Origin of the sequence: Mucilaginibacter sp., from assembly GCF_039921305.1 — a bacterium.
Lineage (GTDB): Bacteria > Bacteroidota > Bacteroidia > Sphingobacteriales > Sphingobacteriaceae > Mucilaginibacter.
In genome coordinates this window covers 57672-115342 of the sequence record NZ_JBDSCA010000081.1, presented here as the reverse complement: position 1 = coordinate 115342, position 57671 = coordinate 57672, and the positions used below count along the sequence as shown (strand labels likewise).

Annotated in this window: 58 protein-coding genes (2 of these 58 cut by a window edge); 35 read left to right on the top strand and 23 right to left on the bottom strand. The window is 40.9% G+C overall.

Annotated features, from left to right (window positions below; translation table 11 throughout):
• From secY to rplQ, 9 genes are all read left to right on the top strand, one after another.
• A protein-coding gene (secY, locus tag ABIN91_RS23995; RefSeq protein ID WP_348054217.1) for a preprotein translocase subunit SecY crosses the window boundary here: on the top strand, window positions 1-27 show its 3' end. It extends 1317 nt beyond the left edge of the window; 27 of the gene's 1344 nt are visible here — the last part of the coding sequence; the start codon falls outside the window, past its left edge; the stop codon is at window positions 25-27.
• 6 nt (window positions 28-33) lie between these two features.
• The gene (gene map, locus ABIN91_RS23990) at window positions 34-819 is read left to right on the top strand and encodes a type I methionyl aminopeptidase (RefSeq protein ID WP_348054215.1); all 786 of its coding nucleotides are present in this window, start codon (window positions 34-36) and stop codon (window positions 817-819) included.
• 70 nt (window positions 820-889) lie between these two features.
• On the top strand, window positions 890-1108 hold the full coding sequence (gene infA, locus ABIN91_RS23985; RefSeq protein WP_008506260.1) for a translation initiation factor IF-1: 219 nt from the start codon (window positions 890-892) through the stop codon (window positions 1106-1108).
• Window positions 1109-1116: 8 nt separating this feature from the next.
• Window positions 1117-1233: a 50S ribosomal protein L36 gene (gene rpmJ, locus ABIN91_RS23980; RefSeq protein WP_008506259.1), complete on the top strand. Its 117-nt coding sequence runs from the start codon at window positions 1117-1119 to the stop codon at window positions 1231-1233.
• A gap of 67 nt (window positions 1234-1300) precedes the next feature.
• Window positions 1301-1678, top strand: coding sequence for a 30S ribosomal protein S13 (gene rpsM, locus ABIN91_RS23975; protein WP_348054211.1), 378 nt, complete (start codon window positions 1301-1303; stop codon window positions 1676-1678).
• A 128-nt stretch (window positions 1679-1806) separates the two neighbouring features.
• Window positions 1807-2196 (top strand): 30S ribosomal protein S11, encoded by a 390-nt coding sequence (gene rpsK / locus ABIN91_RS23970; RefSeq protein ID WP_348054209.1) that lies wholly within the window; start codon window positions 1807-1809, stop codon window positions 2194-2196.
• A 69-nt stretch (window positions 2197-2265) separates the two neighbouring features.
• Window positions 2266-2874, top strand: a complete 609-nt coding sequence (gene rpsD, locus ABIN91_RS23965) for a 30S ribosomal protein S4 (protein WP_348054206.1) — start codon at window positions 2266-2268, stop codon at window positions 2872-2874.
• Between the two features lie 96 nt (window positions 2875-2970).
• Complete coding sequence (locus tag ABIN91_RS23960; RefSeq protein ID WP_348054204.1) at window positions 2971-3963, top strand: DNA-directed RNA polymerase subunit alpha; 993 nt, start codon at window positions 2971-2973, stop codon at window positions 3961-3963.
• A gap of 156 nt (window positions 3964-4119) precedes the next feature.
• On the top strand, window positions 4120-4680 hold the full coding sequence (gene rplQ / locus ABIN91_RS23955) for a 50S ribosomal protein L17 (RefSeq protein WP_348054202.1): 561 nt from the start codon (window positions 4120-4122) through the stop codon (window positions 4678-4680).
• A 58-nt stretch (window positions 4681-4738) separates the two neighbouring features.
• Here the strand turns inward: rplQ and ABIN91_RS23950 are convergent, their stop codons facing one another.
• Window positions 4739-5350: a hypothetical protein gene (locus ABIN91_RS23950; RefSeq protein WP_348054200.1), complete on the bottom strand. Its 612-nt coding sequence runs from the start codon at window positions 5348-5350 to the stop codon at window positions 4739-4741.
• Between the two features lie 164 nt (window positions 5351-5514).
• Between ABIN91_RS23950 and dnaK the strand changes: the two genes are divergently transcribed.
• On the top strand, window positions 5515-7416 hold the full coding sequence (gene dnaK / locus ABIN91_RS23945) for a molecular chaperone DnaK (protein WP_348054198.1): 1902 nt from the start codon (window positions 5515-5517) through the stop codon (window positions 7414-7416).
• A gap of 265 nt (window positions 7417-7681) precedes the next feature.
• Here the strand turns inward: dnaK and ABIN91_RS23940 are convergent, their stop codons facing one another.
• Together ABIN91_RS23940 and ABIN91_RS23935 are read right to left on the bottom strand one after the other, a co-directional pair.
• Window positions 7682-8341 (bottom strand): carbonic anhydrase, encoded by a 660-nt coding sequence (locus ABIN91_RS23940; RefSeq protein ID WP_348054196.1) that lies wholly within the window; start codon window positions 8339-8341, stop codon window positions 7682-7684.
• 21 nt (window positions 8342-8362) lie between these two features.
• Window positions 8363-9106 carry a YoaK family protein gene (locus ABIN91_RS23935; protein ID WP_348054194.1) on the bottom strand — a complete coding sequence of 248 codons (744 nt, stop codon included), beginning with the start codon at window positions 9104-9106 and terminating at the stop codon, window positions 8363-8365.
• 79 nt (window positions 9107-9185) lie between these two features.
• Between ABIN91_RS23935 and ABIN91_RS23930 the strand changes: the two genes are divergently transcribed.
• The 6 genes from ABIN91_RS23930 (at window position 9186) to ABIN91_RS23905 (ending at window position 14477) form a co-directional block, all read left to right on the top strand.
• On the top strand, window positions 9186-10727 hold the full coding sequence (locus tag ABIN91_RS23930; protein WP_348054192.1) for an acyl-CoA carboxylase subunit beta: 1542 nt from the start codon (window positions 9186-9188) through the stop codon (window positions 10725-10727).
• A 76-nt stretch (window positions 10728-10803) separates the two neighbouring features.
• Window positions 10804-11226, top strand: a complete 423-nt coding sequence (locus tag ABIN91_RS23925) for an endonuclease domain-containing protein (protein ID WP_348054190.1) — start codon at window positions 10804-10806, stop codon at window positions 11224-11226.
• A gap of 81 nt (window positions 11227-11307) precedes the next feature.
• Window positions 11308-11721: a GNAT family N-acetyltransferase gene (locus tag ABIN91_RS23920; protein ID WP_348054188.1), complete on the top strand. Its 414-nt coding sequence runs from the start codon at window positions 11308-11310 to the stop codon at window positions 11719-11721.
• Between the two features lie 226 nt (window positions 11722-11947).
• Window positions 11948-13087 (top strand): M42 family metallopeptidase, encoded by a 1140-nt coding sequence (locus tag ABIN91_RS23915; RefSeq protein WP_348054186.1) that lies wholly within the window; start codon window positions 11948-11950, stop codon window positions 13085-13087.
• The gene (locus ABIN91_RS23910; protein WP_348054184.1) at window positions 13084-13467 is read left to right on the top strand and encodes a VOC family protein; all 384 of its coding nucleotides are present in this window, start codon (window positions 13084-13086) and stop codon (window positions 13465-13467) included. The genes ABIN91_RS23915 and ABIN91_RS23910 overlap by 4 nt, the downstream gene beginning before the upstream one ends.
• Before the next feature lie 110 nt (window positions 13468-13577).
• On the top strand, window positions 13578-14477 hold the full coding sequence (locus ABIN91_RS23905; RefSeq protein ID WP_348054182.1) for a sugar phosphate nucleotidyltransferase: 900 nt from the start codon (window positions 13578-13580) through the stop codon (window positions 14475-14477).
• 62 nt (window positions 14478-14539) lie between these two features.
• Here ABIN91_RS23905 and ABIN91_RS23900 read toward each other — a convergent pair whose 3' ends face one another.
• Together ABIN91_RS23900 and ABIN91_RS23895 are read right to left on the bottom strand one after the other, a co-directional pair.
• Window positions 14540-14830: a type II toxin-antitoxin system RelE/ParE family toxin gene (locus tag ABIN91_RS23900; protein ID WP_348054180.1), complete on the bottom strand. Its 291-nt coding sequence runs from the start codon at window positions 14828-14830 to the stop codon at window positions 14540-14542.
• On the bottom strand, window positions 14817-15032 hold the full coding sequence (locus ABIN91_RS23895) for an addiction module protein (protein WP_348054178.1): 216 nt from the start codon (window positions 15030-15032) through the stop codon (window positions 14817-14819). Before ABIN91_RS23895 ends, ABIN91_RS23900 begins: the two co-directional genes overlap by 14 nt.
• Window positions 15033-15126: 94 nt before the next feature.
• Here ABIN91_RS23895 and ABIN91_RS23890 point away from each other — a divergent pair, with 94 nt between their 5' ends.
• Entirely contained in the window at window positions 15127-17442 is a 2316-nt protein-coding gene (locus ABIN91_RS23890; RefSeq protein WP_348054176.1) for a glycoside hydrolase family 31 protein, read from the top strand.
• Between the two features lie 342 nt (window positions 17443-17784).
• Entirely contained in the window at window positions 17785-18456 is a 672-nt protein-coding gene (locus tag ABIN91_RS23885; protein WP_348054175.1) for a hypothetical protein, read from the top strand.
• Between the two features lie 57 nt (window positions 18457-18513).
• Here ABIN91_RS23885 and ABIN91_RS23880 read toward each other — a convergent pair whose 3' ends face one another.
• The 3 genes from ABIN91_RS23880 to ABIN91_RS23870 all read right to left on the bottom strand — a co-directional run bounded on the left by ABIN91_RS23880 (window position 18514) and on the right by ABIN91_RS23870 (window position 20819).
• Window positions 18514-19023 carry a hypothetical protein gene (locus ABIN91_RS23880; protein WP_348054173.1) on the bottom strand — a complete coding sequence of 170 codons (510 nt, stop codon included), beginning with the start codon at window positions 19021-19023 and terminating at the stop codon, window positions 18514-18516.
• Window positions 19024-19055: 32 nt separating this feature from the next.
• Window positions 19056-20072 (bottom strand): Gfo/Idh/MocA family oxidoreductase, encoded by a 1017-nt coding sequence (locus ABIN91_RS23875; protein WP_348054171.1) that lies wholly within the window; start codon window positions 20070-20072, stop codon window positions 19056-19058.
• A gap of 153 nt (window positions 20073-20225) precedes the next feature.
• Window positions 20226-20819: a DUF4142 domain-containing protein gene (locus tag ABIN91_RS23870; RefSeq protein ID WP_348054169.1), complete on the bottom strand. Its 594-nt coding sequence runs from the start codon at window positions 20817-20819 to the stop codon at window positions 20226-20228.
• Between the two features lie 152 nt (window positions 20820-20971).
• On the opposite strand from ABIN91_RS23870, the gene gcvH reads away from it, so the two are divergent.
• From gcvH to ABIN91_RS23850, 4 genes are all read left to right on the top strand, one after another.
• Complete coding sequence (gcvH, locus tag ABIN91_RS23865) at window positions 20972-21352, top strand: glycine cleavage system protein GcvH (protein WP_348054167.1); 381 nt, start codon at window positions 20972-20974, stop codon at window positions 21350-21352.
• Window positions 21353-21698: 346 nt separating this feature from the next.
• Complete coding sequence (locus ABIN91_RS23860; protein ID WP_348054287.1) at window positions 21699-21914, top strand: FeoA family protein; 216 nt, start codon at window positions 21699-21701, stop codon at window positions 21912-21914.
• Between the two features lie 16 nt (window positions 21915-21930).
• A complete protein-coding gene (gene feoB, locus ABIN91_RS23855) occupies window positions 21931-24045 on the top strand; it encodes a ferrous iron transport protein B (protein WP_348054165.1) in 2115 nt (704 codons plus the stop codon).
• A 61-nt stretch (window positions 24046-24106) separates the two neighbouring features.
• Window positions 24107-24718, top strand: coding sequence for a SprT-like domain-containing protein (locus tag ABIN91_RS23850; RefSeq protein ID WP_348054163.1), 612 nt, complete (start codon window positions 24107-24109; stop codon window positions 24716-24718).
• Here the strand turns inward: ABIN91_RS23850 and ABIN91_RS23845 are convergent.
• From ABIN91_RS23845 to ABIN91_RS23835, 3 genes are all read right to left on the bottom strand, one after another.
• Window positions 24715-28284 carry a TraB/GumN family protein gene (locus ABIN91_RS23845; protein WP_348054161.1) on the bottom strand — a complete coding sequence of 1190 codons (3570 nt, stop codon included), beginning with the start codon at window positions 28282-28284 and terminating at the stop codon, window positions 24715-24717. The genes ABIN91_RS23850 and ABIN91_RS23845 overlap by 4 nt on opposite strands.
• Before the next feature lie 43 nt (window positions 28285-28327).
• Window positions 28328-30304 (bottom strand): dehydrogenase E1 component subunit alpha/beta, encoded by a 1977-nt coding sequence (locus tag ABIN91_RS23840; protein ID WP_348054159.1) that lies wholly within the window; start codon window positions 30302-30304, stop codon window positions 28328-28330.
• A gap of 95 nt (window positions 30305-30399) precedes the next feature.
• A complete protein-coding gene (locus ABIN91_RS23835; RefSeq protein WP_348054157.1) occupies window positions 30400-32241 on the bottom strand; it encodes a hypothetical protein in 1842 nt (613 codons plus the stop codon).
• Between the two features lie 185 nt (window positions 32242-32426).
• Between ABIN91_RS23835 and ABIN91_RS23830 the strand changes: the two genes are divergently transcribed.
• The 9 genes from ABIN91_RS23830 (at window position 32427) to ABIN91_RS23790 (ending at window position 41838) form a co-directional block, all read left to right on the top strand.
• On the top strand, window positions 32427-33917 hold the full coding sequence (locus tag ABIN91_RS23830) for a MiaB/RimO family radical SAM methylthiotransferase (RefSeq protein WP_348054155.1): 1491 nt from the start codon (window positions 32427-32429) through the stop codon (window positions 33915-33917).
• A 33-nt stretch (window positions 33918-33950) separates the two neighbouring features.
• Entirely contained in the window at window positions 33951-34325 is a 375-nt protein-coding gene (locus ABIN91_RS23825; RefSeq protein ID WP_348054153.1) for a four helix bundle protein, read from the top strand.
• 33 nt (window positions 34326-34358) lie between these two features.
• Window positions 34359-35618: a sigma-54 dependent transcriptional regulator gene (locus tag ABIN91_RS23820; protein WP_348054151.1), complete on the top strand. Its 1260-nt coding sequence runs from the start codon at window positions 34359-34361 to the stop codon at window positions 35616-35618.
• Between the two features lie 3 nt (window positions 35619-35621).
• Window positions 35622-36140: an LptE family protein gene (locus ABIN91_RS23815; protein ID WP_348054149.1), complete on the top strand. Its 519-nt coding sequence runs from the start codon at window positions 35622-35624 to the stop codon at window positions 36138-36140.
• 21 nt (window positions 36141-36161) lie between these two features.
• Window positions 36162-38108, top strand: coding sequence for a hypothetical protein (locus ABIN91_RS23810; protein WP_348054147.1), 1947 nt, complete (start codon window positions 36162-36164; stop codon window positions 38106-38108).
• A 10-nt stretch (window positions 38109-38118) separates the two neighbouring features.
• Window positions 38119-38454 (top strand): preprotein translocase subunit SecG, encoded by a 336-nt coding sequence (secG, locus tag ABIN91_RS23805; protein WP_348054145.1) that lies wholly within the window; start codon window positions 38119-38121, stop codon window positions 38452-38454.
• A gap of 231 nt (window positions 38455-38685) precedes the next feature.
• Window positions 38686-38976 carry a co-chaperone GroES gene (gene groES, locus ABIN91_RS23800; protein ID WP_348054143.1) on the top strand — a complete coding sequence of 97 codons (291 nt, stop codon included), beginning with the start codon at window positions 38686-38688 and terminating at the stop codon, window positions 38974-38976.
• Window positions 38977-39075: 99 nt separating this feature from the next.
• Window positions 39076-40710 (top strand): chaperonin GroEL, encoded by a 1635-nt coding sequence (groL, locus tag ABIN91_RS23795; RefSeq protein WP_348054141.1) that lies wholly within the window; start codon window positions 39076-39078, stop codon window positions 40708-40710.
• 342 nt (window positions 40711-41052) lie between these two features.
• On the top strand, window positions 41053-41838 hold the full coding sequence (locus tag ABIN91_RS23790) for a mechanosensitive ion channel family protein (protein WP_348054139.1): 786 nt from the start codon (window positions 41053-41055) through the stop codon (window positions 41836-41838).
• A gap of 2 nt (window positions 41839-41840) precedes the next feature.
• Here ABIN91_RS23790 and ABIN91_RS23785 read toward each other — a convergent pair whose 3' ends face one another.
• The 6 genes from ABIN91_RS23785 to ABIN91_RS23760 are packed head-to-tail and all read right to left on the bottom strand — an operon-like array spanning window position 41841 to window position 47921.
• Window positions 41841-43187 (bottom strand): DUF58 domain-containing protein, encoded by a 1347-nt coding sequence (locus ABIN91_RS23785; RefSeq protein ID WP_348054137.1) that lies wholly within the window; start codon window positions 43185-43187, stop codon window positions 41841-41843.
• Window positions 43188-44165: a MoxR family ATPase gene (locus ABIN91_RS23780; RefSeq protein WP_348054135.1), complete on the bottom strand. Its 978-nt coding sequence runs from the start codon at window positions 44163-44165 to the stop codon at window positions 43188-43190. It abuts the gene before it with no gap.
• Between the two features lies 1 nt (window position 44166).
• A complete protein-coding gene (locus tag ABIN91_RS23775) occupies window positions 44167-45336 on the bottom strand; it encodes a DUF4350 domain-containing protein (RefSeq protein WP_348054133.1) in 1170 nt (389 codons plus the stop codon).
• Window positions 45333-46103: a DUF4129 domain-containing protein gene (locus tag ABIN91_RS23770; protein WP_348054132.1), complete on the bottom strand. Its 771-nt coding sequence runs from the start codon at window positions 46101-46103 to the stop codon at window positions 45333-45335. Before ABIN91_RS23770 ends, ABIN91_RS23775 begins: the two co-directional genes overlap by 4 nt.
• A gap of 7 nt (window positions 46104-46110) precedes the next feature.
• Window positions 46111-46962 (bottom strand): hypothetical protein, encoded by an 852-nt coding sequence (locus tag ABIN91_RS23765; protein WP_348054131.1) that lies wholly within the window; start codon window positions 46960-46962, stop codon window positions 46111-46113.
• Window positions 46959-47921 (bottom strand): stage II sporulation protein M, encoded by a 963-nt coding sequence (locus ABIN91_RS23760; RefSeq protein ID WP_348054130.1) that lies wholly within the window; start codon window positions 47919-47921, stop codon window positions 46959-46961. The genes ABIN91_RS23765 and ABIN91_RS23760 overlap by 4 nt, the downstream gene beginning before the upstream one ends.
• Before the next feature lie 89 nt (window positions 47922-48010).
• Here ABIN91_RS23760 and ABIN91_RS23755 point away from each other — a divergent pair, with 89 nt between their 5' ends.
• On the top strand, window positions 48011-48772 hold the full coding sequence (locus tag ABIN91_RS23755) for an RDD family protein (protein WP_348054129.1): 762 nt from the start codon (window positions 48011-48013) through the stop codon (window positions 48770-48772).
• A 3-nt stretch (window positions 48773-48775) separates the two neighbouring features.
• Here the strand turns inward: ABIN91_RS23755 and ABIN91_RS23750 are convergent, their stop codons facing one another.
• Window positions 48776-49105: a DUF2752 domain-containing protein gene (locus ABIN91_RS23750; protein ID WP_348054127.1), complete on the bottom strand. Its 330-nt coding sequence runs from the start codon at window positions 49103-49105 to the stop codon at window positions 48776-48778.
• A gap of 9 nt (window positions 49106-49114) precedes the next feature.
• The gene (locus ABIN91_RS23745) at window positions 49115-49552 is read right to left on the bottom strand and encodes a DUF5684 domain-containing protein (RefSeq protein ID WP_348054125.1); all 438 of its coding nucleotides are present in this window, start codon (window positions 49550-49552) and stop codon (window positions 49115-49117) included.
• A gap of 132 nt (window positions 49553-49684) precedes the next feature.
• Here ABIN91_RS23745 and ABIN91_RS23740 point away from each other — a divergent pair, with 132 nt between their 5' ends.
• On the top strand, window positions 49685-51112 hold the full coding sequence (locus ABIN91_RS23740) for an L-serine ammonia-lyase (protein WP_348054123.1): 1428 nt from the start codon (window positions 49685-49687) through the stop codon (window positions 51110-51112).
• 224 nt (window positions 51113-51336) lie between these two features.
• Here the strand turns inward: ABIN91_RS23740 and ABIN91_RS23735 are convergent, their stop codons facing one another.
• Genes ABIN91_RS23735 through ABIN91_RS23725 form a run of 3 tightly spaced genes read right to left on the bottom strand, consistent with a single transcriptional unit; the run spans window position 51337 to window position 53422 of the window.
• The gene (locus ABIN91_RS23735; protein ID WP_348054122.1) at window positions 51337-51996 is read right to left on the bottom strand and encodes an SGNH/GDSL hydrolase family protein; all 660 of its coding nucleotides are present in this window, start codon (window positions 51994-51996) and stop codon (window positions 51337-51339) included.
• 59 nt (window positions 51997-52055) lie between these two features.
• Window positions 52056-52778 (bottom strand): lipoyl(octanoyl) transferase LipB, encoded by a 723-nt coding sequence (gene lipB / locus ABIN91_RS23730; protein WP_348054121.1) that lies wholly within the window; start codon window positions 52776-52778, stop codon window positions 52056-52058.
• Window positions 52778-53422, bottom strand: coding sequence for a 4'-phosphopantetheinyl transferase superfamily protein (locus ABIN91_RS23725; RefSeq protein WP_348054120.1), 645 nt, complete (start codon window positions 53420-53422; stop codon window positions 52778-52780). The genes lipB and ABIN91_RS23725 overlap by 1 nt, the downstream gene beginning before the upstream one ends.
• A gap of 70 nt (window positions 53423-53492) precedes the next feature.
• On the opposite strand from ABIN91_RS23725, the gene dcd reads away from it, so the two are divergent.
• Together dcd and ABIN91_RS23715 are read left to right on the top strand one after the other, a co-directional pair.
• Complete coding sequence (gene dcd, locus ABIN91_RS23720) at window positions 53493-54029, top strand: dCTP deaminase (RefSeq protein ID WP_348054118.1); 537 nt, start codon at window positions 53493-53495, stop codon at window positions 54027-54029.
• A 61-nt stretch (window positions 54030-54090) separates the two neighbouring features.
• A complete protein-coding gene (locus tag ABIN91_RS23715; RefSeq protein ID WP_348054116.1) occupies window positions 54091-56802 on the top strand; it encodes a TonB-dependent receptor in 2712 nt (903 codons plus the stop codon).
• A gap of 57 nt (window positions 56803-56859) precedes the next feature.
• Here the strand turns inward: ABIN91_RS23715 and dxs are convergent, their stop codons facing one another.
• On the bottom strand, window positions 56860-57671 hold the end of the coding sequence (gene dxs, locus ABIN91_RS23710; protein ID WP_348054115.1) for a 1-deoxy-D-xylulose-5-phosphate synthase. 1117 nt of this gene lie beyond the right edge of the window; only the last 812 of its 1929 coding nucleotides appear in the window; its start codon lies off the right edge, out of view; the stop codon is at window positions 56860-56862.

Sequence of the window (57671 nt, the reverse complement as noted above, 5' to 3'; positions counted from 1 at the left end):
GCAGGTACAACGCCTCCGGCAATTTAATAACCAATGTCAAAAATCAATTATAGGTCTGCCGAAGAGATAGAGCTAATAAGAGAAAGTTCTTTACTTGTGTCAAAAACACATGGAGAGATTGCTAAGGTTATCAAGCCAGGAATAAAAACAATAGAACTAAATAAACTTGCAGAAACCTTTATTCGTGATAACGGTGGGGTTCCTGCATTTTTAAACTATAACGGTTTTCCGTATTCCCTTTGTATCTCGTTGAATAATCAGGTGGTACACGGTTTCCCAAGCAACCATGTTTTGGTTGAGGGCGATCTGGTATCGGTAGATTGTGGAGTAGTAAAGAATAAATACTATGGCGATTCTGCTTATACCTTTGCCATTGGCGAGGTAAGTGAGCAAACCCAGTTACTAATGAAGGTTACCAAAGAGTGCCTTGCCTTAGGGATTGAGAAAGCAGTAGTAGGGATGCGCGTTGGCGATATAGGTTTTGCCGTTCAGGAGCATGCCGAGAAGCACGGGTTTGGGGTAGTGAAGGAATTAGTTGGCCATGGTGTTGGAACCAGGCTGCACGAAAAGCCAGAGGTGCCAAACTACGGTAAACGCGGATCGGGCATTAAACTGGAAGAGGGTATGGTAATAGCCATTGAACCTATGATTAACGCCGGCAGAGCAGGTGTTAGGTTTTGGGATGATGGATGGACCGTGTCAACCAGTGATGGCAAGGTATCAGCTCATTACGAGCATACAGTAGCTGTAAGCAAAGGTAAAGCGGATATACTTTCTACATTTGATTATGTAGAAGAAATTTTGAATAAAAAACAATAAAATATAAAATAATTTATTTACTTTTGCATCCCGCTTTTAAGGCGGATAATTGTATATAAATCAGTAATATATGGCTAAACAAGCCTCGATTGAACAAGACGGTACAATAAAGGAAGCATTATCAAATGCAATGTTCCGGGTCGAATTAGAAAACGGCCACGAAATTATTGCACATATTTCTGGTAAAATGCGCATGCACTATATCAAAATATTACCTGGCGACAGGGTGAAATTGGAGATGAGCCCCTACGATTTAACAAAAGGAAGAATAACCTACAGATACAAATAAACAAAGAGATGAAAGTTAGAGCATCAATAAAAAAACGTAGTGCTGATTGCAAGATCATCCGTCGTAAAGGGAAACTTTATGTGATTAACAAAAAGAATCCAAAGTACAAACAACGTCAGGGATAATAAGAATTGTAAAGATCCGTACAACGGTGGCCCGCCGTTCGGTCTTACTTAAAACAAAATAACAAATATGGCAAGGATTGCAGGTATTGATTTACCAAAAAACAAACGCGGAGAGATCGGACTTACGTACATATACGGTGTAGGTCGTACCACAGCACAAGGTATTTTAACCGAAGCTGGTATCGACTTTAACACTAAAGTACAAGACTGGACCGATGAGCAGTTGACAACCATTCGTGGTATCATTAACGATCGTATCAAAGTAGAAGGTGCTTTACGCTCTGAGGTTCAATTAAACATTAAACGTTTAATGGATATCGGTTGCTACCGCGGTACCCGTCACCGTAAAGGATTGCCTTTACGTGGTCAGCGTACCAAAAACAACTCACGTACCCGTAAAGGAAAACGTAAGACTGTTGCGAACAAGAAAAAAGCTACTAAGTAATAATTGATAAACAGGGAATCTTAAAGGATCCTTGTTTGGAATAGAAAAAGATAACAACAGGATACTGAGTATCGGGATAGGGCAAATGCGCACATCTCAAGTCTCATATCTAAAATCTAAAAAGCAAAATGGCTAAAACTAAAAAAGTAACCAAAAAACGTATCGTTATCGTTGAGCCAATTGGCGAAGCGCACATTAACGCTACTTTCAACAATATCATCATTACCCTAACCAACAAAAGCGGTCAGGCCATCTCTTGGTCATCAGCCGGTAAGATGGGCTTTAAGGGTTCTAAGAAAAATACACCTTATGCAGCCGGACAAGCGGCTTCTGATTGCGGTAAAACAGCTTATGATTTAGGCTTACGTAAAGTAGAAGTATTTGTAAAAGGCCCGGGTTCTGGCCGTGAGTCAGCTATCCGTACGTTGCAAACTACAGGTATCGAGGTAACTACAATTAGGGACATTACACCGCTTCCACACAATGGTTGCCGCCCGTCAAAACGTAGAAGAGTTTAATTAACACAAATCGTTTAAAGCTAAGATTCTACGGCTACAGGCCGATAGATACTTTAAAACAACACAACAATGGCAAGATACACAGGACCAAAATCCAAAATTGCACGTCGTTTCAGAGAGCCGATCTTCGGTCCTGATAAGGCGTTAGAACGTAAAAACTATCCACCGGGAATGCACGGTGCCTCAAAAAGAAGAGGAAAACAATCTGAATATTCTGTTCAGTTGATGGAGAAACAAAAAGTAAAATACACTTATGGTGTATTGGAGAAACAATTCGAAAACTTGTTTCACCGCGCTTCATCTAAAGAAGGTATCACCGGCGAAAACTTGTTAAAGTTTTTAGAAGCTCGTTTAGATAACGCAGTTTACCGCTTAGGTATATCTCCAACCCGCTCTGGTGCACGCCAGTTAGTAGGTCACAAACACATTACTGTTAACGGCGAAGTTGTGAACATTGCTTCATACGCTTTAAAAGCTGGCGACGTAATCGCTGTTCGTGAGAAATCAAAAACAATGGAAGCTATTACAACTTCGGTTGCAGGTAGAAGAATTAATAAATTTAGCTGGTTAGAATGGGATGCCAATAACTTATCAGGTAAATTTTTGAACTACCCTAACCGCGACGAAATTCCTGAAAACATCAAGGAAAACTTAATCGTCGAGTTGTACTCAAAATAATATAATGATACTTATCCGGGAAATGACCAGCAATACCAGCTGGTCATTTTTTCCGGTTTAATTCATCCAATTAATAAATTAAAACACAGGATATAAATGGCAATATTAGCATTTCAAAAACCAGATAAGGTTATCATGCAGAAATCAACTGATTTTGATGGTACGTTTGAATTTCGTCCGTTAGAGCCAGGATTCGGGATAACTATTGGTAATGCTTTACGTCGTATCTTACTTTCATCATTAGAAGGTTATGCGATTACTTCTGTTCGTTTTTCAGGAGTTAACCATGAGTTTTCAACCATCAAAGGTGTGGTTGAAGATGTTACCGAGATCATATTGAACTTAAAGCAAGTTCGTATGAAAAAAACTGGTGAGTCTGGCGATTCTGAGAAAATATTCGTGATCATCAATGGTCAGGATGCTTTCAAAGCTGGTGACATCACTAAATTCTCAAACAACTTCACTATCCTTAACCCTGATCTGGTTATCTGCAATATGGATTCGTCTGTAACGTTGGAAATCGAGATCACTGTTGGTAAAGGCCGTGGTTATGTTCCAAGCGAAGAGAACAAAAATCCTGATGCAATGGTTGGTGTTATCGCGATCGATTCGATCTACACACCTATCAAAAACGTTAAGTACACTATCGAGAACTACCGTGTTGAGCAAAAAACCGATTACGAGAAATTAGTATTGGATATTGCTACAGACGGTTCTGTTCACCCTGAAGATGCATTGAAGGAAGCTGCCAAGATCTTGATCCAGCACTTTATGTTGTTCAGCGACGAGAACATGATGCTTGAAGCTCAGGCTAAGGAAGAAACTAAAGAAGTTGACGAAGAAATTTTACATATGCGTAAGATTCTGAAAACTGAATTAGTTGATTTAGACCTATCAGTACGTGCATTAAATTGTTTGAAAGCTGCCGATATCCGTAGCCTTGCCGATTTAGTATCATACGATGTTGCTGATATGTTAAAGTTCAGAAACTTTGGTAAAAAATCATTAACTGAAATTCAGGACCTGGTTAAATCAAAAGGTTTATCTTTTGGTATGAACCTGTCTAAATTCAAGTTAGACGAAGAATAACGCTGTGAGAGGTGAGTGGTGAATAGTGAGTTGTTAATTCACAATACATTGCTCACCATTCACTACTAACAAACTACTATAAATAAGCGAGCGCATAATTCCGCGGGTTGATTAACTAATCCCCAACGGTATGTAACGTGAAAAAATCAAAACAAAATGAGACACGGAAGAAAAGTTAACCATTTAGGCCGTACCGACAGCCACAGAAAGGCAATGTTGGCGAATATGGCTTCATCGCTTATTCAGCACAAGCGCATTACTACTACTTTAGCTAAAGCAAAAGCTTTACGTTTATATGTAGAGCCTATCCTTACAAAATCAAAAAACGATACTACACACTCACGTCGTACAGTATTTAGCTACTTACAGGATAAAGACATCGTTGCCGAATTATTCCGCGATGTTGCTGTTAAGATTGCTGACCGTCCGGGAGGTTACACCCGTATCGTTAAGTTAGAAAACCGTTTAGGTGATAACGCATCAATGGCGATCATCGAATTGGTTGACTACAACACAGTATACACTAAAGGTGAAGCTGCTACTGAGAAGAAAGCAACACGCCGTCGTGGTGGTTCTAAAGCTAAGCCTGCGGCTCCTGCTGCAGCGGCTGATGTAACTCCTGCGGATGATGCAGTAGTTGTTGAAGAAACTCCGGTTGCTGAAGTAGCACCAGAAGAAACTTCAACTGAAGAAGGTACAGAAGAAAAAGGCGCATAATTATAATCGCTTTATGTTATAGAAAAGCCCCGCTCAATTTGAGCGGGGCTTTTTTTGTTTAGCTTATCCACTGGTTCAAATATTTATAAAAGCTCCACTTACCATTTATCTTCTTATATATTTCTATTCCTCCACTGGCACAAAGCATTCCGCAATTGTAGGTTCTGTTGATGAAAGCAATGTTTCCATCCTTTGTGAATATTGGAAGCGAAATGGTAGTGGCCGGAAGTTTTAGCTCCAGTTTTTGGAATAACATTTCAGTTCTTGAAGCCTGCGGTATTGGGCTAAGTGGTGTAGCATTCTTTAAATCGGTTTGTTTGGGATATTGACTAACTCTGGTTTTAATCTTCCAGCCGATATAACTTATAAGGTTAGTATCCAAATTTTCAATTTTATCGTTCTCCGATATTTGCTTTTTTAAAAACTGTTGATCAGTGGTGGGGATTTTACTGTAATCCCCATCAATGATTTGGAATGCGGCGAAGCGTTTATCGTCATACGCGAAATTATCAAAGCGTTCAAGCAGGTTAGATAAATCCTTAATTTTGTCGGGGCTATTGGCGATATACCAATTCAGGAAATCATATTGTTGCTTTTTTAAAGATGCCTTACCAAAACACAAAACTGTGCATAGTAGTATTAATCCCATTAATAGTATGACTCTTTTCATAACTTAAACTTACACAATTTTCTGCCAACCTGTCACCACTAAACTCACCATTCTGACGGGTTTTAGTTAATCTGATTATTATCTAACTGCCAAAGCTATATTGGCACAAGCATTGATAATATGGCTTTAGTAAAACAATTTTTCAATATAGTAAAATCAATCATATGTCTAAAATCATTGGAATCGACTTAGGAACAACAAACTCCTGCGTGTCTGTAATGGAGGGTAATGAGCCCGTAGTTATAGCAAACAGCGAGGGGAAACGTACAACGCCTTCGGTAGTTGCATTTGTTGACAACGGCGAGCGTAAAGTTGGCGATCCTGCTAAACGTCAGGCTATCACTAACCCAACAAAAACCATTTCTTCTATTAAACGCTTTATGGGTAACCAGTTTAACGAGGTTACTAAAGAAGCCGGACGCGTACCTTACAAAGTAGTTAAGGGCGATAACAACACACCACGTGTTGAAATTGACGATCGTAAATATACTCCGCAAGAGATCTCAGCGATGATCCTTCAGAAAATGAAGAAAACTGCTGAAGATTTTTTGGGTCAGGAAGTTACCGACGCGGTTATTACCGTTCCGGCTTACTTTAACGATGCGCAACGCCAGGCTACTAAAGAAGCCGGTGAAATTGCTGGTTTAAATGTACGTCGTATTATTAACGAGCCTACTGCTGCTGCCCTTGCTTACGGCCTGGACAAAGCACACAAAGACATGAAAATTGTTGTGTTTGACTGCGGTGGCGGTACGCATGACGTTTCGGTTTTGGAATTAGGTGATGGCGTGTTCGAAGTAAAAGCAACCGACGGTGATACGCACTTAGGTGGTGACGACTTTGACCAGGTAATTATCGACTTTTTAGCTGACGAATTTAAAAATGACGAAGGTTTCGATTTACGTCGCGACCCAATGTCGTTACAACGTTTAAAAGAAGCTGCTGAAAAAGCTAAGGTTGAGTTATCAAGCACTACAACTACCGAAATCAACCTGCCATACATTACCGCTGTTGATGGTATGCCTAAGCACTTGGTTAAAACTTTAACCCGTGCTAAATTTGAGCAATTAGCTGATAGCCTGATCAAACGTACAATTGAGCCTTGCCAAAAAGCATTGAAAAATGCAGGTTTATCAGTATCTGATATCGACGAGATCATCTTAGTTGGTGGTTCAACCCGTATTCCTGCTATTCAGGATGCTGTTCAAAAATTCTTTGGTAAATCACCGTCAAAAGGTGTTAACCCTGATGAGGTTGTAGCTATTGGTGCTGCTATTCAAGGTGGTGTATTATCTGGTGATGTTAAGGATGTGTTGTTGTTAGATGTTACCCCTTTATCATTAGGTATCGAAACTATGGGTGGCGTAATGACTCGTTTGATCGAATCAAACACAACTATTCCATCTAAAAAATCAGAAACATTCTCTACCGCGTCTGACAGCCAGCCATCTGTAGAGATCCATATTTTGCAAGGCGAGCGCCCTATGGCAGCTCAAAACCGCACAATTGGTAGGTTCCACTTAGATGGTATTCCACCAGCACCGCGCGGTGTGCCTCAAATTGAAGTAACTTTTGATATTGACGCTAACGGTATATTACACGTAGGTGCAAAAGATAAAGCTACCGGTAAAGAGCAAAAGATCCGTATCGAAGCTTCTTCGGGCTTAACTGACGAAGAGATCAAAAAGATGAAAGATGAAGCTGAAGCTAATGCTGACTCTGACAAAAAGGCAAAAGAAGAAGTTGAAAAACTGAACGGTGCCGATGCTTTGATCTTCTCGACAGAAAAACAACTGAAAGAGTACGGTGATAAGATCCCTGCCGACAAGAAAGCGCCTATAGAAAGCGGTTTAGAAAAATTGAAAGCTGCTTATGCTGCTAAAGATTTAGCTACTATCGATTCTGTACAAGCTGAATTGCAAAACGCATGGAATGCTGCATCAGAAGATATGTACAAAACTGCTGATGGCGGACAAGCGCAACCAGGTGCAGAACAACAAGGTGGTGCCCCAGAAGGTGCAGCCGGTGATGCTGTAACCGATGTTGACTTTGAAGAAGTGAAATAATTTATTTCAAGCTATAAATTAAAAGGCTCCCGATTTTTCGGGAGCCTTTTTTTGTTAATGAGGGCTATTTTTTGTATATTGTAGGAAGGAGAAGCAAGAGGTAAGACTCAGGAATAAGATTTGAAAAAATACCTACTTTATCCCCCCCCCAAAAAAAAAGAAATAAAGAGCGTTTAAAACATACATAAATACCCCTGTCTGCCGACAGGCAGGCATAATTAGTAATTAAAGTTATCCGGGTTATTACAGATCCCTGTATATAAACCTATTTAAACTTGAATACTTCATCCATATTCTGGTTGCTGTTGAAGCTTACTTTCAAATCTTTAATAAAGCCCGTGCTTAAGGTATAAACCCAGCCATGTACGCTTAAATCCTTGCCGTTTTTCCAGGCATTTTGTACTATAGATGTTGCGGTTAAATTGTTTACGTTTTCCATTACGTTTAGTTCAACTAAGCGGTCAACCTTTTGCTTTTGGTCGGTAATGGCATCCAGTTCGGCAGCGTGCAGGCGGTACACGTCTTTAATGTGACGCAGCCAATTATCAACCAGCCCGTTTTGTTCGTGACCGGAGGCGGCTATTACGCCACCACAGCCATAATGGCCGCAAACTATAACATGTTTAACCCCAAGAACATTCACGGCATAATCCAAAACAGAGAGCATATTCATATCTGAGTGAACCACCATATTGGCAATGTTACGGTGAACAAATATCTCGCCCGGTTTGGTATTGGTGATCTGATTGGCAGGTACGCGGCTATCGGCACAACCAATCCATAAAATAGGGGGTTTTTGTCCGTTTGATAACTGGGTAAAGTATTCCGGATCGATCTTTAAAGTATTGGCTACAAACTGTTTGTTACCTTCTAAAAGGCCTTCGTAAGTAATATGGCTTGTATCGTGAATTTTAGCTGCACACATGTATTAAGTAATTTAAGATGATTATTTAGTATCGGTACCGGCGGCAAATTTACGCCTCAATTTGTTAAAAACAACACCCCGGATATCATAATATAGAATGGTAAGCAATATAATAGGGATAAAATAAAACACCTTGAAGTTGTAAAGCTCAAAAAAGAAGCCTCCGGCAACGGCACCAATAAAATAGAAGCCCAACACGGTGAACCTTACATAGAGCCGGTTGCGCACCAATTCGGTTTTGGCCGTGTGCGGATGGATCCATTCGGCAACATCCGCGCCAACATCGGTAAATAAGCCAGTTAAGTGCGATGATTTGATCAAACCACCGGATATAGTTGATACAAGGCTGTTTTGTAAGCCCATTGAAAACAAAATGGCCCCGATGATGATCTCGCGCTCCAAATCATTGCCATCAAAAAAGTGGTTACCGTATATCGCGACAAGCAGCAGAATAACCATCTCGGTTAAAATGGGTAAGGCATGCGCTTTGTAAGTGCTTTCGCGATCAAACGATCGTACCAAAAAATGCGATACAAAGGCTCCCATAAAAAACATGAGTAACCAAACACCTACGGTAATGATCTCGCCAACATCCTGCGCGCTTACTTTGCGGGCTAACAAGGCTACGTGACCGGTTATATTGGTAGTGAAAGCTAAAAAGGCGATTACCCCGGCTACATTAACAATACCGGCAACCAACGCGGTTGATGATGCCAGCATAAGGTTAGCTTTAAGTGTACGTTCATCTTTACCTTGTATCAGCATGTTGTCAAAAATAGTAAGATTAAATAGTAATAAAGATAATTCATATTTTTAACCACTACAATTATAAAAATCAAGAGAAGTGGATAAAAAACTGGATACCCTACGTAAGAAGAAAGAGCAGGCACTGTTAGGCGGAGGACAGGCACGAATAGATAGTCAGCATAAAAAAGGAAAGTTAACGGCGCGTGAGCGTATACACTTTTTGCTGGACGAGGGTTCTTTTGAAGAGATAGGTATGCTGGTATCGCACCGCTCCACCGATTTTGGGATGGAGAAAGAGAAGTACCCGGGCGATGGTGTAGTTACTGGTTATGGTACAGTGAATGGCCGATTGGTTTATGTATTCTCTCAGGATTTTACGGTATTTGGTGGTTCACTATCAGAAACACATGCCGAAAAGATCTGTAAGGTAATGGACCTGGCCATGAAGAATGGCGCTCCCTTTATCGGATTGAATGATTCTGGCGGTGCCCGTATTCAAGAAGGTGTAGTTTCGCTGGGCGGATACGCGGATATATTTTATCGCAATACCATGGCTTCGGGCGTTATTCCACAGTTGTCGGCTATAATGGGTCCATGCGCAGGTGGCGCAGTTTACTCGCCTGCCATTACCGACTTCATTTTGATGGTAGAAAATACATCGTACATGTTTGTTACCGGGCCAAATGTGGTAAAAACGGTAACACATGAGATCGTAACATCAGAAGAATTAGGCGGCGCGAATACTCACGCCACCAAATCGGGTGTTACGCATTTCGCCTGTGCAAATGAGATTGAAGCCATCAATCATGTTAAAAAACTATTGAGCTATATGCCCCAAAACTGTGAGGGAACGGCTCCGGCTTTACCTTATGAAGCAAGCGATGAAACCAGACCTAACCTAACCACCATACTCCCAGAAAACATTTCGCAGCCTTATGATATGCGTGAGGTGATTGACGAGGTAATTGACGAGGGTTCGTTTTTAGAGGTACATAAAGATTTTGCCGAAAATATAGTAGTCGGCTTTGCGCGATTAGCAGGTCGCAGTATTGGCATTGTAGCCAATCAACCTGCATTTTTGGCCGGCGTATTGGATATTAACTCGTCAACCAAAGGCGCCAGGTTTATCCGCTTTTGCGATTGCTTTAATATCCCACTGTTGGTGTTTGAAGATGTTCCGGGATTTTTACCAGGCACCGACCAGGAATGGAAAGGCATCATCACCAACGGAGCCAAACTGCTTTACGCCTTTTGCGAAGCTACCGTACCCCGCATCACGGTAATTACCCGCAAAGCCTACGGAGGCGCTTACGATGTAATGAACTCCAAACACATTGGCGCCGATATGAACTTTGCCTGGCCAAGTGCCGAAATTGCCGTAATGGGTGCCAAAGGCGCTGCCGAGATCATTTTTAAACGCGAGATCAGCAGTTCGCCAGACCCGGAAGCCAAATGGAAAGAAATGGAGCAGCAGTATGCTGATATCTTCGCCAACCCATACCGTGCCGCCGAGCGTGGTTTTATTGATGAGGTAATTGAACCTGCCGAAACCCGCAGTAAACTCATTAAGGCTTTTAAAATGCTGGAGAATAAGGTGGTTAATTTACCGCGGAAGAAGCATGGGAATATGCCGTTGTAAAAATAAAAAAAGCGGCGGCAATGTGCGATTCCCTCCCAACGGGAGGGTGTAGGGAGGGGTTTCTGCGATATACAAAATGGCAAAAATCATCTCATACAATCCAAAGTTAAAACAGCTTGCAAGGAAGCTTCGTAAGGATATGACTCCGGGAGAAGTATTGCTTTGGAACGAATTAAAACTTGATAAATTCTGGGGATTTGATTTCGATCGGCAACGCTGTATTAATAATTACATAGTCGATTTTTATTGTAAAGAATTAAAGTTAGCTATTGAGATTGATGGAATGTCGCACAATGGTGAGGAAGCAGTATTAAAGGATCAGCAAAGACAAGACAAATTAGAAAGTTTGGGGATTAGATTTATACGTTTTACGGAATCGGAGGTTAAACAGGATATGCGTAATGTATTGAGAGTTTTGGAGAGTGTGATTATATCTATTGTTAAAGAAAATCCATCAATTAAACTCCCTTTAGCTTTCGATAGAAATTTATTACAATAGTTCAATAAACCCCTCCCTCCACCCTCCCGTTGGGAGGGAATCGCACATTGCCGCCGCTTTTAAAAATATGTTTTAGATACCATGAGCATCCACATTGAACAAATAACACCCGAATTAACCTGGCGCTTGCGGCACGAGGTTTTGTATCCGGAAATACCCATCTATAAAATGTGGATGGATGAGGATGACGATGGTTACCATTTCGGTGCTTTTACCGAGAATCAATTGGTGGGTGTGGTGTCGCTGTTTAGTAAAGGACTGGATTATCAGTTCCGCAAATTCGCAATTCACCCATCGGGGCAGGGGCAGGGTGTTGGAAAGGCTTTGTTGGATTATGTGATAGCCTTTGCCAAAGCCGAGGGTGCCGAACGCTTATGGTGCAATGCACGTGTACCTGCTGTTGGCTTTTATTTAAAAGCGGGATTTAAGCAAACTGGTGAACTGTTTTCAAGAGGCGGGCATGATTATGAGATCATGGACCTATCCCTAAAATAAACAGTCGGCGCTACTCACACGCCGACTGCCTCTCTCAATTAACAACTGAATTATGAATCAAAACTCTCTGGTACAAAGTAAGCGTGGCTGTATGAAGTAAATGTTAAAACATTAATAAATCACATAGCATATTTATAGTTTCGCATAACATTAAAACCTATGGCTTTGTAACATGGTTTACTATATTTGCCTTTAGTGCCTCAGGGCTTGTACAATACATATTATTATGGCTAAAAAGAAATCCGACGAAAAAGAACATATCCGTGTTGTTACCGATAAATCAGTACAGTTTTTAGAGAAATATATCAATAATGCTTCGCCTACCGGCTTTGAATGGCAGGGCCAAAAATTATGGCTCGATTATATTAAGCCATATATTGATGAAACTTACGTTGATAATTATGGTACCGCCGTTGGTATCATTAACCCCAAAGCGCCATACCGCGTAGTTATCGAGGCTCATGCCGATGAAATTTCGTGGTTTGTAAACTATATCACCAGCGATGGTTTGATCTACGTGATCCGCAATGGCGGATCAGATCACCAGATAGCCCCTTCAAAACGCGTAAATATCCATACTACCAAAGGTGTTGTTAAGGCCATTTTCGGCTGGCCGGCTATCCACACCCGCAGCGGCGAGAAGGAAGAAGCCCCTACCTTGAAGAACATCTTTTTAGATTGCGGCGCCACCAGTAAAGCCGAAGTTGAGGCCTTAGGCATCCACGTAGGTTGCGTAATTACTTACGAGGATGAGTTTATGATATTGAACGACCGTTACTATGTTGGCCGTGCTTTAGACAATCGTGTTGGTGGTTTTATGATTGCCGAGGTTGCCCGTTTATTAAAAGAGAACAAAAAGAAACTCGATTTTGGCTTATATATCGTAAATGCCGTTCAGGAAGAGATTGGCTTGCGCGGAGCAGAGATGATTGCCGACTACATCAAACCAAACGTTGCTATCATTACCGATGTTACGCACGATACTCAAACGCCGATGATCAACAAGATAACCCAGGGTGATCTGGCTTGTGGCCGTGGCCCGGTAGTATCTTACGCTCCTGCTATCCAAAACAACTTGAATAAGCTATTGATAGAAACTGCCGAAACCAAAGCTATCCCATTCCAGCGCCAGGCATCATCCCGCTCAACCGGAACTGATACCGACGCGTTTGCTTATTCAAATGGTGGTGTGCCGTCGGTGTTGATATCACTGCCTTTACGTTACATGCACACTACGGTGGAGATGATCCATAAAGAGGATGTTGACAATGTGATCAGTCTGATTTACGAAACCTTACTGGCTCTTAAAACCGGTCAGGATTTTAGATATAGCAACTTACCCGAAGCAACCAAAAAGAAGAAATGAAAAAAGTAACCGGAATTGGCGGCATATTCTTTAAAGCTAAAGATGCCGATAACATGCGTAAATGGTACGAAACACACCTTGGTATTAAAAACGAGGCTTACGGAACCAAATTTGACTGGCGCGATGCCGAAGATGCCGACAAAAAGGGGTATACCCTTTGGGCTCCGTTTAAAGCCGAAACCAAATACTTTGAGCCATCAGAAAAAGAATTTATGATCAACTTTAGGGTTGAAAACATGGATGAGCTGGTTAAACAGCTCCAGGCAGAAGGAATAACCTTACTTGGCGAAGTTCAAACTTATGAGTATGGCAAATTTGCCCACATTATGGACCCGGAAGGTAATAAGATAGAGCTTTTTGAGGCTTTTGACGAAGAATAAGGTAAATTCCAGGTGATATTCAATCTGTTGTAGTTTATCCGAATATTATCAATCCTTTAAATCTTAAAATACATATAACCAGAAAATAAAATATAAGTACTTTAGCAAATATGAAACCTACATTATTAATATTGGCCGCGGGTATGGCCAGCCGCTATGGCAGCATGAAACAAGTTGATGGCTTTGGCCCTAACGGCGAAACCATTATTGATTACTCTATTTATGATGCCATTAAGGCTGGTTTTGGTAAAGTAACCTTCATCATCCGCGAAGAGTTTTTGGATAGCTTTAAAGCGATCTTCGAGCCAAAATTGGCTGGCAAAATAAAAACGGATTACGTTTTTCAGAATTTTGATCTGAAACAATACGGCATTGATAAAACTGTGGAACGTGCTAAACCATGGGGTACCGCTCATGCTGTATTAGCTGCACGCAATGCTGTCAAAGAACCTTTTTGCGTAATTAACGCTGACGATTTTTACGGTTTTGACGCCTTCGAAAAAATGGCCAAATTTTTAACTACCGAAGTTGCCGATGATAAATACTCATTGATAGGTTACCAGATAGATAGAACCTTATCTGATTACGGATCAGTATCGCGCGGTGTATGTAAGGTTGAAGATGGTAACATGGTTGAGATTAACGAGCGTACCGAAGTTTACTTTGTTGATGGCGGTAAAGTAGCGTACAAAGATGCTAGCGGCGAGCATTCGTTACCAAACGATACCCGTGTATCTATGAATTTCTGGGGCTTTACCCCGGCTGTTTTTGAGCAAAGTTTAGATATGTTCAAACGTTTTGTTGACGCTAACGAAGGTAACCCAAAAGCTGAATTCTTTATCCCGCTTGTTGCTGATGAACTGATCAAAACCGGCGTAGCATCGTTTAAAGTGGTACCTACCGCTGCTAAATGGTTTGGCGTTACCTATAAAGAAGACAAACCAATTGTTCAGGAAAGCATTTCTAAACTGGTAGAAAACGGAACTTATCCCGCTAATTTGTGGGCATAAGTTTTCGCTGAAAATACATTGCAGATCCCGCCTTGAGCGGGGTTTGTTGTTTAAAGGTGTTTCTAAAACCTGATAGGATTTTGGCTGGTATGAAAGATAGCGTTAACATAAACGATTTTATCAACTTCATCTATTTTATAAGCGATGGTATATGGAAATACTTGCAGTGTCGCAAATCTAAACTTTTCTGAAAATCGCACATTAAATTGCAAAGGATTTTTTCTTAATAAAGCTAGGTAGTAATCAACCTCTTTTAGAAAACGTTTAGCTAAACCTTTTTGCTGTTCTTCATACCATTCACAACCGTTAGCAATTTCTATTTCAGCCTCGTGGAGAAGCTTAACGGTATACACTCTCCAATTCTTTTTTTATTTCTTCCCAATTTCGGGCTGTCGTTTTGCCTTCAGCAAAACTCTTATCACGCCTAAGTATTTCCTTTTGCTGTTCTGTAGTTATTTCGATATCATTGGTTTGATATTCATATTTCAAACTCTCCAAAAAAGCTAACAAAACTTTTTCTTCTTGTTCATTATGTGGATTTACTACAATCGTCATACTCAAATTTACAAAAATAATTTCTCACTTTATAAAACAACTCTTTATCTCATCTTAATCTAAACCTTTAAATCACTTTTGCTGTTGCATTACTATGCAGACAGAATTTTTAGGCGATATCCAAAGCATTGAAAAACAGAACGGCAAGCTTGTTATCAAAACAGCCCCTGCCGAAGCGCATATTTACATTTACAGCCCAACCATCATCAGGGTTAATATTACAAAAAATGCGTCTGCCGTAGACCATTCCTTCGCGGTAATACAACAGCCTGCCGATAACTTTGAATATCGGGAACTGAGCGACAGGATTGAGGTTAGCACAGCAGCCTTAAAACTAATCATCAGTAAATCGCCTTTACGCTTTAGCCTTTATACTGCTGAAGGCAAACTATTGAGTGCCGATGAAAAACGCTTCGGCACTACATGGCGCGGAAGCCAGGTGATCAGCTATCGTAAATTATTCCCCGATGAACGCTTTATTGGCCTGGGCGAAAAGGTTGGGAATCTGGATCGCCGTGGTTCGTCCTACACAAACTGGAATACCGATGCCGCCGAACATGGCATCGATACCGATCCCTTGTATAAAACCTTCCCCTTTTACATCGGCATCCATAGCGGCTTGATGTATGGCTTGTTTATGGATAATACCCATAAAAGCTATTTCGATTTTGGCGCTACCACCGATAACGAGATGAGCTGGTTTGGTGCCGATGGCGGTGATATGAACTACTATCTGTTCGGCGCGCAAAGCATTGCTGAGATATTAGAAGATTATACCTGGCTAACCGGCCGGATGGAAATGCCTCCTCTATGGAGCCTGGGTTACCAGCAATGCCGGTGGAGCTATATGCGCGCCGATGAAGTGCTGGATATAGCCCAAACCTTCCGCGATAAAAAGATACCCGCCGATGTAATGTATTGCGATATTGACTATATGGATGGATATAAAATATTCACCTGGGATCCAAAAACCTTCCCAAAACCTAAGCGAATGATAGATAAGCTCAAGGCTATGGACTTCCATCTGGTAACTATTGTCGATCCCGGTATCAAAATAGAAAAAGGCTACAAGCAATACGATGAGGGTATTAAGAAAAATTACTTTGCTACCTACCCTAATGGCGATAATTTCATTGGCGAGGTTTGGCCGGGCCGTTGCCATTTCCCTGATTTCTTTCGCCAGGATGTGCGGGAATGGTGGGGAACTGCATTTAAAGCCCTTACAAACCCCGGCGTGGAGGGCTTTTGGAACGATATGAACGAACCCGCCGCATGGGGCCAAAATATACCGTCGCTGATGCAATTTGGCGATATTCCTATGCCCGAAGTGCGTAACGCCTACGGCATGCAAATGGCACGGGCTACTTACGATGGCGCTAAAAAGATACTAAAAGGCAAACGCCCATTTGTGCTGACACGCGCGGCCTATTGCGGCACACAACGTTATTCATCTGTTTGGACGGGTGATAACTCTGCCTATGATGCTCATATGCTTTTAGGTCAGCGATTGGTCAACAGCCTGGGCTTAACCGGCATGGCATTCACTGGTGTAGACATCGGCGGCTTTAGCGGCGACCCCACACCCGAATTGATGGTGCGCTGGAACTCATTAGGAGCCTACACACCCATGTTTCGCAACCATGCCCGTATTGATACCCCACACCGCGAACCCTGGCGCTGGGGAGCTAAAAACGAGGCTATTATTAAGAAGGATATTGAGCATCGGTATCAATTGCTTCCTTACATTTATTCGGGGTTTTATACGGCCAGTCAAACCGGTTTGCCTTTGAGCCGTACCCTGGCTATTGATTATACCTTTGACGATAATGTATATAAAACCAAATACCAAAACCAATTCCTTTTCGGCGATTCTATTTTAGTGGCGCCTGTGATCAGCACCGAAACAAAGGCCGATGTGTATTTGCCCAAAGGGGAATGGTATCGCTTAAGCAGCGATAAGCAGTTTGATGGTGAACAGGTGGTAAACGTACCCGCTCCCTTAACCGATCTGCCGGTTTTCATCAAAGCATCTGCCATTATACCTATGCAGTCCATCATTCAAAGTACCGCCGAAGCAGGAGATGGTATCCTCCAACTCCATATCTGGAACGGTACCCAAGCCAACGGGTTTATATATTATGAAGATGATGGCTCAACCTATGATTATCAAAACGGGCAATACTACAAACGCGCTATCCGCTTTTACCCCGCTCAAAAGCTCATCAATTTAGATATCCCGGAAGGAACATTCAATTCCAAATTCACCCAACTTAACCTCATGCTGCACGGCTTTGATAATGTAAACTCGCTAACCATAAACAACACCGAAGTAAAGCTCAATACCCGTTCAGCCAAAACAAGCTCATTTGTGTTTAACAATATTAAGGACGAGATCAACATCCGATATTAAAACTTCTCGCGGAAGGGGGGGATAAAGTAGGTTTAAATTCACCTATAAAATTCGATCATCTTTTTTTGATCTTATTCAACCCCTCAGTCATTCAATCCCTGTCTGCCGACAGGCAGGCTTCAAACATTAAAGGGGGGATATTGTAAGATATTTTCGATAGAGAAACCTATTCGATCAATCATTTCTTTTATTATTATCTCAAACACTAATATACAAAATTTGGCCTTCACAACCAATATTTTTTCAAAGGTTGTAACGTTTATTCTGGTATTTTCGTCATTAATATTAAAGTCGTATAATTTTATTATTTTTGACCTATATATCTAAACATCAACCTTATTCATGAAAAAATATTTATTGCTTCTGCTTTCTTTAATAGTGATACTAAACAGCTGTACAAAGCTTGAGGGCACAGTGATTAACGGTGCCAATAGTGGTGCCTCGGCTACATATCAACCACTTACCGCCGGCTCAACCTGGAAATACCGTACAGACTACACCGCGTCCGTTGGTTATACACTTCTTGATACCAGTGTGATCACCATGTCGGCAAAAACATCAACTATTAACAGCAGGCTTTATACACAGGCTTACGAAACCCGTTCGGGATTTGGCATAGCTGATACAGGTTATTACTACACAAGTAACCATGGGTATAGCATTATGCAAACCATACCCGCCGGAACGTCGTCTTACACATTAGAGTTATTATACCTGAAAGATAATGTAGCTGTAGGTACAACCTGGACGTCCAGCCTCAACTATCCAAGTATGGGCACGGTTACGCTTAATGGTAAGATCACCGAAAAAAACATATCGAAAACCGTTTTAGGCAAAACATATACTAAGGTTATTCATAGTACATTAAACTTGCAAATGACAATATTTGGTGCCCCATACCCAATTACGTACGAAATATATGTGGCCCAGGGCATAGGTATCATCCACATCGATCTGATACAACCAGGCACCCCACCTGTTCAGCAAGATCTGGTTTCATACACCATCAAATAATAGAAAAGACCTTCCGGATTTTGGAAGGTCTTTTTTTTATTAGTCGTATTTATCAATCTACACTTTTTTCAGCGTAGCAATAATATCTTCAAGTTTGGGTACTTTGTCAAACACCTTAACCAATTGTCCGGTTTTTGAATAGATGGCTATGTATGGCGTTGTACTCACATTATAAACATGGCCTAAAGTCATGGCGTTACCTTCGGTGCCTACAGTAATGTTAGGATATTTCACCAGGCCAAAATCTCTGTAAAATACCTGGATCGCTTTTAACTGCGCCCAGGTTGCCATAACTATCTGCACATGTTTTAGGGTATTTGCATGCACCTTAGCTTCTTTTGCAAATTCATCCTGAAACTCATAGGTAAGCTTTTGGCAATGTGTGCAATCCGGCGAAAAATAGATGATCATCGTAGGTTTACCTTTTTTAAGGTTGTCCTGGGTAATATAGGTGCTATCCTGACTTAGCAAACGGTAATGCGGAATGCCCGCCGGTACGTCTGTTTTTTGTGCCTTTATATTGTTAATGCCAAATAGTAATAAGATGATGCAAAGCGTTGTTTTCATGGGTATTGATAAGCTGATGCAATATTAACGGTTTATGCCTCTAATAATTCCATTTGTGTTAAAATATTTTCTTCGGTAATAGGGTAGGGTACGCTGTTGCGGATGCTTTGATAAACGGCTTCAAATAAACCCATATAATTACCTTTAACCGATGGTATGGTTTTCACGTTTTTGCTTCCATCCTCGTTAATGGTAGTAAGCTTACCTTCTGTGCCCGCGTCTTCTAAACCATACCGCGCATCAGTAGGCAGCATGTTTTGGTCCAGTTGAAATTCCTGTACATCAACCCTGTCTTTAATATAAGTGCCCTTGCTGCCATGCAACACAAATGCCGGAACAGGTTGCGCGGTTAACAAATTAGAAGCCGCCATCACATTCAGGTCGCCGGGATAGGATAGCTGGAAAAAGAAATAATCGTCCACCTGCGAACCTTCCCTATGCGCCGCCTTAACTTTGTTAAACTTTGTTGGCTTACCAAATAAACTGATCAACTGATCTAACAAATGCGGCCCCAGATCATAAACCAAGCCATTGGCACCTGCACCACCGGTCTCCTTAAAAGCTTTCGGGCTCAATACCGGTTTATACCGGTCAAACCTGAAAGTAACCTCGATCAGTTTACCCAACTCACCACTTTCAATAACTTGTTTTATCGATAAGAAATCACTATCCCACCTCCGGTTCTGATAAATAAATACCTGTTTGTTTTGTGCCCGGCCCAAATCAAATAAAGCCTTGGTTTCGGCAACGGTATCTGCCGCGGGCTTTTCTATCAATACATGCTTGCCGGCTTTTAAAGCCAATGTAGCTAAATCATGATGGGTATTATTGGGTGTGTTCACCACGATAAGTTCTATCTCATCATCGGCCAAAAGCTCATCAATACTATTATAACTGATGATATCCGGGTAACGTTCTGCCGCTATTTTTTTACTGCGCTCGGTTATCGCTTTTAATTCAAAACCTGGGTGCGCATGTAAAAACGGTGCATGAAATATTCTGCCCGACATGCCGTAGCTCATAATGCCTGTTACTATTGGTGCTGCCATGCACAAGTATAATAAGAATAGCCCTTAAAATAAAAGGCTGAAAAAATTATGGAATTCAAACCACTTTGCATCTGTTGTTTGATCACACCCATCTATACCAAACAAAAAAGGGATAAAGCCAAAGCTCTATCCCTTTTAAATCAGTACATATAATTATTTCTTTTTCATGGTACTATCTATCTTGCTGATCGAGGCCAAATGCATTTTTAAAACAGGTAATGTTTTAACGGCAAAAGCTTTCAGGTCGGGGTCTTTTAGTTTTTGGGTTGCTTTATCAAATTCCTTTACATCCTCTTTATGGTCGTCAACCATTAATTTTACGTAAGCCTTGTCAAAATCTGGTCCGGCTTTTTTATCCAGGTCATCAAAGTTTTTTTGCATGTCTTTATCTAATACAGTTGGCAAAGCAATGTTTTTGCTTTTGGCCAGCGTCATCAATTCATCATTAGCCTGGCTGTGGTCTTTTACCATCATGCCGGCAAAATCTTTAACAGGTGTGCTACCTTTATCTTGTGCCAGTTTCCCTAACATCACTTCGGCCATTCCGCCGGCAGCGGCTTTAACGGCAAATTTGGCATCGTCCTGCTCAACAGTAACAGGCATAGCCATTTTTGATGTGTCGGTTTTGCTTGGGTCGGCAGCTTTGTTTAAACTATCGGCAGTAGCCTTGCTATCTTTATTACTATGGCAAGCCTGGAATGTAAATGCCGTTACCGCGGCAATAAATGCAATGCTTAATTTTTTCATGGTAGTGTTTTGATGTTAATTAACTTTCTTTTTAAACAACAAAATTTACGTATGGTTTGTACAAACGTTTCTGCCCATCATCTTTTAATATGCATGGCTATATTGCCGATACTTAAAGTTTTATTATTTTTGGACACACAAAAACAAGCGACATGAATTTTCCAGCAGAACTTAAATATACCAAAGACCACGAGTGGGTTAGCATAGATGGCGATACAGCTACCATAGGCATTACTGCCTTTGCGCAAGGCGAACTTGGCGATATTGTTTATGTAGACATTAATACCGTTGGCCAAACAGTTAACATTGAAGATGTATTTGGTACAGTTGAAGCTGTAAAAACAGTATCGGATTTGTTTATGCCCGTTACCGGAAAGGTATTAGAAATTAACCCTGCCTTAGATAGCCAGCCCGAATTGGTTAACTCCGACCCATACGGCGATGGCTGGATGGTTAAAATAACCATAGCCGATGCCTCGCAATTAGATGGCTTGCTTACTGCCGAGGCTTACCAGAGCTTAATAGGTGTTTAAAATATAAAAAGTCCGGTTCAACACAATTTGAACCGGACTTTTTAGTTAAATAAGCTGTATCATGAAAAGATCATACCTCGTATATCTCACTTTCGCCATGTTTATGGTTAGCCTAAGCTCATGCAGTCTTTTCCGCAAAAAATGCGACTGCCCTAAGTGGATCAGGTCCACGCCATCTACTATCAGGAAGTAAAAAGTTCCTCCCATTTTGTAAAAACAAATTATTACACTGCTTGTCATTATCCTGCGTTAAACAGGCTTTTGTAAAAACTTTGTAGCGTTGGTTTCTTATTTGGATTTAATATAAATAACATCTACATTTGCTGGTAGAGAATTACACATGAGCATCAAACTTTCACAATTAAAGGTAGGCGAAAAGGGAACAGTAAAAGAATTTACTGACCTCGAAATGTCGGTTAAATTAATGGAAATGGGTTGTTTACCCGGCGAAGAGATCCGTGTTCAGCGTATAGCTCCTTTGGGCGATCCTATCGCCATCAATGTAGCTGGTTACCAGTTGAGCCTGCGCAAACGCGAGGCGGCAACTATCATTATGCAATAGTTTTTTTGTTAAGAGGTTGAAAGCTGATATTCGAATTGCTTTAGTAGGGAATCCTAACACCGGTAAATCAACACTTTTTAACGTATTAACGGGGCTTAATCAAAAAATAGGAAATTTTCCGGGTGTTACCGTCGATAAAAAAGTAGGCTATGCCGAATTACCCGATGGCCGCACCGCCGAAGTGATTGACCTACCCGGAACCTACAGCCTATACCCCAAAAGTCAGGACGAATCCATCGTATTCTCGGTTTTAGCCGATAGGAGCAATGAGCTTAACCCCGACTTGGTTATTGTAGTTTTAGATGCTACCAATCTTAAAAGAAATTTACTGCTCTACACCCAGGTTGCCGATTTAAAGATACCTGTAGTGGTGGCCCTCAATATGATCGATATGGCTAAAAAAAGCAATATCGATATTGATATAGATGGCTTTGCTCAAAAGCTTGGTGTGCCGGTAATACCTATATCCGCGCGTAAGCTGGAAGGTATAGATCAGCTAAAGCAAACTATAAGCTTTGCCAACAAAATAGCCTTACAGCAGGATAGTATTGAGATAGAACCGATAGCCCCAACCTTGATCGCCCAGATCAAGCAAGAGCTTAAACTTGAAAACTCTTACTTCGCCCTGCAACTGGCACATCAGCACGAAACCCTGAAATTTTTAACCCCGGCAGAAAGTGACCGCATCGAAGTATTGGAAAAGGAGCACAGCTTCCATTCCCAAAAAGCCCAGGCAACAGAAACCATAGCCCGCTACAACTTCATCAACGATCTGCTTTACGATACCGTAAAAGTACCCGTTACCGCCGAAGACGAAACACTAAGCAACCGGATTGATAAAATATTAACCCATAAAGTATTTGGCTTTATCATCTTTATAGCCATATTGCTGTTCATCTTCCAGTCTATCTTCGCCTGGTCGGCCTACCCAATGGAATTGATTTCCAATGGCTTTGTATGGGTACAAGGTTTACTGCATAATCATTTACCCAATGGCCCGCTAACCAATTTACTGGTTGATGGCGTAATAGCCGGGTTGAGTGGCGTGATGGTTTTTATCCCACAGATCGCTATCCTGTTCGCGTTTATTTCTATTTTAGAAGATACGGGGTACATGAGCCGCGTTACGTTTATGATGGATAAGATCATGCGTAAGGTTGGCCTCAACGGTAAATCTGTAGTGCCGCTTATTGGTGGTTTTGCCTGTGCTGTACCATCCATCATGAGTACTCGTACCATCGAAAACTGGAAGGATAGGATGATCACCATATTGGTAACCCCATTGATCACCTGCTCGGCCCGTTTACCTGTTTATACTTTATTGATATCCTTAGTTGTACCTAACAAAAACGTTTGGTGGATCTTCAACATGCAGGGACTAGCCCTTACGGCGATGTACATGTTAAGCTTAGTATCGGCAGTAGTTGTAGCCTGGGTATTCAAATACATCCTGCGCTCACGCGAACGCGGTTACTTTATCATGGAGCTACCCGTATACCGCACCCCAAGGTGGAACAATGTTTTGTTAACGATGTATGATCGCTCTAAAACCTTTGTACTCCAAGCCGGAAAGGTGATCATAGCTGTATCTATCATCCTTTGGGTGCTGGCATCCTACGGTCCGGGAAAACGTTTCGATAACATCGATAACAAATACAAACAGATACAAGCCACCCAAAAAATACCAGCCGATAGCCTGAACCGAATGATAGCGACCGAAAAGCTCGAAAACTCATACGCCGGTATGCTGGGCCATGGTATAGAGCCAGCTATTCGCCCATTAGGTTTTGATTGGAAGATAGGTATTGCCCTGGTAACATCATTCGCCGCCCGCGAGGTTTTTGTGGGTACCATGGCAACCATTTACAGCGTAAATGGCGATGGCGATAATATTCAATCCGTTCAGGAAAAAATGCGTAAAGCCACAGATCCACAAACCGGGCAGCCGGTATTTACCTTAGCCGTAGCCATGTCGCTCATGATGTTCTATGCTTTCGCGATGCAGTGTGCCAGCACGGTGGCCGTAGTCTATCGGGAAACCAAAAACTGGAAATGGCCCGCCATCCAGTTTGGCTACATGACGGTTTTGGCTTATGTAGCCAGTTTTATTACCTATCATTGGTTAAAATAAATTGCATTCGCATTATTTGAGCCTCTCCAAAAATTGCTGATATTTGATGTAGAGGTAAAAATTGGATAAAGTAAAAGTTTTAGCGCAATATCTTCCACCTGATGCGGCCCCGCTCATCAGCCGCTGGATAGACTATTTTGTTTGCGAGTTTAAGGTATCCCGCAACCGTGGTACCAAGTTTGGCGATTACCGTCACCCGTACGGTGACAAGGGCCATCGCATCTCCGTAAATTACGATCTGAACCCGTACGCCTTCCTGGTAACCACCGTACACGAGTTTGCCCACCTGCACACCTGGAATGAACACAAAAACAAAGCAAAACCCCACGGTACCGAATGGAAGGCCAACTTTAAACGCATGATGCAACCCTTTTTCGAAAAGGAAATATTCCCGCCGGATGTTAAGCAAGCCATCACCAACTACTTAAATAACCCCGCTGCATCCAGTTGTTCCGATCTGAATTTGTACCGCTCCCTGCGACAATATGATGCTCAAAAGGAATCAATAGTCACGGTAGAAAAGCTACCTGCAAAAGCCGTATTCAAATTGAAGGATGGGCGGGTATTCCGATTAGAAGAAAAAGTGCGCAAGCGTTACCGCTGTGTAGAGATCAGCAGCAAGCGCTTGTATTTGTTTAGTCCTGTGGCCGAAGTGGAGTTGGTGCAGGATTAATGAATTTCCCCATTATTTAGTGGTTTATTGGCGGCTAACTGTTTTTTCAATTTCGGAATTAATTTTGTTGCCTGCAATTGCCAGTTAACTTTTTTTGCTTCCCAAGCGGTATAGGTGTTATCCACACCAAATTTAAGTTGAGCAAAACCCGGCTTAAACGGACCAACTATACCCAGATAATTTGTCTTTTCATCATCAAGGGGGCGGGTAAATTTAAACGCGTAATACAACATGCCTCCGCTAATAACATTTCCCAGGGGCGTTATTTTTTCGGGGTGGTTATCATCGTCATCCAGGGTGTACTGGTATAGGCATAGGCTGGCAAATTCATCCTGTTTTTTATATTTCAGAGGTATTTTGGTCAGTTGTTTTTCTTCGTACAAAGCCTGCATCATATCATACCTGTTAGCTATACTGTCCATCAGGATATTCAGCACTATTTGGTTAATGGGCAGGTGGTTTTTTATCCGGGCTATAGCCGCTTCAGAAACTGTTCCGCTTCGTGGATTTGCCTGTATGATTTTTGCCGTAAAGCTATCCGCTAAAGATTCGTTCTTTATCTTGATTATTAACCTTAAATAATCATAAATCGGTGATAACCAATCGCTATAAGTACTATCTTTTTCCAATAAATATTTATTCAGATCGTTGTTGGCATACTTGGTTATGATGTTGAAATTAGTTTTTAGCAAATTGTAGTACAAGTCTTTATTCTCATCATATAGCATCATGGATGTGAGGTGCAAAATCTTCTTTCGATACTCAGTATTGCTTAACAATGGCAGCAAACTATTAAAATTAACCGCCGCGTATCCCACGGAATCGGTTAACGGATTAAATACCTGGTAGTAATAATCATTCACCTTTAAAGCCGGGGTTGTAGTAAGCATCTTTAAATAAATATCATATCCCGTTTTTTTGTCAACCGCTGGTATGGTTGCCATAATATCAGCTCTCAGTCTGTCTTTACCGTCTGTAGCGGCAAATAGTGTTTGCAGGTTTTTTACGGTTTCGCCATCGTTCACATCTTTAAGGTTCTCTATCAGTTTTGAGCGCGTTCCGTTCCGTAAGGAATCATCGGCATAATTGCTTTGCAGTATTTTATAAACCACAGGCAACTCATTTTTGTTAAACTTATAGTATGATAATGCTCCTTTGGCTGCGTTAAAAATAGTAGTATCTGTTGATGTGAGATCTGCCCTTATTTTTTCGGCTTTTGATGATGACAGGTTGAAGCCGCTGTAATATTTTACAGCCAGGGAGTTAAAAAAGGTTTGGAATGCTTCACTGGTCTGTTCTTCCTCATTGGTGTGTGAGCTCAAAAAATAAACGTAGCCATTATCTATCAGTAAACCTTTAGTTTGTTTAATGCCGGTGCTTTTAGTTTGTACCACATATTTAAGCCCTTTTTTACCGTTAAAGCTAATGGTGTCAACTTTAAGTATAGTATCTTTATAGTTAACAAGGCGCTTCATTATTTTCCTGTACAACGAGTCGGTATCTTTAATACGATAGTAATCGCTTATTTTAGAATACTCCACTCCGTATGATCCACCTGAGTTTGGATTGGTACAAAATGCGCTCACATTGTTTGTAAGGTAAGATGTGGTTTCAAGTGTATCTGTTGTTACTATTGGTTTAGAAGGGAGTTTGATGCCAAATCTTCCGTCAGCTGGGCTATAGTTATAATATGCAGGTTGTTGGTAAGGCGTAAGTTTAAACGAGCTGAAAAAATCATCGTTGATTGGGGTTGTGGCATTTTCGGCAAGGTTCTCTTTCAATAAAAAGTACATCCGGTTCCCCCTAACATACATCCTGGTCTCGGTATAATATTTATCCGACAACATTATTTTAAACTCACGACCTTCCACACCGTCTAAGTAAATGGTTTTCGCATTTCCTAAAATTTTTCCCTTGGTTGCAAATTCGCCGGCCATGGCATTAAATAAAGTATTTTTATCTGCAAGATAATTGCCCGCCGGGTAATCGTTATAGCGTACTATGTAAACCCCCATAGCAAACTTATCCTGTGCCATATACATATTAATGGTAAATGGCGGACCATTTTTTTGGTTAGGGTTGGGTATGTCTTTTGTTACAAACTGGGGCTCATCGGGCAGGTTTACTTTAAAAGCCCCTGGCGTGTTATTATAGGCTATCCACGCTTTGTTTTTAGGGGCTTCTGGTTTAATGCTTTTAAATGATTCAAAAAAGCGCTCAGCAAAAGGCTGATTCAAATTCTCCAATTTATTACCCACATACAGGCAGTAAAGTATATTGTTAACCACCCTAATTTGCAACCGCAAAAAAAGCTGCCCCTTTTGTATCGAAAAATCGGTAACCTGCTGCCCGTTTTGCAATACCGTTTTTTTATTGAGCATTACATAATTTGAGTTTTTAGTATAGTTATCAATAATGTTTTTGATCACCTCATCTGCATGGGCGGCAGTGCTTTCATTACTTTTCGGTATGGCATATGTGCCGTAATAAACCTCGTTGGTCATATCCGGATAAACCACAACATCTAAACCATCCTGAGTTTTGGTGAGCATGGTTAAGCCAGGTGTTTCCATCGAATACCCCCTCTCTTTATCGGTGTAGGTTTCCCAATGCATTTTGTTATAATCAACCTTAAAACCATCGGCAACTCCGGTAAAAGTGGCATTTTCAGCAGTTACTGTGTAACCCTCTTTCCTTAATAAGGCGATCAGGCCATTCTTGCCGGGCAAATGCGCAACCCCAACAGCTACAAAAACACTTTGTGTGGCCATCTCGCCAATCATGCTATGCAGCATAACTTTATTACGGGCTATAAAAGCATCGTTTAACAGCTCGTCGTTTTTAATAAAATTTAATACAGCCTCAATGCTGCCGGTATTGTAAATTGTGATCAGTTTTTCTTTGTAGGCGTTTTCTAACGAGTCGTTTAAATCTACAAGGTTTTCTAACTTGCCTTTCAAATCTTTGTTATCGCCATACAAAGTGTTAACCTGATCTTCAGATTTTTCGAGCCCGTATATTTTTTTATTCATGGTACGGGCTATGCCATATAAATAGGCATCCACAAAAGTTTGTTTATCATCCGGTTTATCACGTGGATGCTTTAACAGCGATTCAACCTTCATCGGGTTAACCTCGTCAATCGAATACCCGTTCTTCTCCTGAAAACGTTTGGCCAGCACATTATAATCAACTTTGTTTAACAGGTTTTTTACCTTTATCGATGTATCGGAAGTTTCCAGTTTGGCAAATACAGCGCTTACAAGGGTATCTGGGTGTACTTCAAGCGCGAAAGCATCACATTTACGGATCGAAACCATAACCGAGTCACTGAACCCGAAAGCCCGTTTGTCTTTAACGTGCATAGTGCCAAATAAATACGAAGGTTTGGTAAGGCCCTTGCCACTTATTTTCCAAAGCAGATCATAACTATTTTTTTGCTGAGCAAAGCCTGTAAAAGCCGAGATTAAAAGTATAAATACAATTAAGAAAACCGGGATTGGAATTTTTAATAATGAGATATATTTGGAATGAATTGATTGTGCTAAGCGTAAAGATTTGGTCATATATAAGATGGCAGTGTGTCTCCTAAAATAAATGAATATTTATTTAATATCCTAATAACCTCTCCATCATTTCACCCAACCTCGCTTTAGCCAAAAACTGGTCTTCCAGATCTTTATTCATCGGGATGGCGGTATCCAAACTTGCGCATCGCATTATTGGCGCATCCAAATAACTAAAGCAATGCTCGGCAAGGTGAGCGGCTATTTCAGCACCAAAGCCGCAGGTTAAAGTGTCTTCATGTAAAATTAATGCCCGGCCTGTTTTCTTTACGCTTGCTTCAACGGCTTCTTTATCCCAGGGTTGTAGGCTGCGCAAGTCGATAATTTCTATGGATAGATGGGGATTGTTTTCGGCGTATTCAATAGCCCAATGCACACCCAGCCCATAGGTGATTATCGTGGCGGTATCACCGGATTGGATAATTCTGGCTTTGCCTATTTCGATAGTATAATAATCATCCGGAATATCTTCGCTCAAACTGCGGTACAGGTATTTATGTTCAAAATAAATTACGGGGTTTGGATCTTCTATCGCGGCAAGCAACAAACCTTTGGCATCTGTTGGAAAGGCTGGGTAAACCACTTTCAATCCCGGTGTTTTGGTGAACCATGCCTCGTTACTTTGGGAGTGGAATGGGCCCGCGCCTGTGCCGGCACCTGTTGGCATTCTGATCACTACATCTACATTCTCTTGCCAGCGGTAATAGGTTTTAGCCAGGTTATTAATGATCTGGTTAAAACCGCAGGTTGCAAAATCGGCAAACTGCATTTCCATAACCGCTTTGTATCCATTAATGGAAAGCCCCATAGCCGCGCCCACAATGGCCGATTCGCAAATAGGGGTGTTGCGTACCCGTCCGGTTCCAAACTCTTCTACAAAACCTTGCGTTATTTTAAAGACACCGCCGTATTCGGCAATGTCCTGCCCCATAATAACCAGTTTGTCAAACTTGCGCATCCCCAAAAGCAAAGCTTCGCTTATGGCATCAAGGTAGCGTTTGTTGGTTTTGTTGTTGGATGGTTGAGAGGTTGGAACGTTGTAAGGCTGATACATATCTGCCACCTCGGTATCTATATTCGCTACAATATCTGTTTCATTAAAAACTACTTCAACTTTTTCTTCTACGCGGCTCTTAAATTCGGTTTTAATTTGTTGAATGGTGACAGTATCAATGATTTTTTGATCCAGTAAATAGTTTTCAAAATTGCTCAGCGGGTCTTTATCCTGCCACTCGTCAAACAAATGCTGCGGTACATATTTAGTTCCGGATGCTTCTTCGTGGCCACGCATTCTAAAGGTCATGCATTCTAATAAAACAGGGCGGGGCCTAACTCTAATTTCCTGTGCTATCTCATCAATGGTGTGGTAAACTTCCAGTATGTTATTACCATCAATCTTGCGGCCTTCAATACCGTAGCCAATGGCCCGGTCTACTAAGTTTTTGCAGCGGTATTGCTCATTGGTAGGGGTAGAGAGGCCGTAGCCATTATTCTCTATCAAAAATATCACGGGCAAATCCCAAACGGCGGCAACGTTTATCGCTTCGTGAAAGTCGCCTTCGCTTGTCGCGCCGTCGCCCGTGAATACCAAAGTTGCTGCCTGCTTCTTGCTCAATACATCAGCTAAAGCAATACCATCGGCCAACGCCATTTGTGGGCCGAGGTGTGATATCATGCCGATGATCTTATATTCCTGAGTGCCAAAATGGAACGACCTGTCGCGCCCCTTGGTAAAGCCCGATGCCTTACCCTGCCACTGCGCCATCAATCGCGTAAGCGGAATATTGCGTGTGGTAAAAACACCCAAATTACGGTGCATGGGCAAAATATACTCATCCTGATGCATGGCCAGTGTGCTGCCTACCGCTATGGCTTCCTGCCCGATGCCCGAAAACCATTTGCCAATGCGGCCCTGTCTTAAAAGGATCAGCATTTTCTCTTCAACCAAACGCGGCCATAACAATGCCTTGTAAAAATTGAGCAAGGTGGCATTGTCTAAGTTTTTCCGGTCGAAGATCATAAAAGTAAAGCTACATCAATTTCTAAAACTTTTTATCTTGACAGCTTGCTAAGTAACTTTTATGAATTGTGATGTTTGAGATTCTATCTTCAGGTTTAGTTTACCGGAATTTGTTGTTGCTGTTGTTTTTTAAGCTCTTTTTCTTGTCGGTTCAACTCCCTGCGCTGGCGACGTTCGGCGCGGTGTTGTTTTCTTAAAGCTTTTTTTGCGGCACGCTCTGCCTTGCCTTGCTGAAAATCGTTCATCTTTTGCTTAACGGTTTGCTCTGTGCTAGCATCATACCCTGCACTGCTTTTTATACCTGAAAACAAGGATTTCCACATGTAAGTAAATATCGACTGTGTTTTCTTTCGCGCATAATTTACCCTGAAAGACCGTGGCGGAGCACCATCATAAGTAGGGTTGTTACGCTTAATAACCAAAGCATTGGCCAATAGTGAAAGGATACCCATCTTCTTCAGCGTATTCTCATCGCCCCTTTTTAAAACAGATATCTTCAGATCGTTATACAAAATCCTTACGTTACCCCTGGCTTGGGTTTTATCGGCCCGCATGTCAAAATCCAAACTGTTTAACTTGCCCGATGCTATTTTTACCATGCCCAATGGTGCCGCTACCGGGTTTACTTTGCGCAGGTCCATAGGGTTCATGTGCCCTTTGTAGGTAAAAGATGCGTTGGCATCGGTTAAGTTTAGGGCAAGTTGTACGTTCAGCTTGCCATAGTTCATCAAAAAGCTCTCAAGCTGGGCGGTAGCCATATGGTTTTTTGATAATGCCGCTTTATTATTAGTTACATTGAAAATATAACCACTGGTACTGGTGAAACTAACCGTGCCTGATTGCTCCGAAAGCTTGCTGTACTCGGTATAAGCGATATTTATTTTATTAGTGTGGATGGTATCTATCTTAACATCAGTTTTAAAATTAGCCAGTAAAAACTGGGGGAAGTGACTGGCCCTGTCGCTAAGGGTATCATTGGGCGCGGGGTTATCAAATACATGGAAGCCGCCATGGCTTAAGGTTAATTTTGAACCATGTATTTTATGGTATTTGCTATAGCTCTTGAAATCGAAATTGTTTAACTGTAACGAATCCAGCTTTGCGCTAAAGCAATCGGCTTTGCTGGTTTTAAAAAATTCTTCGGGCGTTTTAACAGATGCGAAACTCATTCCCGTTACATTTAATTGGGAGCTTTGGGTTGAGAAGCTGAGGCTGTTTATTTTGTAATGATAGTTGTTATCATCGGTGGTAGCTTCGTAATTATTGAGTTGTACACCTACATCTTTTGAAAATAAAAACCGCGATTTATCATATTGAGATACCGAATCCAGCAAAAATTCGGTGGCGTTAAAATTCAGATCATCAATTGCAAAAGAATATGGTTTATTAATGCTGTGATCAACATATTTAAATTTCACATCACTCAGCACAATACTTTTAACATGGGCCGATTTTAAAACTTTGGAAATAACCTGATAAGGGAATTTTATATTGATCACCGTATCCTGATCCCGGTTTTGCTCATAGTCGACCCGTAATGTTGGCGAGCTGATGATGATCTGGTTAATGTCTAAATTTTTATAGTAAAGCTGTAAGGGATGAACATGATCAATAACCAGGCGCTTGATCTGCAGATCGTATAAACTATTGGGGGCAAGATTATGCTTTTTACGGCGATTATAAACCGCCATGTTTGGCTTTAGTTCAATGTTTTCGATCACGATGCGGCCGCGTAAAACGCGCAGCTCAGCATTAGAGAAGTTCACCGAATACAAACTATCTGTACTGCTTAAAACAGTGGCCCGTATTTTATCAGCCAGAATTGGCGACCAGTAAAAATTGAGCAGGCAACCCAGAATGGAAATGATAACGATAGCCGATAGCGTTACATAGAACGTTATTTTTTGCCATCGCTTTTTAAAAAAATTAGAAGCCATTCGTCAAACTGCTTAAACCGCAATATATCTATTTGCATTCAAATATGAGCTATTTATTGGTGTAAATACTCATAAATGGCTTAAATTAACCTGTTTAATAGCCTATAACTGTAATTTAAAAATACTGCCATAATGGCACTTAAATGTAATTATTTATGTATTTTTGCACCTCAAAGTTTTTATAAATGATAGAGCTGGAATTGCAAAGCAAAACACACGACGAGGAAAGACAGGGAGAGGCTTTAATGCTGGAGATTTTGCCGGAGAAAAATAACGGTCGTAAATTATATATTGAAAGTTACGGCTGCGCCATGAACTTTTCGGACAGTGAGATCGTTGCCTCCATATTATCCGAAAAAGGTTTTGTAACCACCAACGATTTTAATAATGCCGATGTGGTATTCATCAATACCTGCTCCATCCGCGAGAATGCCGAGCAGCGTGTGCGTAACCGCTTAAACGAATTTAAGGGTGCCAAACGTAAAAACCCCGGTATGGTGGTTGGCGTTTTGGGTTGTATGGCCGAGCGCTTAAAGGCGAAATTTTTAGAAGAAGAAAAACTGGTTGATGTAGTGGTTGGCCCTGATGCTTACCGCGACCTGCCGAATTTGATAGAACAGGTTGATAGCGGACAGCGCGCGGTAAACGTATTGCTATCCCGTGAAGAAACCTATGCCGATATTAGTCCGTTACGCTTAAATACCAATGGCATTAACGCTTTTGTATCTATTATGCGTGGTTGCGATAATATGTGCTCGTTCTGCGTGGTACCTTTTACCCGTGGCCGTGAACGTAGCCGTGATGCGGTATCGATAGTTGCCGAATGTACCGATCTGTTTAACCAGGGATACCGCGAGGTAACTTTACTAGGTCAAAATGTAGACTCGTACAAATGGGCGCCTCACCCCGCCCTCTCCAAAGGAGAGGATTCTGATAAGCCGGGTGCAGAGAAAGTCCTCTCCTCTGGAGAGGATTTAGGTGAGGCTACTGTAAACTTTGCCGGATTGCTGGAAATGGTTGCCCTGATCAATCCTGATCTGCGCGTACGTTTCTCAACATCGCACCCAAAAGATATTACCGATGAGGTGCTTTATACCATTGCTAAATACGATAACATTTGTAATTATATTCACTTGCCGGTACAATCGGGCAACAGCCGTGTGCTGGATCTGATGAACCGTACCTATACACGTGAGTGGTATATTGATCGTGTAGATGCTATCCGCAGGATCATTCCGGAATGCGCCATATCAACCGATGTGATCACCGGTTTTTGTACCGAAACTGATGAGGAGCACCAGGATACGGTAACTATGATGGACTATGTGCAATACGACTACGCCTACATGTTTATGTACTCTGAGCGCCCCGGAACTTTGGCTGCTAAAAAGTATGCAGATGATATTCCGGAGCCTATAAAAAAGGCACGTTTAGAAGAGATCGTAGCTAAACAGCGCCAATACTCGCTTGTTCGTTTACAGGCACAATTGGGTAAGGTTCAAAAGGTATTGATTGAGGGTTACTCAAAAAAATCTGATCAGGATTATTGTGGCCGCAGCGATCAAAACGCGATGGTTATTTTCCCGGTTGACGAAAGGTTTAAACCGGGCCAGTACGTGAATGTAATGGCTGAAAGATGTACAAGCGCAACATTGATGGGCAAGATAGTTGATTAAGTAAGACTCAAGAATCAAGAGCCAAGAATCAAGATGAAGAGGCATAACTTCAAGAACCTGAAAATATGGGAGAAGGCTATGGACTTTACGGATTTAACTTATGATTATTGTAAAGGATTGCCAGTAGAGGAAAGATACAATCTGATTAATCAGATTAATAGATGTGCCTGTTCGGTTCCTTCAAATATCGCTGAAGGCTCCGGAAAAAGAACAAATCTGCATTTTGCGGAGTTTCTGTCAACTGCTTTATCATCTTCTTACGAAGCTGAGACTCAGTTGTTGATATGTGAAAGACGCAGATATGGAGATAAGGAGAAATTGAATGAATGTTTGGAATTGGTTGCAGAGGTTCAGAGAATGATATTTTCTTTCAGGGAATACATTCTTGGTAATGACGGTAAGTCTTGACTCTTGCATCTTGATTCTTGAGTCTATTTAAAAATGGAAATACAAGAAATTAAACAACGGTTCGGTATCATAGGCAATTCGCCTTTGTTAAACCGGGCCATTAATATAGCTAACCAGGTTGCGCCTACCGATATTTCGGTGCTGATAACCGGGGAGAGTGGTAGCGGGAAGGAAGTTTTTTCGCACATTATACATCAGATGAGTCCGCGCAAGCATGGGCCATTTATTGCTGTTAACTGTGGCGCTATCCCGGAAGGTACAATTGATTCAGAACTATTTGGTCACGAAAAGGGAGCCTATACCGGTGCCGTTGGTGAGCGTAAAGGTTATTTTGAAACGGTAAATGGCGGAACTATATTTTTAGATGAAATTGCCGAAATGCCTTTGGGTACCCAAGCGCGTTTACTGCGGGTTTTGGAGTCGGGCCAATACATCAAAGTAGGTTCGTCTAAAGTAGAAAAAACCAACGTACGTGTAATAGCGGCTACCAATGTTGATGTTTACGAGGCGGTTAAAAATGGAAAATTCAGAGAAGATCTATACTATCGTTTAAATACGGTTCCATTACGTATCCCACCTTTGCGGGATAGGAAGGAAGATGTGTATTTGATCTTCAGAAAATTCACTTCCGATTTTACGGCTAAATACCGTTCACCGCCAATACAATTAGACGATCCTGCACAACAGGTATTGATCAATTACTCGTGGCCTGGTAATGTTAGGCAGTTAAAAAATATAGCCGAGCAATTGGCAGTTTTAGAGCGCGACCGTACCATTACCGCCCAGGTGTTGTTAACTTACATCCCGCACGAGCAGGGTAATCGTAATTTGCCAATGCGTATCGAAAACCAGCCTAAAGAGGATTTCTCTGAAAGGGATATTCTTTATAAAGTGCTTTTTGATATGAAGCGCGATATGGTTGAATTGAAAAAACTGGTTGCCGATTTGATTGAGCACGGGGGCGTTGCGGCAAATTATGCTGATAATAACCAGGTGATCAATCAGCTTTATCGCGATATTGAGTTGCCAAATAACCCCGATTCACAATTTACTTTACAACACCCCGTTCATAACAATAACAGCAGTAATAATAACAATAATAACAACAGCGATAATTTTAATATTACGCAGGATGCTGAAGAAGTTGAAGAGTCATTATCGTTGATCGAAAAGGAATCGGATCTGATCCGTAAGGCCTTAAAAAAGCATCGCGGTAAACGCAAACTGGCGGCCCAGGAATTAGGAATATCAGAACGTACCTTGTACCGTAAGATCAAAGAGTTAAATTTGTAATTAATGAGGACAAAGGTATTTCTATTGTTTTTTGTTCCCCTGATATTTATGCTTCCAGCTTGTTCGTACAAGTTAAGTTTAGATGGGTCAACAATCCCGCTGCAGCTAAAAACTATTAATGTGATGTTTTTTGAAAACACCGCGCCATTGGTAGTGAATAATTTAAGCCAGCTATTTACCGAAGCTTTAAAAGAACGCGTACGCTCGCAAACAAGGCTGAGTATGGTTAGGGGCGAGGCCGATGCTACGCTGGAGGGCCAGATAACCGGATATGGTATTGCCCCCGCTTCGGTACAGGCCACCAGTGATAACAGGGCGCCAATTGCCGGCTTAACCCGCTTAACCATTACTGTAAAAGTAAAATACACTAACATAGCCAACAAAAAGCAGAATTTTGAAGAGTCATTCAGCAGGTTTAAAGATTTTTCAGGCGATCTGGGTTCGCAGGAGCAAGCTTTAATTTTAGATATCAATAAACAGCTAACCGAAGATATTTTTAACCGTGCCTTTAATAATTGGTAAGCAATTCGTATTTTAAACAACGTGGAACAAAATTTAAATACAGATCAAAAAGATTTTTTTTCGGAGGTGATAGCTAATCCTACCGAAGTAGGCGCTATGCATGCGCCGCAATTAAAATCGTTGGTCGACTTGTATCCGCAAAGTGGGATATTGCGTGCTATGCTAGCGCGGGCCAGTCAGATTTATGATGAAAGTGGCTTTCAGCAAAAATTAAAGTCGGCAGCGGTTTATGCGCCAGATAGGGCCATACTTTATAACCTGATCAACTATCCCGAAAAGTTAATAAAATATGTTGCGCCCTTTAACGAGATAGTTGAGGAAGAAGAAGTTTCACTTTTTGAAGATGAGTACAGCAACTATCAGCACGAAGATCAAGGTACGGGTTATGAAGAAGAGCAGGTTTACGAATCGGAGCCTATAAACTACTTCCACGAATCGGAAGAGGAGTTTCAGTACACCGCAGCAGACAGGACAAATTTTAACCCCGTAGCCGAGCCGGAAGCGACTCAGCCGCAAGAGGAAGATATTGCTTACAATTACCCCCCTGCTGAACCGGAAATAGTTCAGCCGCAAGAGGAAGATACTGCTTACAATTTCCCCCCTGCTGAGCCGGAAACAGTTCGGCCGCAGGAAGAATATACTGCTTACAATTTTCCCTCTGTTGAACCGGAAACAGTTCGGCCGCAAGAGGAATATACTGCTTACAATTACCCCCCTGTGGAGGAGGTAACTCAACAGCCGGTAGTATCAGATTATGATTATACGCCCCCTTACCGGGACGAGGTAGAAGAGCCACAAGCGCCGCCAGGTTACACTTATAACAACCCGGCAGAGCCAGTTGTACCACCTGTACCGGGTTACCATACTCCGCTAAGTTACCAGGAGCAGATAGCCGAAGCGGCCACCGAAGCTGGCGATGAGGTTTATGATGAGATAGCTGATATTGAGGATGTCAAACCAATCATTAAATCAAAATCAAATGTTCCTGACATTACCGATATTGAGGGAGGCGAGATTGAAGTTAAAGAGGAAAAGGATGAAAACGAAGAGGTGATTATGGCGCAATATGGGCAGCAATCTCGTGAAAACTATCTTGCCGAAAAGCCAAAATTGACTAAGGCAGAACAAGAGCTTGCAGACTTTTTGGCCCAGGGCCCAGAATACATCAATACTATACCTGGCTATGTATCCGAAGAACCACAGCAGACTTACACCGAACCGGAACCGGTAGTGGTTGAAGACGCAGTGTATAACGAACCTGAACCTAAGAAAGAATATATTACGGAAACTGACGTGGATGTAGTGGAAGAGGATGCGCCGGACATTGATATTGTAGATTTTGAGATGATTGAAGAGCCGGTTGTACAGCCTGTTAATCCAGTTACCCCAAGGCCGATGCCCCATGCGCCGCAAGCATCTGTAGCTGCTGCAACTGTTAATGTTGAGCCGCAGTTTGCTAACGGTGATGATTCGCGCGTATCAAAATATAACGACGATAAAATGCCCTACAGTTTTATGTGGTGGCTTGATAAGGTGCGTCAAGAACATGCCGAAACGCATCAGCCTTATGTGCCGTTTAAGCCTATCATAAGCGAAGTGCAGCGCCTCGCGATTAGCGATGATTTGCAACAGCAGTATTTCGAAAATATATTCCACATCACTTCGGTGGAGCAGTTGGATATGAATACCCGTGATAAGCGCAAAGAAAGCGAGATCATCGACAGGTTTATTCAAAAAGACCCACAACTGAAACCGCCAAATACTGAGAAACTCGACAATGAGAACAAGGCCAAGAATAGTGCCGAAGACAAAAACGAGTTGGTTTCGGAAACGCTGGCACGCATATACTTAGATCAAATGCTGTATACCAAGGCTATTTCAACGTACCAAAAATTAATGTTGAAATTTCCGGAAAAAAGCAGTTACTTTGTCGCCCAGATAAAATTATTAGAAAAAAAGATCAATTAAATAGAGTAAAATGATATTATTAGTAATTCTTGCCATTGTTATTTGTGTGCTGTTGGGCCTTATCGTGTTGATACAAAACCCTAAAGGCGGTGGCTTATCATCAAATTTTTCAAGTTCATCACAATTATTAGGTGTTCAAAAAACAGGGGATATCCTTGAAAAAGGCACCTGGATATTAGCTATCGCGCTAATTGTTTTATCATTAACCATTAACGTGGTAGGTAAAGGCAGCAGCGGTAAGGTTGATAATGCAAATCAGGAGCAAATTGATAAAGCATCAAAACCAAGCGCTAACACTGCACCGGCACCAACTACTACATTGCCTGATCTGAACAAAAAGAACTAAGCAATTACAACTCATAAATTAAGGGGACTTTAAGAATGATTTTTCTTAGGTCCCTTTTTTATTATACTGACATCATGACACGGCAAACGTTAAGTTGCGGTTAACTAAGTTTTGTGTATGATGAAATTTTGACAAAGCATCCGTCAATATGTACTATTCCATCAGCGTGGCATAGTTAGTGATGAATGGCCAATAGAAAATAAACTTAATACAAATTAAAAATAAGTAACTATGTCGTTAAACATTAAACCTCTTGGAGATAGAGTAGTTGTAGAAGCTGCTGCTGCCGAAGAAAAAACTGCATCAGGTATCTTTATTCCCGATACTGCTAAAGAAAAACCTCAAGTTGGAACTATAGTAGCCGTTGGCCCGGGCAGACACGCAGATTCCGGAACTTTGATAGCTCCAACCGTTAAAGTTGGTGATAAAGTTTTATATGGTAAATATGCCGGTACCGAAACTTCGTACGAGGGTAAAGAGTACTTAATTATGCGTGAATCTGACGTTTACGCAATTCTGTAATCAAATTTGTTGCAAGGTTGTAATGTTTTAAAGTTGAAATGTTCAACTTAACATTCAAACCTTTCAACGTTCAAACATCAAAACAAAAAATAATAGAAAATGGCAAAAGTTGTTAAATACAATGTAGAAGCACGCGACGCCTTAAAACGCGGTGTTGATATTTTAGCTAACGCGGTTAAAGTAACATTAGGTCCTAAGGGTCGTAACGTAATTATAGATAAAAAATTTGGTTCACCTATTATCACTAAAGATGGTGTAACTGTAGCTAAAGAGATCGAATTAAAAGATGCTTTAGAAAACATGGGTGCCCAAATGGTTAAAGAAGTAGCTTCAAAAACTGCTGATATTGCCGGTGATGGTACTACTACTGCAACTGTTTTAGCTCAGGCTATTGTAACCGCGGGTATTAAAAACGTAGCTGCCGGTGCAAACCCAATGGATTTGAAACGCGGTATTGATAAAGCTGTTGAAGCGGTTGTTAAAAACCTGCAAGAGCAATCACAAGCTGTTGGCGATGATAACAACAAAATTAAACAAGTAGCATCTATCTCTGCTAACAACGACGAGGTTATCGGTTCGCTTATCGCGACTGCAATGGCTAAGGTTGGTAAAGACGGTGTTATCACTGTTGAAGAAGCAAAAGGTACCGAAACTGAAGTTAAAACTGTAGAAGGTATGCAGTTTGACCGTGGTTACCTTTCTCCATACTTTGTAACCAATGCTGATAAAATGGAAGTTGAGTTGGAAAACCCATACATCCTGATCTATGATAAAAAGATTTCTTCGATGAAGGAATTGTTGCCGATATTGGAAAAACAAGTTCAAACAGGCAAACCATTGTTAATTATCGCCGAAGATTTAGATGGCGAAGCTTTAGCTACATTGGTAGTTAATAAGATCCGTGGTTCATTAAAAGTTGCTGCTGTTAAAGCTCCAGGCTTTGGTGATCGCCGTAAAGCGATGTTAGAGGATATCGCTATCTTAACTGGTGGTACTGTTATCTCTGAAGAAAGAGGTTACAAATTAGAAAATGCCGACTTAACTTACTTAGGTACTGCTGAGAAAATCCTTATCGATAAAGATAATACTACTATCATCAATGGCGCTGGTAAATCAGAAGAGATCAAATCTCGTGTAAACCAAATCAAAGCTCAAATCGAAACTACTACATCAGATTACGATAAAGAAAAATTACAAGAACGTTTAGCTAAATTATCTGGCGGTGTTGCTGTACTTTACGTAGGTGCTGCATCAGAAGTTGAGATGAAAGAAAAGAAAGATCGTGTTGACGATGCTTTACACGCAACCCGTGCCGCTGTTGAAGAAGGTATAGTTGCTGGTGGTGGTGTTGCTTTCATCCGTGCGGTTGCTTCATTAGCTGATTTAAAAGGCGCTAACGAAGATGAGAACACTGGTATCCAGATCATCCGTCGTGCTATCGAAGAGCCTTTACGTCAGATCTGCGAGAACGCAGGTATCGAAGGTTCTATCGTAGTTCAAAAGGTTAAAGAAGGTAAAGCTGATTACGGTTACAATGCACGTACAGATGTGTATGAGAACCTGATCGCTGCCGGAGTTATCGATCCTACTAAAGTAGGCCGTGTAGCTTTACAAAACGCTGCTTCTATCGCTGCTATGCTTTTAACAACTGAGGTTGTTTTGGCTGACGAAGCTGCTGAAGATGCTGGTCACGGTCACCCGCCAATGGGTGGTGGCATGGGCGGCATGATGTAATATCATCCCTGTCTTCACTTTCTATAAGTGAAGTTAAATATAGAACCCTGTTCAGTTTTCTGAACAGGGTTTTTTATGCGAATTAAACTTTGGCATAAAATCACTGTCAAATTGTACAAATAAAGGGTGATTTGTAACGTTTTTGTAAGCTCACCATTATTTTAACACGTTTATATCATAAAGTACGGATTAATATAATTAAGGCACACCGTTTGATATTTAGCAAGTATGAAAGTGATAAGCGAAAAAACCAGATATGTATCAACCAAAATAATTGGTTGGGCCATTATAGAGGGACCACAATTATTTGTAACTCTATTTAGATAAGAATATCTTTAGGGTATGAATCTGGAAAAGTTCTATACCCAAGCCTCTCAATGGGCAGTTTCGCACGTCCCTAAATATATCCTTGCAGGTGTTGTTTTCTTTATTGGCCTTTGGCTCATCAAACTCATAAAAACCCGTATTCGCGGGCACATGAGTAAAAGGCAAATTCACTCTTCGCTCCAACCATTTTTTCTTAGTCTGTCTATAACAACGTTGCATGTGCTGCTCATTGTTGTGGTGATGGAAATTGCGGGTGTTGAACTAACCATTTTTAACACCGTTATTGGCGCTTTAGGTATCACAGCGGGTTTGGCCCTTTCGGGGACATTACAAAACTTTGCAGGTGGGGTGTTTATCCTGCTGCTTAAGCCATTTACCATTGATGATAATATTATAGCCCAGGGAGTGGATGGTGTGGTAACCTCTATCCAGATATTTTATACCGAAATACTTACCGCCGATAACAAAACCGTTATTATACCTAATGGCAAGCTATTTAATGAGATCATAACAAACGTTACGCGCGAAGGAAGACGACGCCTTGATATTGAGTTGAAGCTTACTTATGTTATAGATGTTGATGAAGTTAAGGCAATAATAACTAATGCGATAAAACAAACTACAGATATATTACCCGAGCCACTGCCAACAGTTGGCATATTCGCGCTCGAAATTGACGGGATAAAAATAAGCGCGCGGGTTTGGGTTAACACCGCCAAATTTAGTGACGTGCGATTTGCGCTCCAGGAAAGAATAATTAAAGATCTGCAAACAGCCGGAATTAAACTGCCAGGTACCTGATACTAAATTTTTTGCCTCGCCTTGAGTTCCAAATATCGGTTTATAGTATTAACCGTTAAGTTTTGCGGGGACGTTAAAATAGATTGTATCCCGTAACGCGCCAGCTCCTTAACAATGAGTTTCTTCTCGTATGCAAATTTTTCGGCAACAGTTTTAATGTAGATATCTTCTACATTGCTTGCCGGTTGCTCACTTAAGGTTTTAAGTTCTGTATTCTCAAAAAACACCATCACCAGTAAATGATATTTTGCTATCCGCTGTAAAAATGGCAATTGCCGTTGTAATGCCGACATACTTTCAAAGTTGGTGAAGAAAACCACCAGGCTGCGTTGTTTAAGTGTGCTACGGATTGTAGTATACAGGAGCTCCATATTAGTTTCCAGGTAACGGGTTTTCTCCTTGTAAAGCACTTCCATTATCTTATTCAGCTGTGTTGGTCGACGGTCGGCAGGAACTACTGAACCCTTTTTTTCTGCGATAGTGATCAGCCCGGCTTTGTCTTGTTTAATCAAGGCAACGCTTGATAACACCAAACTTGCGTTGATAGAATAATCGAGCAAGCTCAAACCATCAAAAGGCATTTTCATGGCCCGTGATTTATCGATCACGCAATACACATGCTGAGATTTTTCGTCGGTATAATTATTCACCATCAACTCGCCACGCCTTGCCGATGCCTTCCAGTTCAAGGTGCGGAAATCATCACCGGCCACATAGTTTTTGATCTGTTCAAACTCCATACTGTTACCAATACGGCGTATCTTTTTAATCCCGTACTCGTTCAAACGGTTTGATATGGCCATCAGCTCGTACTTACGCATTTGTAAGAAGGAGGGATAAACTGGCAGATTTTCGGACTGTTCAAAATTGAACCGACGGTTAATTAAACCTATCGGCGATTGCACATACACCCGCACATCGCCAAACTCATACTCGCCGCGTTTGGTAGGGCGTAGCATGTAGTTGAGTAGTTTATGCTGCCGCGATGCTAACGTGGTTTTAAACCACACATCACGCTTTTGAAACTGGTGCGGTATCTCGTCAATAACACCCACACTAATAGCAAAGGGGTAAAAGTTCTCGATGTAAATGCCTATCTCATTATCATCGCCATTACTCAATCGTTCGGGAGCATGCCTTCTGGAAAATACACCTTTGCGCATCCTGTAAAGCATCCATATATCTATCAGGAATAGTAATACTAACGCAAGGATAAAGACCGTCGGAATATCACCCAGCCACGGGAAAAAGAATGAGAACAAATAAAGCACTACAGCGCAACCCAACCCGAAAAACAATCGGTTAGTTAAAAATAGGTTTCTGTAATATAGGTTAAAAAACAATTTCAATTATCTCGGTATTTCTATTTTCTGGATAATTTGAGCTACTACTTCATCTGGTGTAACGCCTTCCATTTCTTTATCAGGAGTGAGCATAATACGGTGCCTCAATACAGCAGGGGCAACCCAAATAATATCTTCCGGCGTAATAAAATCACGGCCTTTCATGGCAGCCAAAGCTTTGGCACTATTTACAATTGCCAATGATGCACGTGGCGAACCACCTAAAAATAACGATTTATGACTGCGGGTTTCGTGGATGATCTTAGCCACAAACTCCAGTAATTTAGGCTCTACAAATAAACTGCGTACCTGCTGGCGCAAAGCAATAATATCCTGTGCGGACAACACAGGAGTGATCTCTGCCAGTTGGTCCACTGTTTTATGCTGATGTTGTTGGGTTAGTATCGCTATCTCTTCTTCCAGCGATGGGTATTTTACCTCTACCTTAAACAAAAAGCGATCAAGCTGTGCTTCCGGTAAACGGTAAGTGCCTTCCTGTTCAACGGGGTTCTGGGTAGCTAATACGATAAACGGCTCGGTCATTTTATAGCTGGTGCCATCAATGGTAACCTGGCGCTCTTCCATCACCTCAAACAGAGCCGCCTGGGTTTTTGCCGGAGCACGGTTTATCTCATCAATCAAAATGATGTTACCGAATATTGGTCCTTTTTTATACTCAAAATCAACAGTCTTAGGGTTAAATACTGAAGTCCCCAAAACATCCGATGGCATCAGATCTGGTGTAAACTGAATCCGTGAAAACTTGGCATCAATACTTTTGGCTATCAATTTCGCTGTTAAGGTTTTGGCTATGCCCGGTACACCTTCTATCAAAATATGGCCATCTGCTAGAATACCGGCTATCAGCAAATCAATACTGTCTTGCTGCCCTACTATCACCTTACCAAGCGACTCCTTAATTTTAGCTACCGCCTCGCTAAGCTTGGTCAGATCTGTACGTTGTTCAAAAAATTCCTGTTCCATATTATCTGGATTGAATATTAAATTGTTCTATGTTTTTGTTGAGGTTGATCAATTCGGTATCGCTCACAATTGTACCGCTTCTAGCCAATGTTATCTGATTCATTAATTCGCGAATCAACACCCGATCTACCCCGCTCTTATGTGTCAATTGCGTTACAAATTCATCATTTAAAATATTAGTTTTAAGCCCGTATTGCGTTCGTAAATGTTCTAAAAAATAAGAAGCTTTTTTGTGAGCAATATCACTATTGTCGCGTTGTTCATAATAAACCTGGCCTACTACATTTACAAAATCAATAGTGGAATTACGCAATGGTTCAATAATTGGGATAATACGCTGACGGCGTTTGATTTCGAAAAGAATAAATGCCGTAAAACTAAAAAACGCGATATAAAACGCCCATTTTAAGGCCGGGTTTCGCAGGAAAACGCGCATGCTTGAACTATCATCCTCCCTGCCCAAAGTATAATATTGGTCCCACATTAAATTATTATCTTTTTTTACATATGATAATGCTGTTGATGCATACGTAACGCCACTTTTATCCAATAAGCTATAATTGCTAAACATAAGCGGCATTGTATTTAGAAAGAGGTTGCCTTTTCCAATATTGTATTTTACATAGTTAGCATGATGTTTCTGATTGGTGCCTAACAATGTGGCTTTTGCAGTATCTATGCTACCAAAATAGCCGTCGCTCATGCCTTTTTTAGCACTGAATACTTTGTTAGTATCAATATAATTATTGGTGAATTTTACGGCCGTGCTATCGCCAAATTCAGACCGGGTATTTATTTTCAATTGTTTCCCTAATTCATCTCCAAAATAGGATGCTGCTATAAACACATCGTTCCCTGCTTTAATGTATCCCCTCAACTTTTCATAGTCATATTTACTTAAATCTATATTATCGCAAATTATAATGTAGGTGCCATGTTTTATCCCATGGTCATTAACAACATTATATATAGGTTCGCGATAGGCTGTAACTTTTGCTTTAGGAAAGATGTCGTTTATTCGTTGATATAATATATAAGTACCAAATGGTATCTTATCTGTATTGCTTAAAGTTTGCGACCAATTAAGAGCCTTAGGTTCGTTGTATTTTGCAACTATATATATAATTAACAAAGCGGATAAAATACCAATATAGATCTTTAAACTCTTCATGATAACCTTCGCTTAAATTCTTGAAAAATGGAGTTTATATTTTCAAAAGAATGGCTATCAACCGGAAAATCACCATACCATATGTATTCAAATTGCCGGGTCACTAATACAAATTGCCTGCGTTGCTCCTCATTGGTGAGTTCGTTTAAGTAGTCAGTATTAGTTTTATCAATCTTCCAATGGATCAAATTATTATCGCTTAGTTGTTTTAGGCAACGTAAATATAAAAGTCGCACAGCAAGCCTGTAGTTTTTAATAGCGAGTGCGCCTTCAATTGCTTCGTCAAAACTTATTTCGTGTATGTTCTCTATTGATTCGGTGTAAGGAATAGCACCATCATCCTTTTTCTTTTTAAATAAGCTTAGCAGGTTTATTCCTAATAGCTTAAATATAATGTAAACCACCATAAAGGCAAATATTGCAATAATGAGATATTTTATTGCCGTGGCAGATTTAGCACCTATTGATGCATTGCCAAATAATTTTTTAAGTAATTCGCCAACCCAGATCCAAAAATTAGTCCAGATGTGCCACACCCATTCCCAAAATCTATCCCACAAGGTTATCGCGGCTTTTTCGGTTTTGTAATTAAAATCCGGATCGTTACGGTACTTATTTAGTTCGGCAGCGTTAAATTGGCGAATCTGTAATTGAGTGCTATCAATTTTAAGTTGATGATGCGTTGCGTGTGCATTACTAATTTTTGCTGCGCCTGCAACATTGATACAGAATAATAAGCCCAATATGATGAATAGCGATTTAAGCATGTTGGATTTAGTATTGTTCTGATTGGATTTGATCTGTACCAGAACCGCTTTGCCCAAACATTTTAATTCTGTTTATTAAACTGTTTGATTCTTTTTGCTCTGTTAATGTATAATATACTAAGGTTAAACCAATAATGGGGAGCATCCATAATATTTGTGAAATGTGTATTATAATAGCTTCTGCAATGTTAAGTGGTGTGCTCATGCTTTTACCCGTTAACCATTCGGTTCCTCCATAAAATATTACGGCCGGTATAACTATGATAACAATAAAAATTGTAGAAACGATAATTGATAGCAGTAATATTACCCCAAAAACCATCCACCAATTACCTTTAATTATTTTAAAAGCTCTTTTTATCGAATATTCTGCATTGGCGTTTTCAACTACCATAACGGGGATAACTAAACCCAAAATAGGAAGTAAATATATCCCGGGAATAAAGCACATAATTATGCCCATTATAAGGCCAAAAGTTAACAAGAATTGCGTACCAACCACCCTAAAAAAGTAATATCTAAAATATCCCCAAACCTCCATAATAGTAGGTGCCTGGTTACCTTTTTCTTTGTAAAAAACCAGGTATGATAAGGTTGTTAATATAAGCGCGGTATAATCAAGAATATTAAACACAAAACTTAAAAGCCCCCAGAACGAAAAAAGTGATGTTGAAGAACCAGCATACGAGTTTTGCGAATTGAACATAATGGTAACCAATATACCGGTAACTAAAAAAGGACCACATATTACCAGATATGCTTTTAACAGCGGCTGGAAGTTTTGCTTTAAAATAACAAACGAGTCACTAATAATATCACCAAATTCGCGATTAATGCCTAATTCAACATTGGGTTTCATTTATTTGTATTAATAAATTTATAATTACGTGATAGATATGCAGGGTAAATAACCACATACCAGATTATGAATAGCAACGATCCTGCTAATATAGATGTACTTAACCATATAGGCATTTCTGTATGCCGCGTTACAAAACTCTCAAAAATTGCAGCCATAACAACAATAGGAGAGATACCCAGCATTATTTTAACACCATCAAGCGCACCTTTTTTTAGTGATATAAAACGGCTATAGGTTTTAGGGAACAGAAGGCTATTGCCTAGTATTAAACCGGCTGCCCCAGATAAAATGATGCATGATATTTCGAGCGTACCATGTATCCATATTACCAATACTGAAGCTATCCCCAAACCTTTACTAATAAATAGGTATTGGAAGCAGCCAACCATTATAGCATTCTTAAATAAAAAATAAACAGTACCTAATGATAAACTTATCCCAACAACAAAAGTAATTGCCATAACTGTAAGGTTATTTTTAGCTATCATCCAAAACATCATAAACTCATTCTGGTCTTTGTAAACACCAAATGGATCACCTTTTGATATGTTTTCGTTAGTCATATTCACATATTTGTCGCTCAATATAAAATTGACAAAGGTACGATCATACTTAGCTGATAAAATACCAGTTAAAAAGAAGAGCATAAAAAATATAAATGCATATAATATTTGTTTCTGATAGGTTTTAAAAAGTAATGGTAATTCAAACTGCCAAAAATATACAAAGCGATTAACCTTCTCTTTTTTGTTTTTGTAAATTGATTGATGAAAGCCCGATGCTAATCCATTTAAGTAAAGAGTGGTTTTTGATGTTGGATAAAAAGTTTTGGCATAAGCCAGGTCGTCCATAATGGTTACAAAGCGTTCTGCAAGTTCATCCGGCCCTTGTGCAGGCATGGTTTCGTACTCCTTCCATTTCGCCGAATTCTGCTTTATAAATATGGGTTCGCGCATGACAGCCTGTTAAATAATTTTTTGTTAAAATAATAACAATATTCCATGTGTTCATACAAAATGTTCTACAGATCAATATATTTGTTTATATGCAAGTAGTAAGGATCAGAACATCGCAAAATATTGATATCGATTATGAGGTTGCCGGTTTAGGCGAACGTGTTTTAGCACGTATAGTTGATATGGGTGTTTTTATAGGTATAACATATGCACTTTATTTTATTTGTATAATAGTTTTCTTAAGTACATTTCAATCCCTGCAAACAGGTGGTAGTATACCTGTGGCCCTAATTGTTGTTGGTGTGGTTTATGCAATTGTAGCTGCTTTTTATGATTTGGTTTGCGAGGTTTTTTTCAATGGCCAAAGCATTGGTAAATATGCTATCAAAATTAAAGTGGTTGATATAAGTGGTTCACGGCCAACAATGGGGCAATTTTTATTGCGATGGGTATTCAGACTTGTTGATTTTGGGTTAACATTAGGTATCGGTGCCCTTATTTCGGTTGCCGTTTCTGAAAAAAAACAACGTATTGGCGACTTAGTGGCGGGTACAACCTTAGTTAAAACTAAACTACGTACCGAATTGGAAGATTTGTATTTTATGGCCCCTGATGGCGATTATGAGCCATTATTTGTGGAAGTGAATAATCTTTCTGACAATGATATTGCGGTAGTCCATGATGTGATTGCCAACTTTAAAAGTACTGGTAACAGTAAACTGGTTTATGATATGGCCGTTAAGATAAAGGAGCACCTTGGTTTAAATACACCTGTTGATATGAACGATTTTGACTTTTTAAAAACAGTGGTTAAAGATTATAACTATATAATATCCAGATCTGCAATTTAATCTTTACATATAAATGCCAACCATTTTATATAGGTACGAAAACAGGATAATATTACCAGTTACCATGTAAAGTATTTTCTTCATGATGTGTGCCTTGTCAAAGTGCAGTTTCATATCAAATAACACAAACAATGTAGTAATAAACAAAGGAATTGCTGCCGGATAAAGCGCTAAACTTTGATGAAGGTTACCCTCTAATAAAGCAATAACAGAACGTTGAAAGCCACATCCCGGGCAATCTATACCGGTTAATTTTTTGAAAGGGCAGGGTATTAAATAATTTTGCAGCCATTGAAACATGTTCAAATGGCTGCAAAATATTATAGCGTTCATATAGTTGAACTATATTTGTGGATCAATTGGTTGTTGATAATCATTAGAGCCGAAACGGTTAGCTGCATTAGCTTCTTTTGCAGATGGGCCTAAATAAACAGAATCACCAAAGCCTAATATTAACATAAATATTGGGTTTAAAAGTACAAGCCCAACAGTAAAGCCTTCCTCTTTTCCAAAGCTCTTGCTTAATAAATTATAGGTCCAGATAACGAAAATAATAGATGTACAAGGAAAAATTATGAGTAGAAACCACCATACGGGCTTACCTACAATTTCTAATAGTACAATTACATTATATATCGGGATAATTGCGGCCCATCCCGGCTTGCCTGCTTTAGTGAAAACTTTCCATACCCCAGCAATGCAAATTACCCAGATAAATAAAAAGAATAAGATCATTCCTGTACCAAAAATAGGTGCAGCGCTTGAACCATAGTTTTCCATAATGTTTTAAGGTTTAGTTTTTATTGTGATTAATTTATTGCAAAATATAAAATATTTAATTACCAATGGCTATCTCTATTGTATTTATTACAAAAAAACAAATGTGGTGTTTATTCTGTAAATTCGCCATGTATGCAACGCGAACAAATTTCCGTATTCGATATATTTAAAATAGGTATTGGTCCCTCAAGCTCGCATACGCTTGGCCCATGGCGTGCGGCGCAGCAATTTGTTAATATATTGCAGGATGGAGGCCTGCTTGCATCCGTTGTACAGGTCAAAATTTTACTCTACGGTTCGCTGGCTAAAACAGGTAAGGGCCATGGTACAGACATTGCCATTTTATTGGGCCTTAGCGGCGATGATCCGGTAACGTTTGATGTTAACCAGATAACACCTAAGATAAATGCCATCAGTAACGATCATCAACTGAATTTAGACGGTAAACATCAGATCAGCTTTTTTAAAGATGATGATCTGTTGTTCCTGTTTAACGAAAGCCTGCCATTTCACCCCAATGCCGTAACCTTCCAGGCATTTTTAAGTACAGGCAAGGCGGTATCCGAAACCTATTATTCCATAGGCGGTGGTTTTGTTGTCCGCGAAGGCGAAAGCGCTTCATCTAAACACGAAGTAGATTTGCCGTTCCCGATAGAAAAAGCTAACGACTTGCTACACTGGTGCATCAAAACCGGCCTCAAAATATCCGACGTGGTAATGGAGAACGAACTCGCCTGGCGCAGTGAACAGGAAACCCGCAACGGTGTACTCAACATATTCAAAGTGATGAACGAGTGCTTTTATCGTGGCTGCCACACCAAAGGGAACTTACCGGGCGGACTAAACGTAAATCGCCGTGCTGCCGCGCTCAACAAAAAACTCCTCGGCAATAATACCTATACCGATTACCCAAGCTGGGTAAAAGCCATCCGTGAAAGCGGTAACGGCTTTAAATATACGCTGGATTGGGTAAGCTGCTTCGCTTTAGCTGTAAACGAGGAAAATGCCTCATTCGGTCGTGTAGTTACTGCGCCAACCAATGGTGCTGCGGGTGTAGTTCCGGCTGTATTACAATATTACATTGTGTTTTGCGACGGCTACGACGAGAACAAGATCATCCGGTTTTTACTAACCGCTTCCGAAATTGGCAGTATCTTCAAAAAAGGAGCAACCCTGTCTGCTGCAATGGGCGGGTGCCAGGCCGAAATAGGTGTATCATCGGCAATGGCAGCAGCGGCATTAACCGAATGCTTGGGCGGAACGCAAAGGCAAGTATTAATGGCTGCCGAAATAGCTATGGAACATCACCTCGGCTTAACCTGCGATCCTATTGGTGGCTTGGTACAAGTACCCTGTATCGAGCGCAATACCATGGGGGCCATCAAAGCCATAACAGCATCGCAATTGGCCCTGCAAAGCAATCCCGATAACGCTAAAGTAAGTTTAGATGCCGTAGTAAAAACCATGTGGCAAACCGCGCTGGATATGAACTCCAAATACAAAGAAACATCAGACGGCGGCCTTGCTATACAAATACCATTGAGCTTACCGGAGTGCTAAATCTTTAAACACGCGTCATTGCGAGGTACGAAGCAATCTCTTTAGGACAATCCGCTTTCATAGCTTCCCTGTATCATACTGGCTGGGTCAGATTTTAACCGGTTACTAATAACCTCAATAACTTGAAGGGGGGATAAAGTAAGAAGATTTTCAATGTTTTAGTTGAAAATTCCACTTATTGAACCATAACACACCCTATAGGATAGGTGGCAACGCCGAAAAATTTACTTAGCCAGTTGGGCAACCACTTGCGTAGATAACTGCCCAACCCATAAGCCATACATTTTAGCCGAAGGATGTAAGCCGTCAAAAGCAATCAACGATGTGTCAAAAGCCGCCTGCCGCGATATGCCGGTAATATCCAAATAGTTCACACCGGCTTTCAAGCTCTCATCTTTATTAATGGCGTTAAACTGATCTATCTCGTTGGCTATTTTTGCTTTGTAAGACGTCGCCGCGAAGGGTGTTACGCTATAATCAGGAATAGATAGCACAAAAACTTTAAGCTTATTACCATTTGCGAAACCAATAGCGGTATTCAGCAACTGCACAAATTCGGCACGATAATCGGCTTGGCTATAGCCACGGTATTGGTTATTCACACCGATCAGCAAAGTAACTAAATCATACTTTTGGGTTATGTTGGCTTGCGCGATGGCGTTTTTCAAATCACCGGTGGTCCATCCGGTAACGGCTATAATTTTAGGCGTAGTAATTCCATAACCTTTATCGGCCATGCTCGTTTTAAGCTGGTAGGGGAACGAGTTCGTCAGCTCAACAGCTTCACCAATGGTATATGAATCACCTAAGGCCAGGTAAGTATACGGCCCTTTTAAATTTGTTGGCGTATTTGCTGTTTGCTCCGTAGTTTGTTCAATATCCATAGGTTTTTTATCACAACCAGCTAAAGTTGCAAGGCTCAACAAAATTAAAATCATCCCCTTCATACCACATCCATTTCAAATAATACGGAAATATGGTGCTTTAAGGTTTTTTTAACGTCATTTATATTTACCTGGTGACCCAATTCGGCCTGCATTGATGTTACCGCTTTATCATCAATACCGCAGGGCACAATGTTCTTAAAATAATCCAGATCCGAGTTTACATTAAAGGCCAGTCCATGCATGGTTACCCATCTGCTGCAACGTACACCCATGGCGCAAATTTTACGCGCCTTTTCGGGGATAGCGGCATCAAGCCAAACGCCGGTATAGCCTTCGTATCGCTCGCCTTTCAAACCATAATCGGCCATGGTTAGTATAACAGCTTCTTCCAGCGTGCGCAGGTATAGGTGTATATCGGTAAAAAAGTTATCCAGGTCAAGTATCGGATAGCTCACAATTTGGCCCGGACCATGATAGGTAATATCGCCACCACGGTTAATAGGGTAGTAGGTAGCTTGTTTATCTTTCAAACCTTGTTCATCTAAAAGCAAATGTTCGGGCTTGCCGCTTTTACCCAAGGTATATACATGTGGGTGCTCACAAAAAACCAGGTAGTTGGGCGTTTTTAAATTATCAGTACTACCCGGGTTTTCTGTTTCGCTGTTGCGGATGTCGATCTTCATCTTCACCGTTGCGGCAAATACCTCTTCCTGCTTTTCCCAGGCTTGCTTGTAATCTATAAGTTCCCAGTCTTCAACTTTTACCTGTTTATTTTTCATCACATCCCCTTAACATAGCCAATCATATAATCACCAAAAGGCATATAGTTTACATTATAATTCAGGTTAACCTCGTCGCCTTTTAAAATCTTAGCCTTAATGGTACCGCCCTGGTGCCAGCCCGGTAACTCTAAATGGATATGATCTAAAAACGAGATCACTTTACGGCCATTGCATTTATAAACGGCCTCTTTAGCGCACCAGCAAATATAAAGCTGCTCTATTTTATGCTCCGGCTCAATTAAGGCCAATTCTTCTTTACTTAAAAATTTATGGGCTATACGCTCCACTTTTTGGCTCACCAACTCAATATCAATACCAACAGGTTTGCTTTTGCTCAACATCACAGCAGCGTAATCAAACGAGTGGCTCAACGAAATATGATAAGACATATTAACCAGATAAGGCTTACCATGTTCATCAACCTGGCAATCAATATACTCGGCGGTGTTGAGCATCGTGCGTAAAAGCACCCGCGTACCCAGCCAGTGCAGGTGGCGTTTTCCATTCCCTAACGATTCAATGTAAGCCTGCTCGCGGGAGTTTAATTGCAGTTGTTGGTATAGTTCGGCAGCTTCCTCTTCTATCTTCCAAAGAGCAAATTCCGTATCCTCATCAACCTGCATTCTAAAGGCTATGGCCATAATGTAAAATTGCAAATAACACGCAAAATTATATCAAATAATTCTAATTTAGGCCTATTCACACAAGTATATGATTTTATCAGATAAACGCATTTTAGAAGAGATAGATAAAGGTAATATTATCATCGAACCATTCAATCGCGAAAAGCTCGGAACCAACTCGTACGATGTACATTTAGGCAAGTATTTAGCTAATTATACCAGCCGTACGCTGGATGCCAAAATACATAACGAGATAGAACATTTCGAGATCCCCAAAACTGGTTTTGTGCTTCAACCTAACACCCTCTATCTTGGCGTTACAATGGAATATACCGAAACCCACGCCCACGTTCCCTTCCTCGAAGGTAAATCAAGCACCGGCCGTTTAGGTATCGATATCCATGCCACTGCCGGTAAAGGTGATGTAGGCTTCTGCAACACCTGGACGTTGGAGATATCGGCCACCCAACCCGTACGCATTTATGCAGGTATGCCCATAGGTCAGCTCATCTATTTTGTAGTTGAAGGCGAAATAGAAACCCTGTACAATTCAAAAAGCAACGCTAAATACAACAACCCAACAACCAAACCGGTTGAAAGTATGATGTGGAAGAATAAATTTTAGCTTCCTCCATACACTTACGTCTGTATTATTGAGGATATTTAATATTATATTGGTCGCACCTATGAAATATCGCAATAATCTTATCCGCTCTTTTTTACTGATAATATCCATCGCCCTCTTCGGCTTTTTTAAGACGGATGATGATGTAATTCAAAAAATCGTAATACAACTGGATAAATGGGTAAAAGCAAGCCCGCAAGAAAAAGTTTATCTCCATTTGGATAAGCCTTATTATGCGATAGGCGATGATATCTGGTTCAAAGCATATGTTACAACAGGCAGCGATCATAAATTATCTACCTTAAGCGGCGTACTTAACGTAGAATTGGTTACCGATAAGGATTCTGTAAAAAGGGCTATCAAGGTACCACTTACTGTAGGCACCGGCTGGGGCAGCATCCAATTGGCCGATTCACTAACAGAAGGCAATTACCGCATTCGGGCTTATACAAACCTAATGCGTAATGCCGGTGACGGATATTTTTTTGATAAAACCATACAAGTTGGTAACGCTATTAATAATAGTGTTTTTACAAAAGTAAATTATACTTACAGTACCGAAAAAAATCAACAAAAAGTTGATGCCGTAATTAACTATGCTGCTGTTGATGGCGTACCTTACGATGGTAAAGAAGTAAGCTACAAGGTTGAGTTGGATAACAAACAGGTTGCAAAAGGTAAAGGCATAACCGATGCAGGCGGTAATCTCCGTCTAAATTTTATTAATAGCTCAGCCCAGTCATCAAAAAGTGGATTAGTTACAACTCAAATACGCTTAAATCCAAAATCTGCTCTCATAACCAAAATTTTGCCTGTTAAGTCTACATCGCAAAAGGTTGATCTCCAGTTTTTTCCCGAAAGCGGTTATCTGGTTAACAATATAGCTTCTAAAGTTGCCTTTAAAGCTGTTGGCGCAGATGGCCTTGGCGTAGAGGTTAAAGGAACAATAGTTGATGATCAGAATAAAGAGGTGGAGCAACTCACAACCCAGCATTTAGGCATGGGTGCGTTTTACATACAACCCGAACCAGGAAGAAGGTATACCGCTAAAATAACTTACCCTGATGGAAGTTCGGGTTCGGTGCAATTGCCCGTCGCGGCAGATAAAGGCTTTGTACTAAGTATCAACAATGCAAATGCTGATGATATTGCGCTCAGGTTATCTGTAAACCCAATCACTTTTCAGGAAAATAAGAATGCAGAGGTTAACCTTGTAGCTCAATCGGGAGGAAACATTGTTTGGGCCGCCAAAACCAAACTCGAAACCATGATGTTTGCCGCCCGTATCCCCCGCAGCCGCTTTCCATCGGGTATAGTGCAATTTACCTTGTTTGATGCCAAAGGCGAGGCTTTGAACGAGCGTATAGTCTGTGTGCAAAATCCTGCCGCCCTTAATGTGATGTTAAGCACAACAAAAGCCGTTTACATGCCCCGCGAAAAGGTAAAGCTGGCCATTGAGGCAAAAGGTAAAACCGACCAGCCGGTTGCAGGTATATTCTCATTATCTGTTATCGACGAAACTAAAGTGTCTGTTGATGAATCCAGTGAAAGTACCATCCTGTCAAATATTTTGCTTTCATCTGATATTAAAGGCTATATCGAAAAACCTAATTACTACTTCACTAATATCAACGATAAAACTAAAGCTGATCTTGATTTGCTGATGCTTACCCAGGGTTATCGCCGTTTCGCCTGGAAACAGATCCTGACTGATAACTTTACCCCGCTTGCTTTCGAAACCGAAAAGTCGTTAAATATTGTTGGGCATATCAAAACTTTAGGAGGCAAACCAATCCCCAATGGTAAGGTGATGTTGGTGTCAAACAAAGGTGGGGTATTTGCTACAGATACAACTTCTGATGCGCAGGGGCGTTTTGTGTTTGATAATTTGATTTTTACCGATAGTATAAAATTCGTGATTCAGGCGCGTACCGCTAAAGACCGTAAAAACGTCGAAATAGAATTAGATAATATCCCCAAACAACTGGTCACAAAAAACAAAAATACTGCCGATGTTCAGGTTAACATCAATAGCGGTATGTTAAATTATCTCCAAAATAGCAGAAAGCAGTATGACGATTTTTTAAAGTATGGTTTAGTTGCCCGACCTGGATTTTTAAAGGAAGTTTCTATCAGAGACAAAAGGCCGCCAGTATTAAAAAACTCTGATAATTTAAATGGCCCGGGCAATGCCGATCAGATTCTTACCGCCAATGATCTTACAAAGTGCGCCACTTTAATACAATGTTTAGAAGCTAAAATGCGTTTCGTTGGTTTTGATTCTCAGGGCAGGCCTATCAGCAGGGGAGGTATAATGGGCATTCTGATAGATGGCAATTTTGTGGAGCCTGATTTTTTAATGTATTTTGATGCAGATGCTATAGAAAGTATTGAAGTGTTGAGATCTATAGCGTATATAACTGTTTACGGCCCAAGAGCAATCTATGGCTTATTAGTAATAACAACCAAAAGAGGGTCGGGTACTTATAGACCCCAAAAATACGCTCCCGGCGTAATAACTTATATGCCAATAGGCTATCAGCGTGTTAAACAGTTTTATTCACCTCAATATGATGATCCTAAAACTGATAAAAGGATAGCCGATCTGCGTACCACCATATACTGGAATCCCAACGTTATTACCGATAAAAATGGCAACACCAGCATAGAGTTTTTTAATGCAGATAGCCCGGGAACGTACCGCGCCGTAATTGAAGGCATTGATGCCGATGGTAATATTGGCCGGCAGGTTTACAGGTACAAAGTGCAATAAAGGGGTTGGTTATAATGTTATTGTATACGCCGTTGTTTTGTGTCTTCACAAACAACTTTACGATGCAATAGTTTCAGTAGCTCTCTTTACAGCCACCTTCCTAACCTGCTCCGCAATTCCAATCGAATTATAACCGCACTCCGCCCAAAGCTCAGGCTGCTCGCCATGCTCAATAAACTCATCGGGGATACCCAACCGGATAACTTGGGCCTTGTAGTTATTATCGCTCATAAACTCAACAATAGCGCTTCCCATACCGCCTTGTAAACAACCATCCTCAACGGTAATCACTTTATCAAACTTAGCAAAAACCTCGTGCAATAAAGCGGCATCAAGTGGTTTAACAAAACGCATATCATAATGCGCCGGATGGTAACCATCAGCGTTAAGCGCATCAAAAGCTTTTACAACCTCGTTACCAATGGCGCCTATAGATAACACGGCAACATCCTCACCATCACAAATCTTACGGCCTTTACCTATCGGGATGGCTTTCATAGGCCGTTGCCAATCCACCATCACACCATTACCACGCGGGTAACGTATCACAAACGGCCCCATATTCTCCTGCTGGGCAGTAAACATCAGGTTACGCAATTCTTCTTCATTCATTGGCGCGCTTACCGTCATGTTCGGTATGCAGCGCATATAAGCCAGATCGTAAGCGCCATGGTGTGTTGCACCATCAGCGCCGGCAAAACCGGCACGATCCAAACAGAAAACAACGTTCAGTTTTTGTATCGCAACATCATGTATCACCTGGTCATATGCCCGTTGCATAAAACTGGAGTAGATGTTACAAAAAGGTACCAAGCCCTGCGTAGCCAGGCCGGCCGAAAACGTAACCGCGTGCTGCTCGGCAATACCCA

What these genes read in the sequence shown, in the direction of transcription:
- ABIN91_RS23770 (WP_348054132.1), bottom strand. Translation starts at nt 46,103, where the DNA reads ATGCTTAAATCGCTATTCATCATATTGGGCTTATTATTCTGTATCAAT.
- dnaK (WP_348054198.1), top strand. Translation starts at nt 5,515, where the DNA reads ATGTCTAAAATCATTGGAATCGACTTAGGAACAACAAACTCCTGCGTG.
- ABIN91_RS23790 (WP_348054139.1), top strand. Translation starts at nt 41,053, where the DNA reads ATGAATCTGGAAAAGTTCTATACCCAAGCCTCTCAATGGGCAGTTTCG.
- rpmJ (WP_008506259.1), top strand. Translation starts at nt 1,117, where the DNA reads ATGAAAGTTAGAGCATCAATAAAAAAACGTAGTGCTGATTGCAAGATC.
- ABIN91_RS23885 (WP_348054175.1), top strand. Translation starts at nt 17,785, where the DNA reads ATGAAAAAATATTTATTGCTTCTGCTTTCTTTAATAGTGATACTAAAC.
- ABIN91_RS23910 (WP_348054184.1), top strand. Translation starts at nt 13,084, where the DNA reads ATGAAAAAAGTAACCGGAATTGGCGGCATATTCTTTAAAGCTAAAGAT.
- ABIN91_RS23830 (WP_348054155.1), top strand. Translation starts at nt 32,427, where the DNA reads ATGATAGAGCTGGAATTGCAAAGCAAAACACACGACGAGGAAAGACAG.
- ABIN91_RS23880 (WP_348054173.1), bottom strand. Translation starts at nt 19,023, where the DNA reads ATGAAAACAACGCTTTGCATCATCTTATTACTATTTGGCATTAACAAT.
- ABIN91_RS23920 (WP_348054188.1), top strand. Translation starts at nt 11,308, where the DNA reads ATGAGCATCCACATTGAACAAATAACACCCGAATTAACCTGGCGCTTG.
- ABIN91_RS23745 (WP_348054125.1), bottom strand. Translation starts at nt 49,552, where the DNA reads ATGGAAAACTATGGTTCAAGCGCTGCACCTATTTTTGGTACAGGAATG.
- gcvH (WP_348054167.1), top strand. Translation starts at nt 20,972, where the DNA reads ATGAATTTTCCAGCAGAACTTAAATATACCAAAGACCACGAGTGGGTT.
- ABIN91_RS23775 (WP_348054133.1), bottom strand. Translation starts at nt 45,336, where the DNA reads ATGAAGAGTTTAAAGATCTATATTGGTATTTTATCCGCTTTGTTAATT.
- lipB (WP_348054121.1), bottom strand. Translation starts at nt 52,778, where the DNA reads ATGAAAAATAAACAGGTAAAAGTTGAAGACTGGGAACTTATAGATTAC.
- infA (WP_008506260.1), top strand. Translation starts at nt 890, where the DNA reads ATGGCTAAACAAGCCTCGATTGAACAAGACGGTACAATAAAGGAAGCA.
- rplQ (WP_348054202.1), top strand. Translation starts at nt 4,120, where the DNA reads ATGAGACACGGAAGAAAAGTTAACCATTTAGGCCGTACCGACAGCCAC.
- ABIN91_RS23940 (WP_348054196.1), bottom strand. Translation starts at nt 8,341, where the DNA reads ATGTGTGCAGCTAAAATTCACGATACAAGCCATATTACTTACGAAGGC.
- ABIN91_RS23960 (WP_348054204.1), top strand. Translation starts at nt 2,971, where the DNA reads ATGGCAATATTAGCATTTCAAAAACCAGATAAGGTTATCATGCAGAAA.
- ABIN91_RS23915 (WP_348054186.1), top strand. Translation starts at nt 11,948, where the DNA reads ATGGCTAAAAAGAAATCCGACGAAAAAGAACATATCCGTGTTGTTACC.
- secG (WP_348054145.1), top strand. Translation starts at nt 38,119, where the DNA reads ATGATATTATTAGTAATTCTTGCCATTGTTATTTGTGTGCTGTTGGGC.
- ABIN91_RS23825 (WP_348054153.1), top strand. Translation starts at nt 33,951, where the DNA reads ATGAAGAGGCATAACTTCAAGAACCTGAAAATATGGGAGAAGGCTATG.
- dcd (WP_348054118.1), top strand. Translation starts at nt 53,493, where the DNA reads ATGATTTTATCAGATAAACGCATTTTAGAAGAGATAGATAAAGGTAAT.
- ABIN91_RS23725 (WP_348054120.1), bottom strand. Translation starts at nt 53,422, where the DNA reads ATGGCCATAGCCTTTAGAATGCAGGTTGATGAGGATACGGAATTTGCT.
- rpsK (WP_348054209.1), top strand. Translation starts at nt 1,807, where the DNA reads ATGGCTAAAACTAAAAAAGTAACCAAAAAACGTATCGTTATCGTTGAG.
- ABIN91_RS23925 (WP_348054190.1), top strand. Translation starts at nt 10,804, where the DNA reads ATGGCAAAAATCATCTCATACAATCCAAAGTTAAAACAGCTTGCAAGG.
- ABIN91_RS23780 (WP_348054135.1), bottom strand. Translation starts at nt 44,165, where the DNA reads ATGGAACAGGAATTTTTTGAACAACGTACAGATCTGACCAAGCTTAGC.
- ABIN91_RS23870 (WP_348054169.1), bottom strand. Translation starts at nt 20,819, where the DNA reads ATGAAAAAATTAAGCATTGCATTTATTGCCGCGGTAACGGCATTTACA.
- rpsM (WP_348054211.1), top strand. Translation starts at nt 1,301, where the DNA reads ATGGCAAGGATTGCAGGTATTGATTTACCAAAAAACAAACGCGGAGAG.
- ABIN91_RS23895 (WP_348054178.1), bottom strand. Translation starts at nt 15,032, where the DNA reads ATGACGATTGTAGTAAATCCACATAATGAACAAGAAGAAAAAGTTTTG.
- ABIN91_RS23815 (WP_348054149.1), top strand. Translation starts at nt 35,622, where the DNA reads ATGAGGACAAAGGTATTTCTATTGTTTTTTGTTCCCCTGATATTTATG.
- ABIN91_RS23755 (WP_348054129.1), top strand. Translation starts at nt 48,011, where the DNA reads ATGCAAGTAGTAAGGATCAGAACATCGCAAAATATTGATATCGATTAT.
- ABIN91_RS23740 (WP_348054123.1), top strand. Translation starts at nt 49,685, where the DNA reads ATGCAACGCGAACAAATTTCCGTATTCGATATATTTAAAATAGGTATT.
- ABIN91_RS23890 (WP_348054176.1), top strand. Translation starts at nt 15,127, where the DNA reads ATGCAGACAGAATTTTTAGGCGATATCCAAAGCATTGAAAAACAGAAC.
- ABIN91_RS23715 (WP_348054116.1), top strand. Translation starts at nt 54,091, where the DNA reads ATGAAATATCGCAATAATCTTATCCGCTCTTTTTTACTGATAATATCC.
- ABIN91_RS23750 (WP_348054127.1), bottom strand. Translation starts at nt 49,105, where the DNA reads ATGAACGCTATAATATTTTGCAGCCATTTGAACATGTTTCAATGGCTG.
- ABIN91_RS23875 (WP_348054171.1), bottom strand. Translation starts at nt 20,072, where the DNA reads ATGGCAGCACCAATAGTAACAGGCATTATGAGCTACGGCATGTCGGGC.
- groL (WP_348054141.1), top strand. Translation starts at nt 39,076, where the DNA reads ATGGCAAAAGTTGTTAAATACAATGTAGAAGCACGCGACGCCTTAAAA.
- ABIN91_RS23845 (WP_348054161.1), bottom strand. Translation starts at nt 28,284, where the DNA reads ATGACCAAATCTTTACGCTTAGCACAATCAATTCATTCCAAATATATC.
- rpsD (WP_348054206.1), top strand. Translation starts at nt 2,266, where the DNA reads ATGGCAAGATACACAGGACCAAAATCCAAAATTGCACGTCGTTTCAGA.
- map (WP_348054215.1), top strand. Translation starts at nt 34, where the DNA reads ATGTCAAAAATCAATTATAGGTCTGCCGAAGAGATAGAGCTAATAAGA.
- ABIN91_RS23760 (WP_348054130.1), bottom strand. Translation starts at nt 47,921, where the DNA reads ATGCGCGAACCCATATTTATAAAGCAGAATTCGGCGAAATGGAAGGAG.
- ABIN91_RS23905 (WP_348054182.1), top strand. Translation starts at nt 13,578, where the DNA reads ATGAAACCTACATTATTAATATTGGCCGCGGGTATGGCCAGCCGCTAT.
- ABIN91_RS23840 (WP_348054159.1), bottom strand. Translation starts at nt 30,304, where the DNA reads ATGATCTTCGACCGGAAAAACTTAGACAATGCCACCTTGCTCAATTTT.
- ABIN91_RS23835 (WP_348054157.1), bottom strand. Translation starts at nt 32,241, where the DNA reads ATGGCTTCTAATTTTTTTAAAAAGCGATGGCAAAAAATAACGTTCTAT.
- ABIN91_RS23820 (WP_348054151.1), top strand. Translation starts at nt 34,359, where the DNA reads ATGGAAATACAAGAAATTAAACAACGGTTCGGTATCATAGGCAATTCG.
- groES (WP_348054143.1), top strand. Translation starts at nt 38,686, where the DNA reads ATGTCGTTAAACATTAAACCTCTTGGAGATAGAGTAGTTGTAGAAGCT.
- ABIN91_RS23765 (WP_348054131.1), bottom strand. Translation starts at nt 46,962, where the DNA reads ATGAAACCCAATGTTGAATTAGGCATTAATCGCGAATTTGGTGATATT.
- ABIN91_RS23735 (WP_348054122.1), bottom strand. Translation starts at nt 51,996, where the DNA reads ATGGATATTGAACAAACTACGGAGCAAACAGCAAATACGCCAACAAAT.
- ABIN91_RS23935 (WP_348054194.1), bottom strand. Translation starts at nt 9,106, where the DNA reads ATGCTGATACAAGGTAAAGATGAACGTACACTTAAAGCTAACCTTATG.
- ABIN91_RS23950 (WP_348054200.1), bottom strand. Translation starts at nt 5,350, where the DNA reads ATGAAAAGAGTCATACTATTAATGGGATTAATACTACTATGCACAGTT.